51 protein-coding genes (1 of these 51 only partly in view) are annotated in these 56,379 nt (G+C 72.3%); 28 read left to right on the top strand and 23 right to left on the bottom strand.

Annotated elements, in window-relative coordinates:
* The 5 genes from ACQB60_RS18835 to ACQB60_RS18815 form a co-directional block, all read right to left on the bottom strand.
* On the bottom strand, positions 1-1,573 hold the 5' portion of the coding sequence (locus ACQB60_RS18835; RefSeq protein ID WP_496927163.1) for a dipeptide/oligopeptide/nickel ABC transporter permease/ATP-binding protein. It extends 242 nt beyond the left edge of the window; only the first 1,573 of its 1,815 coding nucleotides appear in the window; the start codon lies at positions 1,571-1,573; its stop codon lies off the left edge, out of view.
* On the bottom strand, positions 1,573-2,577 hold the full coding sequence (locus tag ACQB60_RS18830) for an ABC transporter permease (protein ID WP_496927162.1): 1,005 nt from the start codon (positions 2,575-2,577) through the stop codon (positions 1,573-1,575). Before ACQB60_RS18830 ends, ACQB60_RS18835 begins: the two co-directional genes overlap by 1 nt.
* Positions 2,574-4,148, bottom strand: a complete 1,575-nt coding sequence (locus ACQB60_RS18825) for an ABC transporter substrate-binding protein (RefSeq protein WP_496927161.1) — start codon at positions 4,146-4,148, stop codon at positions 2,574-2,576. The genes ACQB60_RS18830 and ACQB60_RS18825 overlap by 4 nt, the downstream gene beginning before the upstream one ends.
* A gap of 278 nt (positions 4,149-4,426) precedes the next feature.
* Complete coding sequence (locus ACQB60_RS18820) at positions 4,427-6,340, bottom strand: serine hydrolase (protein WP_496927160.1); 1,914 nt, start codon at positions 6,338-6,340, stop codon at positions 4,427-4,429.
* Between the two features lie 25 nt (positions 6,341-6,365).
* Positions 6,366-7,706, bottom strand: a complete 1,341-nt coding sequence (locus ACQB60_RS18815; protein ID WP_496927537.1) for a serine hydrolase domain-containing protein — start codon at positions 7,704-7,706, stop codon at positions 6,366-6,368.
* A gap of 314 nt (positions 7,707-8,020) precedes the next feature.
* Between ACQB60_RS18815 and ACQB60_RS18810 the strand changes: the two genes are divergently transcribed.
* Positions 8,021-8,608, top strand: coding sequence for an isochorismatase family protein (locus tag ACQB60_RS18810; protein WP_496927159.1), 588 nt, complete (start codon positions 8,021-8,023; stop codon positions 8,606-8,608).
* Positions 8,609-8,639: 31 nt separating this feature from the next.
* Here ACQB60_RS18810 and ACQB60_RS18805 read toward each other — a convergent pair whose 3' ends face one another.
* Positions 8,640-10,310 carry a PucR family transcriptional regulator gene (locus ACQB60_RS18805; RefSeq protein ID WP_496927158.1) on the bottom strand — a complete coding sequence of 557 codons (1,671 nt, stop codon included), beginning with the start codon at positions 10,308-10,310 and terminating at the stop codon, positions 8,640-8,642.
* 8 nt (positions 10,311-10,318) lie between these two features.
* Positions 10,319-11,176 (bottom strand): cysteate racemase, encoded by an 858-nt coding sequence (gene cuyB, locus ACQB60_RS18800; protein WP_496927157.1) that lies wholly within the window; start codon positions 11,174-11,176, stop codon positions 10,319-10,321.
* Positions 11,177-11,889: 713 nt separating this feature from the next.
* Between cuyB and uppS the strand changes: the two genes are divergently transcribed.
* The 4 genes from uppS (at position 11,890) to ACQB60_RS18780 (ending at position 15,619) form a co-directional block, all read left to right on the top strand.
* Positions 11,890-12,684: a polyprenyl diphosphate synthase gene (gene uppS, locus ACQB60_RS18795; RefSeq protein ID WP_496927156.1), complete on the top strand. Its 795-nt coding sequence runs from the start codon at positions 11,890-11,892 to the stop codon at positions 12,682-12,684.
* Between the two features lie 78 nt (positions 12,685-12,762).
* Positions 12,763-13,803 carry a terpene synthase family protein gene (locus tag ACQB60_RS18790; RefSeq protein WP_496927155.1) on the top strand — a complete coding sequence of 347 codons (1,041 nt, stop codon included), beginning with the start codon at positions 12,763-12,765 and terminating at the stop codon, positions 13,801-13,803.
* The gene (locus tag ACQB60_RS18785) at positions 13,800-15,185 is read left to right on the top strand and encodes a cytochrome P450 (protein ID WP_496927154.1); all 1,386 of its coding nucleotides are present in this window, start codon (positions 13,800-13,802) and stop codon (positions 15,183-15,185) included. Before ACQB60_RS18790 ends, ACQB60_RS18785 begins: the two co-directional genes overlap by 4 nt.
* A 29-nt stretch (positions 15,186-15,214) precedes the next feature.
* On the top strand, positions 15,215-15,619 hold the full coding sequence (locus ACQB60_RS18780; RefSeq protein ID WP_496927153.1) for a DUF488 domain-containing protein: 405 nt from the start codon (positions 15,215-15,217) through the stop codon (positions 15,617-15,619).
* Between the two features lie 56 nt (positions 15,620-15,675).
* Here ACQB60_RS18780 and paaI read toward each other — a convergent pair whose 3' ends face one another.
* Positions 15,676-16,107 carry a hydroxyphenylacetyl-CoA thioesterase PaaI gene (paaI, locus tag ACQB60_RS18775; protein ID WP_496927152.1) on the bottom strand — a complete coding sequence of 144 codons (432 nt, stop codon included), beginning with the start codon at positions 16,105-16,107 and terminating at the stop codon, positions 15,676-15,678.
* A gap of 245 nt (positions 16,108-16,352) precedes the next feature.
* Here paaI and ACQB60_RS18770 point away from each other — a divergent pair, with 245 nt between their 5' ends.
* Entirely contained in the window at positions 16,353-17,438 is a 1,086-nt protein-coding gene (locus ACQB60_RS18770) for a TolB family protein (protein ID WP_496927151.1), read from the top strand.
* Between the two features lie 90 nt (positions 17,439-17,528).
* Here ACQB60_RS18770 and dhaL read toward each other — a convergent pair whose 3' ends face one another.
* Complete coding sequence (gene dhaL / locus ACQB60_RS18765; RefSeq protein WP_496927150.1) at positions 17,529-18,779, bottom strand: dihydroxyacetone kinase subunit DhaL; 1,251 nt, start codon at positions 18,777-18,779, stop codon at positions 17,529-17,531.
* 66 nt (positions 18,780-18,845) lie between these two features.
* Positions 18,846-19,841 carry a dihydroxyacetone kinase subunit DhaK gene (dhaK, locus tag ACQB60_RS18760; protein WP_496927149.1) on the bottom strand — a complete coding sequence of 332 codons (996 nt, stop codon included), beginning with the start codon at positions 19,839-19,841 and terminating at the stop codon, positions 18,846-18,848.
* Positions 19,842-20,140: 299 nt separating this feature from the next.
* On the opposite strand from dhaK, the gene ACQB60_RS18755 reads away from it, so the two are divergent.
* Positions 20,141-21,247, top strand: a complete 1,107-nt coding sequence (locus ACQB60_RS18755; protein ID WP_496927148.1) for a glycerol dehydrogenase — start codon at positions 20,141-20,143, stop codon at positions 21,245-21,247.
* A gap of 232 nt (positions 21,248-21,479) precedes the next feature.
* On the opposite strand, the gene ACQB60_RS18750 is transcribed toward ACQB60_RS18755, so the two are convergent.
* Entirely contained in the window at positions 21,480-22,808 is a 1,329-nt protein-coding gene (locus tag ACQB60_RS18750; protein ID WP_496927536.1) for a collagen-like domain-containing protein, read from the bottom strand.
* Positions 22,809-23,418: 610 nt separating this feature from the next.
* Between ACQB60_RS18750 and ACQB60_RS18745 the strand changes: the two genes are divergently transcribed.
* Together ACQB60_RS18745 and ACQB60_RS18740 are read left to right on the top strand one after the other, a co-directional pair.
* Positions 23,419-24,540, top strand: coding sequence for a tetratricopeptide repeat-containing glycosyltransferase (locus ACQB60_RS18745; protein WP_496927147.1), 1,122 nt, complete (start codon positions 23,419-23,421; stop codon positions 24,538-24,540).
* A gap of 64 nt (positions 24,541-24,604) precedes the next feature.
* Positions 24,605-25,024, top strand: coding sequence for a hypothetical protein (locus ACQB60_RS18740; RefSeq protein WP_496927146.1), 420 nt, complete (start codon positions 24,605-24,607; stop codon positions 25,022-25,024).
* Between the two features lie 69 nt (positions 25,025-25,093).
* Here ACQB60_RS18740 and ACQB60_RS18735 read toward each other — a convergent pair whose 3' ends face one another.
* Together ACQB60_RS18735 and ACQB60_RS18730 are read right to left on the bottom strand one after the other, a co-directional pair.
* Positions 25,094-25,483, bottom strand: coding sequence for a VOC family protein (locus ACQB60_RS18735; protein WP_496927145.1), 390 nt, complete (start codon positions 25,481-25,483; stop codon positions 25,094-25,096).
* Positions 25,480-25,773, bottom strand: coding sequence for an ArsR/SmtB family transcription factor (locus tag ACQB60_RS18730; RefSeq protein WP_496927144.1), 294 nt, complete (start codon positions 25,771-25,773; stop codon positions 25,480-25,482). The genes ACQB60_RS18735 and ACQB60_RS18730 overlap by 4 nt, the downstream gene beginning before the upstream one ends.
* Before the next feature lie 187 nt (positions 25,774-25,960).
* On the opposite strand from ACQB60_RS18730, the gene ACQB60_RS18725 reads away from it, so the two are divergent.
* Positions 25,961-27,067 carry a winged helix DNA-binding domain-containing protein gene (locus ACQB60_RS18725; RefSeq protein ID WP_496927143.1) on the top strand — a complete coding sequence of 369 codons (1,107 nt, stop codon included), beginning with the start codon at positions 25,961-25,963 and terminating at the stop codon, positions 27,065-27,067.
* 7 nt (positions 27,068-27,074) lie between these two features.
* On the opposite strand, the gene ACQB60_RS18720 is transcribed toward ACQB60_RS18725, so the two are convergent.
* The 4 genes from ACQB60_RS18720 to ACQB60_RS18705 all read right to left on the bottom strand — a co-directional run bounded on the left by ACQB60_RS18720 (position 27,075) and on the right by ACQB60_RS18705 (position 30,395).
* A complete protein-coding gene (locus ACQB60_RS18720) occupies positions 27,075-27,416 on the bottom strand; it encodes an STAS domain-containing protein (protein ID WP_496927142.1) in 342 nt (113 codons plus the stop codon).
* 129 nt (positions 27,417-27,545) lie between these two features.
* Positions 27,546-28,595, bottom strand: coding sequence for a bile acid:sodium symporter family protein (locus tag ACQB60_RS18715; RefSeq protein ID WP_496927535.1), 1,050 nt, complete (start codon positions 28,593-28,595; stop codon positions 27,546-27,548).
* 75 nt (positions 28,596-28,670) lie between these two features.
* Entirely contained in the window at positions 28,671-29,558 is an 888-nt protein-coding gene (locus tag ACQB60_RS18710) for an alpha/beta fold hydrolase (RefSeq protein ID WP_496927141.1), read from the bottom strand.
* 237 nt (positions 29,559-29,795) lie between these two features.
* Positions 29,796-30,395 (bottom strand): TetR/AcrR family transcriptional regulator, encoded by a 600-nt coding sequence (locus ACQB60_RS18705; protein WP_496927140.1) that lies wholly within the window; start codon positions 30,393-30,395, stop codon positions 29,796-29,798.
* 246 nt (positions 30,396-30,641) lie between these two features.
* Here ACQB60_RS18705 and ACQB60_RS18700 point away from each other — a divergent pair, with 246 nt between their 5' ends.
* The 3 genes from ACQB60_RS18700 (at position 30,642) to ACQB60_RS18690 (ending at position 32,785) form a co-directional block, all read left to right on the top strand.
* A complete protein-coding gene (locus ACQB60_RS18700; RefSeq protein ID WP_496927139.1) occupies positions 30,642-31,619 on the top strand; it encodes an alpha/beta hydrolase family protein in 978 nt (325 codons plus the stop codon).
* A gap of 214 nt (positions 31,620-31,833) precedes the next feature.
* Positions 31,834-32,295: an SDR family NAD(P)-dependent oxidoreductase gene (locus tag ACQB60_RS18695; RefSeq protein WP_496927138.1), complete on the top strand. Its 462-nt coding sequence runs from the start codon at positions 31,834-31,836 to the stop codon at positions 32,293-32,295.
* Between the two features lie 100 nt (positions 32,296-32,395).
* On the top strand, positions 32,396-32,785 hold the full coding sequence (locus ACQB60_RS18690) for a PPOX class F420-dependent oxidoreductase (RefSeq protein ID WP_496927137.1): 390 nt from the start codon (positions 32,396-32,398) through the stop codon (positions 32,783-32,785).
* A gap of 15 nt (positions 32,786-32,800) precedes the next feature.
* Here the strand turns inward: ACQB60_RS18690 and ACQB60_RS18685 are convergent, their stop codons facing one another.
* Positions 32,801-34,330, bottom strand: a complete 1,530-nt coding sequence (locus ACQB60_RS18685) for a HEAT repeat domain-containing protein (RefSeq protein WP_496927136.1) — start codon at positions 34,328-34,330, stop codon at positions 32,801-32,803.
* Positions 34,331-34,452: 122 nt separating this feature from the next.
* On the opposite strand from ACQB60_RS18685, the gene ACQB60_RS18680 reads away from it, so the two are divergent.
* The 3 genes from ACQB60_RS18680 to ACQB60_RS18670 all read left to right on the top strand — a co-directional run bounded on the left by ACQB60_RS18680 (position 34,453) and on the right by ACQB60_RS18670 (position 35,778).
* Positions 34,453-34,893, top strand: coding sequence for a cupin domain-containing protein (locus ACQB60_RS18680; RefSeq protein ID WP_496927135.1), 441 nt, complete (start codon positions 34,453-34,455; stop codon positions 34,891-34,893).
* A gap of 98 nt (positions 34,894-34,991) precedes the next feature.
* The gene (locus tag ACQB60_RS18675) at positions 34,992-35,465 is read left to right on the top strand and encodes a carboxymuconolactone decarboxylase family protein (RefSeq protein WP_496927134.1); all 474 of its coding nucleotides are present in this window, start codon (positions 34,992-34,994) and stop codon (positions 35,463-35,465) included.
* A gap of 100 nt (positions 35,466-35,565) precedes the next feature.
* A complete protein-coding gene (locus ACQB60_RS18670) occupies positions 35,566-35,778 on the top strand; it encodes a hypothetical protein (protein ID WP_496927133.1) in 213 nt (70 codons plus the stop codon).
* A gap of 24 nt (positions 35,779-35,802) precedes the next feature.
* Here ACQB60_RS18670 and ACQB60_RS18665 read toward each other — a convergent pair whose 3' ends face one another.
* Together ACQB60_RS18665 and ACQB60_RS18660 are read right to left on the bottom strand one after the other, a co-directional pair.
* The gene (locus ACQB60_RS18665) at positions 35,803-38,874 is read right to left on the bottom strand and encodes a trypsin-like peptidase domain-containing protein (RefSeq protein WP_496927132.1); all 3,072 of its coding nucleotides are present in this window, start codon (positions 38,872-38,874) and stop codon (positions 35,803-35,805) included.
* 50 nt (positions 38,875-38,924) lie between these two features.
* On the bottom strand, positions 38,925-39,275 hold the full coding sequence (locus tag ACQB60_RS18660; protein WP_496927131.1) for a CU044_2847 family protein: 351 nt from the start codon (positions 39,273-39,275) through the stop codon (positions 38,925-38,927).
* A 204-nt stretch (positions 39,276-39,479) separates the two neighbouring features.
* Here ACQB60_RS18660 and ACQB60_RS18655 point away from each other — a divergent pair, with 204 nt between their 5' ends.
* On the top strand, positions 39,480-41,105 hold the full coding sequence (locus ACQB60_RS18655; protein ID WP_496927130.1) for a GMC family oxidoreductase N-terminal domain-containing protein: 1,626 nt from the start codon (positions 39,480-39,482) through the stop codon (positions 41,103-41,105).
* A gap of 191 nt (positions 41,106-41,296) precedes the next feature.
* Here the strand turns inward: ACQB60_RS18655 and ACQB60_RS18650 are convergent, their stop codons facing one another.
* Positions 41,297-42,055 carry a GntR family transcriptional regulator gene (locus tag ACQB60_RS18650; protein ID WP_496927129.1) on the bottom strand — a complete coding sequence of 253 codons (759 nt, stop codon included), beginning with the start codon at positions 42,053-42,055 and terminating at the stop codon, positions 41,297-41,299.
* A 279-nt stretch (positions 42,056-42,334) separates the two neighbouring features.
* On the opposite strand from ACQB60_RS18650, the gene ACQB60_RS18645 reads away from it, so the two are divergent.
* Both ACQB60_RS18645 and ACQB60_RS18640 read left to right on the top strand, forming a co-directional pair.
* The gene (locus ACQB60_RS18645; protein ID WP_496927128.1) at positions 42,335-43,759 is read left to right on the top strand and encodes a PTS transporter subunit EIIC; all 1,425 of its coding nucleotides are present in this window, start codon (positions 42,335-42,337) and stop codon (positions 43,757-43,759) included.
* 90 nt (positions 43,760-43,849) lie between these two features.
* Positions 43,850-44,905 (top strand): SIS domain-containing protein, encoded by a 1,056-nt coding sequence (locus ACQB60_RS18640; protein WP_496927127.1) that lies wholly within the window; start codon positions 43,850-43,852, stop codon positions 44,903-44,905.
* A 31-nt stretch (positions 44,906-44,936) separates the two neighbouring features.
* On the opposite strand, the gene ACQB60_RS18635 is transcribed toward ACQB60_RS18640, so the two are convergent.
* Positions 44,937-45,548 carry a class I SAM-dependent methyltransferase gene (locus ACQB60_RS18635; RefSeq protein WP_496927126.1) on the bottom strand — a complete coding sequence of 204 codons (612 nt, stop codon included), beginning with the start codon at positions 45,546-45,548 and terminating at the stop codon, positions 44,937-44,939.
* Positions 45,549-45,720: 172 nt separating this feature from the next.
* Here ACQB60_RS18635 and ACQB60_RS18630 point away from each other — a divergent pair, with 172 nt between their 5' ends.
* The 5 genes from ACQB60_RS18630 to ACQB60_RS18610 all read left to right on the top strand — a co-directional run bounded on the left by ACQB60_RS18630 (position 45,721) and on the right by ACQB60_RS18610 (position 50,837).
* Positions 45,721-46,590, top strand: coding sequence for an SGNH hydrolase domain-containing protein (locus ACQB60_RS18630; RefSeq protein WP_496927125.1), 870 nt, complete (start codon positions 45,721-45,723; stop codon positions 46,588-46,590).
* A gap of 17 nt (positions 46,591-46,607) precedes the next feature.
* The gene (locus tag ACQB60_RS18625; RefSeq protein WP_496927124.1) at positions 46,608-47,948 is read left to right on the top strand and encodes an acyltransferase family protein; all 1,341 of its coding nucleotides are present in this window, start codon (positions 46,608-46,610) and stop codon (positions 47,946-47,948) included.
* 119 nt (positions 47,949-48,067) lie between these two features.
* Positions 48,068-48,766, top strand: coding sequence for a response regulator (locus ACQB60_RS18620; protein ID WP_496927123.1), 699 nt, complete (start codon positions 48,068-48,070; stop codon positions 48,764-48,766).
* Positions 48,763-50,274: a sensor histidine kinase gene (locus tag ACQB60_RS18615; protein ID WP_496927122.1), complete on the top strand. Its 1,512-nt coding sequence runs from the start codon at positions 48,763-48,765 to the stop codon at positions 50,272-50,274. The genes ACQB60_RS18620 and ACQB60_RS18615 overlap by 4 nt, the downstream gene beginning before the upstream one ends.
* Positions 50,271-50,837, top strand: a complete 567-nt coding sequence (locus tag ACQB60_RS18610; protein ID WP_496927121.1) for a GerMN domain-containing protein — start codon at positions 50,271-50,273, stop codon at positions 50,835-50,837. The genes ACQB60_RS18615 and ACQB60_RS18610 overlap by 4 nt, the downstream gene beginning before the upstream one ends.
* Positions 50,838-50,861: 24 nt before the next feature.
* Here ACQB60_RS18610 and ACQB60_RS18605 read toward each other — a convergent pair whose 3' ends face one another.
* The gene (locus tag ACQB60_RS18605) at positions 50,862-50,969 is read right to left on the bottom strand and encodes a zinc-binding dehydrogenase (RefSeq protein ID WP_496927534.1); all 108 of its coding nucleotides are present in this window, start codon (positions 50,967-50,969) and stop codon (positions 50,862-50,864) included.
* A gap of 336 nt (positions 50,970-51,305) precedes the next feature.
* Here ACQB60_RS18605 and ACQB60_RS18600 point away from each other — a divergent pair, with 336 nt between their 5' ends.
* The 4 genes from ACQB60_RS18600 to ACQB60_RS18585 form a co-directional block, all read left to right on the top strand.
* Entirely contained in the window at positions 51,306-52,139 is an 834-nt protein-coding gene (locus ACQB60_RS18600; protein ID WP_496927120.1) for a metalloregulator ArsR/SmtB family transcription factor, read from the top strand.
* Positions 52,140-52,168: 29 nt separating this feature from the next.
* Positions 52,169-52,771, top strand: coding sequence for a dihydrofolate reductase family protein (locus tag ACQB60_RS18595; RefSeq protein WP_496927119.1), 603 nt, complete (start codon positions 52,169-52,171; stop codon positions 52,769-52,771).
* A 315-nt stretch (positions 52,772-53,086) separates the two neighbouring features.
* Positions 53,087-53,869 (top strand): MHYT domain-containing protein, encoded by a 783-nt coding sequence (locus ACQB60_RS18590; RefSeq protein ID WP_496927118.1) that lies wholly within the window; start codon positions 53,087-53,089, stop codon positions 53,867-53,869.
* A 151-nt stretch (positions 53,870-54,020) separates the two neighbouring features.
* Positions 54,021-56,379, top strand: a 2,359-nt coding sequence (locus tag ACQB60_RS18585) for a sensor histidine kinase (protein WP_496927117.1), incomplete at its 3' end; no start/stop codon positions are given.

Genomic DNA, 56,379 nt, shown 5'->3' with positions numbered 1-56,379 from the left:
CGGGCAGTTCCTCGACGACGCGGCCCGCGTACATGACGGCGACGCGGTCGCACAGTTCGCTGACGACGGCGATGTCGTGGGAGATGAACAGGGCGCCGGCGCGGGTGTCGTCGACGACGTCGCGCAGGACGCGCAGGACCTCGCGCTGGACGGTCACGTCGAGGGCGGTGGTGGGTTCGTCGGCGATGATGAGGCGCGGGTTTCCCATGAGTCCCATGGCGATGACGGCGCGCTGGCGCATGCCGCCGGAGAGTTCGTGCGGGTGCTGGCGCACCACGTGGGCGGGCTGCTTGATGCGGACGTCCGCCAGGCGTCGCAGGGCGCGGGCGCGGGCCTCGGCCGGGGTGGCGCCGTCGTGCAGGGTGGCGACCTCGGTGAGCTGGCCGCCGACGCGCAGGGCCGGGTTGAGGGAGGCCGTGGGGTCCTGGAAGACCATGGCGAGCGAGGTGCCGAGCAGGCGGCGGCGCTCGGCGGGGGCGAGGGAGTCCAGGTCGGTGCCGCACAGGGACAGGCGCGCCGCGGCGGCGAGCCCGGGGTGGGGCACGAGCTGGCCGATGGCGGCGGCGGTCATGCTCTTGCCGCTGCCCGACTCCCCCACCAGGCCGACGATGTCACCGGCGCGCACGGACAGGGACACCTCGCGTACGGGGGTGATCCCGCCCGGGAAGGCGACGGTGAGGTCGCGCACCTCGAGGACGGCCCGGGGGTCGGGGACGTCCTGGGCGGGCGGCACCGCCGGGGTCACGGGGGCGCCTGCCGGTGCGCGGGTGCCGACGGCGGCCTTGGCGAAGGTGTCGCCGAGCAGCATGAAGCCGAGCCCGGCCAGGGCCACGGCGAGCGCGGGGGCGACGACGACGGCCGGGGTGACGTAGACGTGCCCGAACGCCTCGTTCAGCAGCCGCCCCCAGTCGTACGAGGGTGCCTGGACGCCCATGCCGAGGAATGACATGGCGGACAGGCCGAGCAGTGAACTTCCCATGGCCTGGGCGGTGTTGAGGATGAGCGGCTCGGCGATGTTGGGCAGCACGTGCCGGGTCAGGACGCGGCGCCGCGCGACCCCCAGCATGCGGGCGGCGGCGATGTAGTCGGCTCCGGCCACGGTCGCGGTCAGGGTGTGGGTGAGGCGGGCGAACGCGGGGGCCAGGGCCACGCCGATGCCCAGCACGGCGCCCCGGGCGCCCAGGCCGGTGACGACGGCGGTGAACATGGCAAGGAGCAGCGCCGGGAAGGCGACGAGGAGGTCCACGGCGGCGGTGACCAGGCGCCCCGCCCACCGGGGCAGGAGCGCGGGCAGCGCACCGAGCAGGACCCCGCCGACGGTGCCGATCAGGGTGGCCAGGAGCGCCAGGCCCAGGGTGAGGCGGGTGGCGACGAGGGTGCGGGCCAGCAGGTCGCGGCCGAGGGCGTCGGTGCCCAACAGGTGGGCGGCGCCCGCTCCTTGGTTGATCCGGTCGGGATGGATGGCCGCGGCCCGGTCGCCGAACAGCGGCGGCCCGGCGACGGCGAGCACCACCAGGACGGCGACGAGTACGGCGGCCAGCAGGCTGACGGGGTCTTTGACGAGGCGGCGCATCAGCCCTCCCGGTGGGCGGCGGCGGACGAGGAGGACAGCGCGGACCTGGGGTCGAGGGCGCCCAGGGCGAGGTCGACGAGGAAGTTCACGACGAGGACCAGCGCCCCGTACACGAGGATCATGGCCTGGGCCACGGGATAGTCCTTCTGCGTGATCGCCTCGACGGTGCGCTGGCCGAGCCCCGGCCAGGCGAAGACGTTCTCGACCAGGACGCTGCCGGTGATCAGCCCGCCGAGGAGCAGGCCGCCCATGGTCAGGGTGGCGGTGAGGGTGTTGGGCAGCAGGTGCCGCGCGTACAGGCGCAGCGGCGGGAGCCGTTTGGCGTGGGCCAGGCGCATGTAGTCGGCGTCGAGTTCGCGCAGGGTCTCCACCCGGGCGAGGCGGGCGATCATCGCGGCGGGGGCGATGGCCAGGGCGGTGACGGGCAGTACGTAGGAGGCGGGGCCGGTCAGCCCGGCGGGTGGCAGCAGTCCCAGGCCGAGGGCGAAGGCGAGCAACAGGCCGAGTCCGTAGAGGTATTCGGGGACGGCGACGGCCATGCCGGTGAGGGCGGTGAACGCGGTCTCGGTGGCGGGCCGCCGCCCGCGGTGGGTGCGTACGGCGCCCCACATGCCCAGGGGGACCGCCACGAGCAGGGCGGCGAGGGTGGCGAGCACCGCGAGGGAGAGGGTGTGCGGCAGGCCCTGGGCGATGATGTCGCCGACCGGCTGGGACGAGAAGAACGAGGTGCCCAGGTCGCCGTGGACCAACTGGCTCACGTAGTGGCCGAATTGGGCGGGCAGCGGGTCGTCGAGCCCGAGCGCGGCGCGCCGCTGGTCGACGAGTTCCTTGGGCGCGGTGGGGCCGAGCATCTGCCGCAGCGGGTCGCCCGGGATCAGATGGATCATCGCGAAGGAGGCGACGACGAGGACGGCCAGGGAGACGGCCAGGCGCAGGAGGTGCCGGACCACGAGGAGCAGGGGCACTCGGCGGGCGGGGGCCAGGGCGCGGGTGCGGGTGGTCACGTGGCGTCTCCCGTCATGCGGATCGACGTCGCGTCGAAGAGTCCGGCGGTGATGCGGAAGGTGGCGTCGTGGGAGGCGGTGGCCAGCGTCTTGTCGACCACGGGGACGAGGTCGCCGCTGTCGATCAGGGCGCTCTCGGCGCGGGCCCAGCCGGTGCAGCCGCCGGCGCCGGGCCGCTTGCTCGCGGCGGCGGTCGCGTCCTCGTACGTCTTGTTGGTCAGGTGCGCGAAGTTGCCGCCGTCGGGGGTGAAGGGCCCGGACAGCATGCCGGTGAGCTGGGTGGGGAGCGTGACGCCGAGCGGAGCCCAGTCCACGTCCCAGTCCTGCGTGGTGGTCTCGACCTCGCTGTAGGCGGCGTCGGAGAGGGCGCGCAGCCGCACCTCGGCGCCCACGTCCTGCCACGCCTGGGCCAGGTATTCGGCGGCGGCCGCCATGGTCTCGCCGCCGGACGTCGGGTAAATCATGCGCAGGACCAGCCGCGTGCCGTCCTTGCGGCGGACCCCGTCACCGCCACGCCGCCAACCGGCCCTGTCCAGCGCCTTGTTGGCGGCCTCCGGGTCGAAGGCGGGCGTGTGGCCGGTGACCGTGTCCTGCGGGCAGGGCCGGGGCCGCATCACCAGGCCGACGGGGCGGCGCCCGGTGCCGCCGGTGGCGACGGCCCCGAGATCGGTGAGGTTCACGGCCCGCAGCAGCGCCGCGCGGACGGCCGGGTCGTGGCCGGGGTGACCGGCGCCCTGGTGGAAGAAGAACTCGTGGGTGCCGTTCGCGGCGACGGTGGTGGTGAGGCCGGGGACGCTGGTCACGCGGGCGCGGTCCGGTCCGGCGAACTGGGCGCCGTTGAGCTGATGGGACAGCAGCAGATTGGCGGCCGTCGCCTCGCTGCCCACGACCTTGAGGACGACCGCACCGGGCGCGTCCGGGCCCGTCCCTGCCCCGGCGGGCCCCCAGGTGTAGCCCTTGCGGCGGGCGAAGGTGTAACTCTGCCCCGGCCGCGCGGAGGTGAGCCGGTAGGGGCCGGACCCGGAGGTGGCGTGCCGCAGCCACGAGCGGTCCTTGAGCCCGGACCCGCAGACGATGAACAGATAGCGGGTGCTCTGCAGGATGAACGCGAACGGCCTGGGCGTGGACAGGGTCACGGTGCCCGCCGCGTCGTCGGCCTTGGCGCTCAGCCCCTGCGGCACGAGGACGCCGAGCGCGGGTGACTTGGTGGCCGGAGCGGTGAGGTGGGCGACGTTGGCGGCGACGGTGCGCGCCGTGACCGGACTGCCGTCGGCACAGGTGGCGTCGCGCCGCAGGGTGAAGGTGACCGACGAGGGGGCGACCTTCCACCGGGTGGCGAGCCCGGAGACCACGCGGCCGTCGGCGTCGATGTTCACCAGGCTGTCGTAGGCCAGCGAAAGGGCCGTGTAGGTGGTGGTGTTCTGCACCTGGGCGGGATCCAGCAGGCCGGGGTCGCTCTTGATGGCGTAGCTGAACGTGTCGCCGCCGCGCGCTCCGGCGTGGCCGGTGGCGCAGCCGGCCGCCAGCAGCGACACCGCGAGACAGGCGGCCATCGCTTTCGCTTTCTTCATGCGGGCTCCATGAGAGAGGGTCCTAAGGGGCTTTGGGGGTCCGGGGGGGGCATTGGGGGCCGTGAGGCGGGGGCCTCGGGAGGGTGGCCTCACCCTGGCGAGTCCTGGCCGGAATTGATTCAGCCGGGGACACGAAGTGCGGGGGCGGAATTCGGACCGCCGTCCGATTCACGCAGGCCGACGTGCGGTCCGCGCGCACGGCAGGCCGGACGTGTACGCCCCCGGTCCGCTGCGGCGGCGAACCGGGGGCGTGGGAGCAGCAGTTGGAGCGGACCAGATCAGGTGCGGGCACGGCTCCGGGCACGCAGACGGTCGACGGCGGCCCTGGCCGCCTGCCCGATCACCCGGTCGGCGAGCGGCTGCCGGGTCGCCGGTGAGCCGGTGCGCAGAAAGACGCCGACGGCGTACCGCGCCCCATCGGCGTACTCGACCACCCCGCATTCGTTGCGGACGGCGAAGTCCGTGCCGGTCTTGCCCGCGATGCGCACGCCGTCGGGGAACCCGGACGACAGCCGGTGCTGCCACACCTGTCGGCGCATGAGGGCGCGGACCTCGGCACAGGCCGAAGCGGGCCCGGCTTCGTCGCGCCAGATGGCCGCGAGCAGGGCGGTGACCGCGCGCGGGGTGGCGGCGGGGCCGCGCTCGGGGTCGTTCACGCCGAGCGCGAGCAGCCGGCGGGCGGGGATGCCGTCGAGCTGGTCGTCGATCGGGCGGGCCGGGTCGAGGGCGAGCTCGCGGCGGATGCCGTCGTCGAGCGCCGCGCAGGACGACACTCCGAAGTCCTTGTGCCCCAGCTCGTCGAGCAGGGCGCGGACCCGGTCGAGGCCGACGACGTCGAGGAGGAGGTCGGTGGCCGCGTTGTCACTGATGGTCATCATCAGGAAGGCGAGGTCGCGGGCGCTCATCTCGACGTCGTGACGGCAGCCGTCGGATGCACTGCCGCCGGAGCGGTAGGCGGCCGTCACCGTGTGCCGGGCTGCGGGGTCGAGGTGTCCGGCGGCCGCCTGGCGGGCGTACTCCAGGGCGATGGGGACCTTGAACACGGAGGCGAGAACGACGCGTTCGTCGGCGCCGTACCCGAACTCGGCGCCGCCGTCGAGCTCGCGGACATGGACGGAGCCCTCGACCCCGGCCCTTTCGAAGAGGGCGTCGAGCGTGGTGTGGAGGTCGGCGCCGGGCGCCTCGCGCGCCATGTCGGGGGCTGTTCCGCCCGGTTGGGGCCTCTTCAGCTCGTACGGGAGGCCGGGCCTCGTCTCGTACGGGGGCGTGGGCCGGGCCTGGTGGCGCAGGTGGTCCACGGCGGTGCGGGCGGCGCGGGCGAGGGCGTCGTCGGCGGCCGGGTCGCGGCCGCCGAGGGCGGGGGTGCGCAGGAACACGGCGACCGCGTAGCGGCCCCGGTCGGGGTATTCGATGACGGCGGCCTCGTTGAGGATTCCCCACAGGGAGCCGTTCTTGGCGGCGATGCGCACGTCGGCGCCGAAGCCCGCGACGAGGCGGTGCTGGGACAGCTGCTGCCCCAGCAACTCCCGTACTTCCGCGCATGCTTCGGCGGGTCCGGCGCGGTCCTGCCAGAGGGCGGCGAGGAGGGAGGTGATCTCGCGCGGCGTGCTGGAGCCGGACCGTGCGGGGTCGAGCAGGGCCAGGCTCCGTATGCGGTCGTCGCCGATCGCGCCGAGCCGGGCCTCGAAGTCGGCGGCGGCCGGGTCGAGGCCGAGTTCCGCCCAGACCGGATCCCACAGCTCGCGGTAGCGGCCCACGGGGATGCGGGGGCAGCCCAACTCGCTTGCCACGGACCGCACATGATCGGTGCCCAGGATCTCCATGAGCTTGTCGGTGGCGGCGTTGTCGCTCATCGACAGCATGAAGAACGCCAGGTCGCGGGTGCTCATCGTGACGTCGTGGAGGCAGCTGTCGGTGCCGATGCCGCCCCCTTCGCGGTTCTCGGCGGTGAGGGTGTGGCGGGCCGCGCGGTCCAGCAGTCCGGCCGCCGCCCGGCGGGCGTAGGCCACGGCGACGGGGATCTTGCGGATCGAGGCGACGATCACCGGGTCGTCGGCGCGGAAGGCGACTTCGGCACCGGTGTCGAGATCACGGGCGTGCAGGAAACCGTGCACGCCCGCGTCCTCGAAGATCGTCTGAAGAGCGGCATGCGCGTCGGATGCGGCTTCGTCGGATGCGGATGCGGATTCCATCGGGACAACTCCGTTCTTGCGCTGCTCAGTTGGCCTTGGGGGTGGCACGGCCGCTGTAGTGCAGATAGGCGGCGCCGCCCTGCGCCCGGCGCTCGAACACCACGGCGTTCCAGAGCGATTCGCCCTCGTCGCGGCCGACGAAGGTCGTCGCGTCGACGGGGGTGAGGTCCAGGGTGCGGGCGCGGGCCAGGCCGGCGAGGATGCCGGTGGGTTCGGTGCGCATGCGCAGCCGCCCGTCGTGGGCGGTGACGTGGATGCGGCTGCCCGCGCGTTCGTAGACGCCGGTGAAGGGGGCGACCTCCACGGCGACCGGCCGCTGCGGCGGGGCGATCGGCGCGGGAACCACCACCTGGTGCAGTTCCGCGAGGAGTTCGCCGACCAGCCGGTGCTGGAACTCGGCGCTGCGCCCGCCGTTGGTGAGGACGGCGATGACGGTGCCTGCGCCGGAGGCGGCACCCGTGTCGGAGCCGGTACCCGTGCCGGAGCCGGCACCCGTGTCGGGCAGCACCCACAGCGCGGCGTGCTGGCCGATGGTGTCGCCGGTGTGTGAGAGCACCTGCTGCCCGTCCCACTCGTCCAGGCACCAGCCGATCCCCCACTGGCGGCCGCCGTCATGGGGGTTGGGCAGGTCCACCTGCGGCCGCCACATCACGGCCGGGTCGGCCAGCAGTGCGCCGGGGGTGAGGTGGGCGCGGCCGAAGGCCACCACGTCGGCGGCGCTCGCGCAGATGAGCCCGGCCGGGCCGACGGAGCGCGGCAGCCCCCAGGCCGGAGCCACCTCACCGCTGTCGGTGTGCCCCATGGCGGCACCGAACCGCAGCACGTCCTCCGGCAGCGTCCAGGTGTGGGCCAGGCCGAGCGGCTCGCAGATCTGCTCCCGCAGCGCCCGGTCCCACACCTGCCCCGTCACGTGCTCGACGAGGCGCCCGGCGACGACGAAGCCGGAGTTGCAGTACGAGTGGGAGTCCCCGACGGGGAACGTCTGCTCCAGGTCCGCGCACGCCGCGACATAGCGCTCCAGGCAGTCGTCGCCGCGTCCGGTGTCCAGGAACAGGTCCCCGTCGACGCCGGAGGTGTGTGTCAGCAGGTGGCGCACCGTGATGCGCGCGCCCGCATCGGGGTCGCGGACCGTGAAGCCGGGCAGGACGTCGACGACTCGGGCATCCAGGGCGAGACGTCCCTGCTCGACCAGGAGCATCAGCTGGGTGGCCGTCCAGACCTTGGTGACCGAGCCGATCTGGAACAGCGAGTCGGTGTGCACGGCGGCGCCGGTCGCGGTGTTCAGGACGCCCGTGGCGAAGCGGTGGACCCGCCCGTCGTGGCAGAAGGCGAGGCTCGCGCCGGGCACGTCGGACTCGGCGGCCAGGGCGGCAAGGCGCGTGCTCCAGTGGTCGGGGTGGGGGGGCGGGTTCGGCCGTCACGGGTGTCCTTTCGCGGGGGTCTCCACCGGGGCCTCCGCAGAAGGCTCACCGGAGCCCTCCGCAGGTGGGGGCGACAGCCTGGCACGGGAACGATCGCGCCACTTGGTCCGCGCGTACGAAGAAGCCGCGCACGCCTTGGATCCGGAGACGACTTCAGGGCCCTTCGCCGTTCCTAGGGTGGCCGCACCCCGACGACAGCCTCACCGCGCTCACCTCACCCCCCATCCCCTCACCCCGACTGCCTTGCGAGGACCCGAAGATGCCCCTGCTCGACCGCGACGACTGCACCCTCGTGATCATCGATGTGCAGGACGACTTCTACCCCCCGCGCCGCCTCGACGTGGACCGGCAGCGCTTCGACGACATGGTGCGGCGCATCGCCTGGGTCACGGCCGTGGCCGACCGTCTGGAGATCCCGGTGGTGGTGACGGAGGAGGACCCCGACGCCAGCGGTCACACCGTCCCCGGGATCCGCGGCGCGCTCCCCGCCAAGGCCACGACGCTGCCCAAGAACGCGTTCGCCGTGTGGGACAACCCCGACATCGCCGCGGCCATCGAGGCCACCGGCCGCTCCACCACGGTCCTGGTGGGCATCGAGACGGACATCTGCGTCGCCCACTCGGCGATCCAGCTGCACCACGCCGGCAAGCGGGTCGCCGTCGTCGACGACGCCACGTACTCGCCGGGCCCGGCACACGAGCGCGGCCTGCGCCGACTGGCCGCGCGCGGCATCGAGACCCTGTCGGCGAAGGAGCTGTTCTACGACTGGGTCCGCACCATCGAGCGGGCCGACGCCTTCCACGACAGCCATGGCGAGCTGGCGGTGCCGCCGGGCGTACGCCTGTGACCGGGGCCCGGCCCCCGATCCGTGGCGGCACTCAATCCCGCCGACCGCTCCCGTCGTACGCGCCCATCAGGCGCAGCTGCAGCATCGCGGCGAACCGTGTGGCCGGATCCCCCAGGTCGAGCCCGCCCACCTCGCTCACCCGGCGGATGCGGTAGCGGAAGGTGTTGGGGTGCACGAAGACGCTCGCGGAGGCGGCGATCACGTCGCCGAACGCGTCCAGCCAGGCCCGCAGCGTCTCGACGAGGCGGGCGCCGTGCCGGGCGTCGTACGCGGCCAACTTGGCGAGGGGGCCGGAGAGTTCGTCCCGGTTGGCGATGGCCAGGTCCCGCATTTCGAGGAGCAGGGCGTCGATGTGGACGTCGCCGATCGCGGCGACGCGCCGTGCGGCTCCTACCGGCACGTCACGGACGCCGTGCAGGCCGTGGAACAGGACGCGCAGCGCCCGGTCGGCGTTGGCCCGTGAGCGGCCGAGCGCGGCGGGTTCGGCGGCGACCGAGCCGATCCCGATGACCGCGCCGGTCCGCTCGCCCGTGCGCTCAAGGAAGTTGGCGGCGACCTGGACCGCCCGCTCCCGCGCGAGGGCCGAGTCCTCCGCCACCGGCACGAGGGCGTAGGCCACGTCGCCGAGCAGCGCCACCGCGGAGCGGGGCTGCACGGCCGTGAGGTGGACGGCCAGCGCGCTGGTCAGCCGCTGGCGCTCCGCGGCGACCTCCGCGTGGTCCACGGCCGCGCCCGCCTCCAGGCCGAGCGCCAGCACGAGCAGGGGTTCGTCGGCGAGCCCGAGTCGCCCCAGCGCCTCGACCGCGCCGGAACCTCCCTCCAGCGCGGTGGTCACCAGGTCGGCGCGCAGCCGGTTCTCCGCGTCGGCGCCCGCGCGATGGCGCAGCATGTGCAGGGCGACGAGCTTGGCCGCCTCCTGGAACGCCTCCTCGCGTTCCAGGGTGAGCGGCTGCCGTACGGTCGCCCACACCGAGCCGAGGATCTCGCCCCCGGCCCGTACCGCGATCGCCACCCGTGGCAGGGCGACCTCGTCCCCCAGGGTCGGCGGCGGTATGTGCACGGGCAGCTCGCTCCGGTACAGCTTCTCGAAGACGCCGTGTTCCTCGTGGATGCGCAGATAGCGCTCGGGCACGCGCCGGGCCAGGATGCTCGCCACCCGGGGCGGGTCGGCCTCGTCCTGGCGGCCGGAGAAGGCCAGGATGCGGGAGCGGCGGTCCTCGATGGTGATCGGTGCGTCCAGCAGCGTCGCGATGGCGTTGGCCAGGGCGAAGAGGTCCCCGGACGGCACCCCGCCGAGCGTCTGCTCGCCCGCCTCGCCCACGTCCCCCTCGGACAGCAGCGTCCGCAGCATCGCCGCGAGCTGGGCCCAGGAGGCGCCGCGTGTGAGGGCCAGCAGTGCGACACCGCTGTGCGCGGCCGCTTCCGCGAGGTCGGCGCGCCCCTCGACGGGTCCGCGGACCACGAGCGCCGCCGCACCCAACTCGCCGAGCTCGCCCAGGAGTGGGACGACCTCGTCCGTCCCGTGGACGCCGACCCCGAGGACGATGGCCCGCTCGGGGTAGTGCTGCTCGTCGTGCGGGTCATGGATCCCGACGCCGCCGAGCTCTCCCACCGCGCCCGGTTCCCCGTGGAGCAGGTCGAGCAGCGTGGGGCCCAGGTCTTCGAGCACCCGGCTCAGACTTCGGGCAGGATGCGTCGACATGTGCCTGATCATCTCCGCAGGTTAGGGCGGGTGCGCCGCTGGGCGTTCGTACGTATGGACGACATTACGCACCCGCTCTCGTCCGCCGGAACGAATGATCTCTGTGAGGGGCGCCACAGCCGGTCGAGGGCCCGGTCCACGAGGGCCTCCGTGGAGTCGACCACCGGCAGCACGCGGGCGGCTTCCCCGGCGACCAGCGGGATCTCGGTGCAGGCGGCGATGACGACCTCGGCCCCCTGCTCCTCGAGCGCCTCGGCGGCCGAGGTGATCCACCGCGCGGGCGCCGCCGCGCCGGGTCCCGCCTCGACCGCGTGCAAGCCCGCCTTGACCGCACGGATCGCCGGATCCACGTATGCCTCCTGGACATCGGCGGGCGGCTGGACGACATCGAGCCCGAGCCGCTCACCCGCCCGCTCGTAGAGCCGTGCCGCCCGTGTGCCCCGGGTCGCGAGCACCCCCACGCGCGTGACGGGCCCGCCCCCGCCGGGTCGCCTGTTCTCGCTCTCGCTCGCGGTCCGAGCGGCCCGGCGCAGTGCGGCATCGATCATGTCCAGGACCTCGGCCCCCGACGCCCTCGCGACCTGCTCCAGGTACGCGTGTGCCGTATTGCAGGGAACGGCGATGCAGGTGGCGCCCGCACGTCGCAGCCACCGGGCGCCCTCGACCAGCTCCGGCACCGGTGAAGGCCCCTCGCCGAGCAGCGCGGCGGTCCGGTCGGGAACGGCGGAATCGGCCCACATGAGGACCGGCAGATGCGCTTGGTCGGCGTCGGCGGGGGTGCGCTCGACGAGCCTGCGGTAGAAGGCGGCCGTGGCCAACGGCCCCATCCCGCCAAGTATGCCCAGTGCCGGACGCGCGCGTCGCACTTCCACAGAATTCGGCCTTTCCGCATCGGTGACGGTCCACGCTGATCCTGCAGCGCCATCAGGACCGCGGGTTCGTCGCCAACTCCAAAAGCGGGGGCGGCCATTGGGACGGCTTCCCCGGCCGGGCGGCAGGCAACGGCGAGAGCCGTGCGGGGCGAACGCTGCGCTGCGAGGCGGGTCTTGAGCGCCCTCGGCAGGAGCCGTGGGGGGCCTCCGATTGACGTGTGCGCACGTCAAGCGCCGCTGGATGCGCCTTTGCAAACCCGGCGAAGCGGAGAAGGATTTTGAGAGCAAGCCGCCGCTGGCAGCCGCCTCGTGGACGCAGGGAGACTGGGCCGGACTCCTGATCGTGTCTACGGGAAGGTGTGGACCAGGGCGCAGGCACCCCGCCCCATGAGGCACCGCGCCCACCTCAGGGGCGGCCTCTGCTGGAGTCCGTTCCCACCTCCGAGGATCCGCGCGGCCTCCGGCACCTCCCGCACCCGGCAGGGCGGGTTCGACCCACCCCCCTGCCTGCTGCTGCTCTCTTGCCGCGCACTCACCGGCCCCGCCCGCTCCTTGCCTTGCCCGGCCTCTCCTTGCTCGTAGGGCCTGCTCGTGAAGCCCGCTCGTAGACCGCGCTCGTACGTCCCCCTCATACCCCCCCCTCGCACAGCCCGCTGGATTCGTATCGGCCAGGCGTGCCCTGGCCCCCGGCGATAAGGAAGTGCCCGATGAGTACTCCTCCGCGCGCCCCCTCCCCCACCACAGGTCTGGCCGATCTCTCCGGTCCGGCCGCGACACCGGAGAGACTCCCCCGCTCCGCGGAGACCAGGGAGATCAGGGAGACCAGGAGTCCGCGTCACGTCGCCTTCATAGTGGACGGCAACCGTCGCTGGGCACGCGCCCATGGCTGCCCCGTCGAGCAGGGGCACCGGGAGGGTGCGGACAACATCTGCCGGGCCGTGCGCTGGTGCGAGGCCGTGGGCATCGAGACCACCACGTGGTGGCTGCTCTCGACGGACAACCTCAACCGCGCCGCGCCCGAGCTCCACACGCTGCTGGACGTCATCCGCGAACTGACGCACCAGCTGGCGGCGGCCGGGTACTGGAGGATGCGTCACCTCGGGGATCCCCGGCTGCTCCCCGACTCGCTGGCCACGGCGCTGAGCGACGCGCAGACCAGCACCTGTCACAACCCGGGCCCTCAGATCAACTTCGCGGTGGGCTACAGCGGCAGGCAGGACATCCTCGCCGCGGCGCGCCTGATCGCCGACCAGGCGGTCACGTCCGCCGGCTTCTCCGTGTCCGAGTGGTCGTTCGCCCAGGCCCTGTCCACCGTCGGGCTGCCCGATCCGGACCTGGTGATCCGCACCTCCGGCGAACAGCGCCTGTCCGGGTTCATGCTCTGGCAGGCAGCGCTCTCGGAGCTGTATTTCTGCCCGACCCTGTGGCCCGACTTCACCCAGTCCGACCTCCACCGCGCCCTGGCCTTCTACGCCAACCGTCAGCGTCGTTTCGGAAAGTAGCCGGGAAAGCGACTCGGAAGGCGACTCAGAAAGCGACTCGGAAAACCACTCGGAAAGCAACCAGGAAGGAACTGCACCATGCCTGAAGGTCCTCTCCTGCTCCCGTTCCCCGACCTCGAGGTGGCGAAGGACATCTCCGGTTCCTTTCGGCCCCTCAAACCCTGGCTGCTCTCCCATCTGGGAAAGGGGCGTGCGACCTATCCGGCTCACCCGCAGACCGCCCGCCTGGAATCCGCGATTCTCGCCTGGGCAGCGGACCTCGAAATGAGCGAGGAACACCTCCAGGTGACCATCGAGGCGACGCCCGGCCACCTGGTGGGGCTCTTCGCCCCGCAAGCCCCCTGGAACGTGCTGCTGCCGCTGACCAAGCTGCAGATGATCCTGTTCTGGCTGAACACCGTGGACCTCGGCAGTGATCGGCCGGTCGGCCATCTCATCGAGCCCGCGAGAGCGACCCTGGAGAGCAGGACCGCGCCGTCCGGCGGGCCGGACATCCTCAGGCCGCTGGCGAGTCTCCGCGACGACATCATCGCGGCGGGCGGAGCGGGACTGCTCCCCGGCTTCACGGATCTGATGCTGGGATTCCTGCACGAATACACGCATCGGCAGGCGTGGGAGAACGGAGCCCCACTGCCCAGCCTCGACCGGTACCTCAAACACCGCACCCGCACGGCGGGGATCGTTCTCGGCATGTGGGTCCAGCGACTCCAGCCGGGCCTCATAGGTCCGGACGAGGAGCTTCCAGAACCACTGCTTCAACTCATGAAGCAGGGAAGCCTCCTCGTGGGTCTCGACAATGACCTGCACAGCTGCCACCTGGCCGCCGATTCGGGAGAGAGGCTCAGCCTCATCGGCGTCATCTGCCAGGAATACGGGATCCCCGTGGACATGGCCTTCTCCTGTGCGCTCACCCTGAATGCGGTCATGCGCTACGAGAACGCCAACACCGCTGCCGCGATCTGCGCGGACACTTCCCTGCCCGACGCGGTGAAGAGGCACGCCCAGGCGATCTTCTACTGGGTCGACTCCGTCTACACATGGTCGTTGGAGACGCCCCGCTACGGGCGGCTGCAGAGCATCGACGGCGCGACCGGCCACCAGACGGCGGGGCTGACATGAAGAGCCTGCGTTCGGTACCCAGGGCGCCCGGGTCACTGCCCCTCGTCGGCCATCTGATGCCGCTGATGCGCGACCCGCTGGAGTTCCTCAACTCCCTTCCCCCACACGGGAATCTCGTCCGCGTCCGGCTCGGCCCGTTCACCATGGTGGTGATCTGCGATCCCGAACTGACCCGGCAGGCACTGGTCGAGGACCGCGTCTTCGACAAGGGCGGCCCCATCTTCGACCGGGTGCGGGAGGTCGTGGGCGACGACGGACTGGCCAGCTGCCCCTACAGCACGCACCGGCGGCTGCGCCGGCTGACCCAGCCCGCCTTCCACCCGGCCCGGCTCCCCGACTACGCGAAGGCCATGAGCACGTGCATCGAGGAGGTGGCCGGCTCCTGGCACGCCGGGCAGACCCTGGACGTGTGCACGGAGATGATGACCATCACGTCCAAGGTCACGGCCGCCACCCTCTTCTCCGGCGCACTGCCGCCCGGCGAACTCGGCCCGGTCCTGGACGACGTGAAGACCTTCTTCGACGGCTTCTACCAGCGCATGTTCATGGTCCCTCCGCTGGACCGGCTCCCCACCTCCGGCAACCGCTCCCACCTGCGCGCACGCGCCCGCCTGCGCACCGCCTTCGACCAGATCATCGCGCAGCGCCGCGCCGAGGGCACCGACCGCGACGACCTCCTCTCGGCCCTTCTCGCCGCCCACGACCCCGAGGACGACAGCCGCGGTCTGACGGACGCGGAGGTCAGCGACACGATCGTCACCTTCTTCCTCGCCGGTACGGAGACCACCGCCGCCCTCCTGGCCTGGGCGCTCGACCTGCTGGCCCGCCACCCCGAGATCGAGCGGCGGCTGCACGCCGAGGTCGATTCCGTCCTGACCGGCGGCACGGCCACCCACGCCGACCTGCCCCGTCTCGAACTGACGGAGCGCATCATCACCGAGACCCTCCGGCTGCGCCCACCGGGCTGGATCTTCACGCGCACCGTCACCGCCGACACCCGCCTGGGCGGCCACCTGCTCCCCGCCGGCAGCAGCGTCATCTACAGCCCCTACCTCATCCACCACCGCCCCGACCTCTACGACCACCCCGAGACCTTCGACCCCGACCGCTGGGACCCGGATCGCCCGCAGCCGCCCCGCCACTCGCTCCTCCCCTTCGCCACCGGCGCCCGCAAGTGCATCGGCGACACCTTCGGCATGACCGAGGCCGTCCTCGCCCTCGCGACCATCACCGCCCGCTGGCGCCTGCACCAATTGCCCGGCCAACAGGTCCGTCCCGCCCTGGGGTTGGCCCTGCGGCCGCGCCGGCTCCACATGCGGGCCACGCCCCGCATCAGCACCCCGTCCCAGAAATGCGCTCCCGCCCCCGCCGACCTAGCCTGACGAAGGGACCGCCCTACCAAGGAGCCCGCATGCCCACGTCCGCGTCCGCCGCCTCCCACGTCCGAGTGCGCCGCATCTACGACCCGCCCGAGCCCGACGACGGATACCGCGTCCTCGTGGACCGCCTGTGGCCGCGCGGCGAGTCGAAGGAGAAGGCCCGCCTGGACGAGTGGCTCAAGGACGTGACGCCCTCCAACGAACTGCGCAAGTGGTTCCACGGCGGCGAGGGGACGTTCGAGCAGTTCCGCCACCGCTACGAGACGGAGCTGAAGCAGCCGGAGGCCGCCCGGGCCCTGGCCCACTTGACCGACCTCTCCCGCCGCGGCCCCCTCACCCTCCTGACCGCCGCCAAGGACCCCGAACACTCCCATGCGGCGGTGCTCCTGGCCGCCGTACGGGAGGCACCGGCACAACGACCCCACAAGAAGAGCTGACCGGTACCGGAAGGAGCGCTGACCGGCGGCCCCCACGGCGCGCCGAGGCCGTCGGGTCAGCCCTGCATGCCCCCGCCGCCCACACTGCGGCTGCGGCCCCGGAATTCGGCGACCACGTCCTGTCCCCTGGTCACCGTCACGTCATAGATCCCGCTGCGTCCGTAGCGGGTGCGCTCCTCGGCCGTCGCCACCAGCACGTCGCCCTCCCGCACCGGCGCCACGAAGACGATGTCCGCCGCCGCGGCGACCGTCATCGGCCCCTGGGTGTTGCAGGCACAGGCGAAGGCCGAGTCGGCGAGGAGGAAGACGTAGCCGCCGTGGCCGCTGCCGTAGCCGTTGAGCATCCCGGCGCTGACCGTCATCTGCAGTACGGCCCGGTTCTCGGCGAGTTCCAGCAGTTCGATGCCGAGCTCGCCGGACGCCTTGTCGGCGGTGAACATGGCCCGGGCGGCCTCCACTCCGGCAGCCGGACCCTCGTATGCGGACATGAACCGCCTCTCCCTGGGGATGCGCCGCTCGCTCGCGGGGCTCGTCGTCAACGATGACACATGACCGAAACTGCACCTCTCGATACGTCATGTGACGCATTGACCCCACAGCGCGGTCACGGTTGCATGCATGTGGTCATCCGGTGGGGAGCCGGAGAAGACCGGGGATGAGACGTGTCTCAACTGGGGGGAAAATGAGGGGAATCACGAATCGGAGCGCCACCAGACGTGTGCGGACCGCCGCCTTGAGCTCGGCGGTCGCGGTGGCCGCTGTCTGCACGGTCACGGCGGCGCCGCCCGGAGCCGCCGCGCCCCGGCCCTCGGCTGTCGCGGACGTCGCGGCCGACAGCGGAGCCGGTGTCGAGAGGATCAGTGTCGCGGACGACGGCACGCAGGCCGACGCCGACTCCGCCGGCGCCTCGATCACGCCCGACGGCCGCCGCATCGTCCTGTCGTCCTCGGCCACGAACCTCACACCCGACAACCCCGCGGGAAACAACAGGGTGTTCGTCCGCGACCAGCGGACAAGGCAGATCAAGCAGATGAGGAGCAACTACTCCCCGATCCAGCCCCCGGCGATCAGCGGTGACGGGCAATACGCCTCCCATTGGGGGCAGTTGTTCCGAGACACGAAGGTCTTCCTGGCACAGGTGAGCTCGGGAAGTGTGATCGGCATCAACTGTTCGGGCCTCAGCTGCAGCCAGCCGTCGCTCAGCGCGGACGGCCGCTACATCGCCCAGGTCGCCACCTTCAACCGGCCGCCGTCCCGGCAGCGCATCGACGTGCTGGACTGGCACGCCGACACCAAGGTGACCGTCGCCGAGTTCGACCACACCGCCGCGTCCCGGCCGTCCATGAGCGGCGACGGCCGCCGTGTCGCCTACCAGGACGGCAAGACGCGGGACGTCTTCGTGTGGGACCGCACCACCGGCACCAGCTCCGGCCCGATCGAGGGCGCCGCCAAGGAGGCGACACTCGTCCAACTCAGCAAGGACGGCAGCAAGGCCGTCTACCTCTCGGGCACCGACACCTACGTATACGACGTAGGCGCGGGCACCGCCCAACTGGTGGCGAACGTACGGGGAGTCGCCATCGACCCCACCGGCCGCTACCTGCTCCACGCCCCGGCCGGCACGAGCGGACCATCGCCCCTCACACTCCGCGACCTGCAAGCGGGCACCGACGAGACCGTCTCCAGCCAGCCCGCATCGGCCGGGACCGACGCCGTCAGCACCGGAGGACGCGACGTCGTCTTCCAGTCCACGGCCGACGACATCGTGCCCGGCGACACCAACGGCAAGTCGGACGTCTTCATCCGCCGCTTCTACTGACCGCTCCGGACGTCCCGAGGCGCTCCGGAGCATCCCGGAGCGCCCCGGAGCGCCCCGGCTGCCGCCCTCACCAGCCGTGGTCCAACGCACTTACCTCTTGCGGTAGTTGCGGGCGTCCTCTCCCGCCGCCACCACCATGTCGAGGTCCGCTCCGACCGACGCCGTGACGACGACGCCGACCGCGCCCTCCACGAAGGGGGCGTCCACGATCCGCGTGTCGGCGGGCATCACCCGGTCGTCGGAGCCGGAGAGCAGGGCCTGCACCGTCAGGACGGCGCTGCCCATGTCGCACAGGACCGCGACGCCCTTGCCCTCGTCGGCCTTGAGGGCGGCCGCGTGGATGCGCTCGGCGCTCGTACCGATGCGGCCGTCGTCGGTGCCTCCGGCCGCGAGGACGGGGGCGACGTCACCGGAGCCGACCATCGCCTTCGCCAACTCGGCGGTGGACGCGGCCACTTCACGGCTGTGCGACACCAGGACCACGCCGACCCGGCCGCCACCCTTGGGGGTGGTAGACCCTTCCGTGGCCGGCTCCTCCATGGCCGGCTCCTCCATGGCCGGCTCCTCAGCGTCGTCCTCGGAGGAGTCGACGGTGGGCTGCTGTGCTTCCGTCGCCATCGGCTCCGGCGCCCACGCCGGGTCGGCGGCCAGGAGCAGCGCGTCGAAGAGCACCACCACGGAGTTCGCCCCCGCGTCCTGGTGGCCGACGCTGCGCTCGCCCAGGTAGCTGGCGCGGCCCTTGCGCGCCTGCAGGGCCTCGGTCGCGTCGGCGCCCGTCCGGGCCGCGGCCCGCGCCGCCGTGAAGGCTTCGGTGACCGACGTGGACGCCCGCGTCTCCAGCGCGTCGAGCGCCGGCACGAGCGCGTCCAGGAGCGTCGCGTCGCCCGGAACGGCGCCGCCCAGCTTGCCGACGCTCAGCGCACCGGCCCGCAGCGCGGCGCCCAACTCGGCGACCGTGACCGTCTCTTGGGCGCCCAGGCGCTTGCCGGTGCGGCGCAGCGCCGTACCGAAGAGGGGGCCGGAGGCGCCGCCGACGGAGTTGGTGAGTGTGGTGCCCGCGAGGCCGAAGACGTCGCCGGGGGCGGCGGGCGGGTTCTGCTCGGCCGCCTCGCACACGGCGGCGAAGCCGCGCACCATGTTCGCTCCGTGGTCGCCGTCGCCGATCGCGGCGTCGAGGGCGGTGAGCCGGGCGCCCTCGCGCCGGAACAGCTCCGCGGCGGCCGTCAGCCAGCGTCGGAAGTAGGCGGCGTCGAGGACGACAGCAGAGGCAGCGTCGAGGACGGCATCGGAGGCGACGCCGGGGGTGGCCTCGCGGGCGTCAGGGGTGGGGTACTCGGTCAAGGCTGTTCTTCCTGTTCTGCTCTTCCCGGCGAGGGTTCGCGGCGCCGGTCGGGTGACTCCAGTGCCTCAGGCGCCCCAGCGCAGCGACGGGGTGCGTACGGGGGCGTCCCACAGCTGCAGCATCCGCTCGTCGGCGCGGCACAGGGTGAGGGTGCAGCCCGCCATGTCGAGGCTGGTGACGTAGTTGCCGACGAGGGAGCGGGCGACCTGGATCCCGCGGGCCGCCAGGAGGCGCTCGGCCTCGGCGCGGACCACGTACAGCTCGATGGGCGGGGTCGCCCCGAGCCCGTTGACGAGGAGGATGACGGGCGCGCCGCCCTCCTCGGGAAGGTCTTCGAGGATGGCGTCGAGCATGCTCTCGGTGACCTCGGCGGCGGAGCCGAGCCGGGCCCGGCGACGGCCCGGCTCGCCGTGGATGCCGACGCCCAACTCGATCTCGTCGGGGCCGAGTTCGAAGTTGGGGGTGCCGTTGGCGGGCGTCGTGCAGGAGCTGAGGGCCACGCCGAAACTGCGGCTGAGCTCATTGGTCCTGCGAGCCGTCGCGGCGACCTCGGCGAGCGGTGCGCCTTCCTCGGCGAGCGCACCGGCGAGCTTCTCCACGAAGAGGGTGGCGCCGGTGCCGCGGCGCCCGGCCCCTTCGCCGCGGGCCACGGCCACGTCGTCGTCGACGACCACCGTCTCGACCTTGATCCCGTCGTCGTCGGCGTCCTCGGCGGCCATGCCGAAGTTGAGGATGTCGCCCGTGTAGTTCTTGACGATGTGCAGCACCCCGGCGCCGGAGTCGATCGCGGCGGTCGCCGCGCCGATGCGGTCGGGAACCGGCGAGGTGAAGACGGGGCCGGCCACGGCAGCGTCCAGCATGCCGGTGCCCACGAACCCGGCGTGCAGGGGCTCGTGGCCGCTGCCGCCCCCGGACAGGACGCCCACCTTGCCGGGAACCGTGCCGCCCGCCCGGGTCACGATGCCCGCCACCGGGTCCACGGAGAGCTCCGGGTAGCTGGCGGCCATCCCCCGCAGCGCATCCGCGACGACGGTCTCCGGAGCATTGATGAGCTTCTTCACGACGGTTCTCTCCCTTGAATACCGAAGAAATCAGAGCGCCAGAAATAAGAACGCCACGGAAACGCCTAAAGTGCAGTCGGAAATTTCGGTGCGCCCGCCCTGCTTCCGTCAGACATTACCCGCGCCCTGAACACGCGGAACCCCTGCCATTGGTCCCGGCGGCAACAGCACAAAGCCCCCTGCGAAGCGACAACTCCCCCGTGCAATGCTCTGGTTCACCAGCCGCCGGAGGAATTGTCCGAGCAGCTCTTGATTTACCGACTGGAGAACGAGGCACCGTGAACAACGTCGTTACGCGCATGCTCATCAGTCCCCCGAAGTACGTCCAGGGCGCGGGCGCCATGCACCAGCTGGGCGAGCACGTCTCCGCGCTGGGCGACCACGCCCTCGTCATCGCGGACGACGGTGTGTGGGGATTCGCCGGCGAGACGGTGGAGAAGTCCCTCGCCGGCGCGGGCATCACGCTGACCCGCGAGACCTTCGGCGGCCTCTGCACGCAGAAGGAGATCGACCGGATCGCGGCCCGGGTGCGCGAGACGGGCGCGAACGTCGTGGTGGGCATCGGCGGCGGCATGACCGTGGACACCGCGAAGTCGGTGAGCTTCACCTGCGACGGCATCCCGTCGGTGAGCGCCCCCACAGTGGCGTCCACGGACGCCCCGACCAGCGCGCACGCGGTCATCTACACCGAGAGCGGCGCGTTCGAGCGCTACTTCTTCGGCCTGCACCGCAACCCCAACCTCGTCCTGGTCGACACCGCCTACGTCGCAGGCGCCCCCAGCCGCTTCATCGTCTCCGGCATGGGCGACGCGCTGGCCACCTGGTACGAGGCCCGCACCTGCGTCCAGGCACGCAGCACCGCCATGGCCGGCGGCCTGGCCACCGAGGCGGCCCTCGCGCTGGCCCGGCTCTGCTGGGAGACGCTCATGGAGTACGGGGTCCAAGCCAAGCTCGCCGCCGAACAGCACGTCGCGACGCCCGCCCTGGAGAAGATCACCGAAGCCAACACGCTTCTGTCCGGCCTCGGTTTCGAGAGCTGCGGCCTGGCCGCCGCCCACGGCATCCACAACGGCTTCACCTCCTCGCCCAGGACCAGGACGTTCATGCACGGCGAGAAGGTCAACCTCGGCACGCTCGCCCAACTGGTCATGGAGGGGGCACCGACAGAGGAGCTCGACACGTTCCTCCGCTTCAGCCGCTCAGTCGGCCTCCCGACGACGCTGGCCGACATCGGCCTGGCCGACCCCGACCGCGAGGAACTCCTCGCGATCGGCCGCGCGGCCACCGCCGCGGGCGAGACCACGCACAACATGCCGTTCACGGTGACGGCGGAGATGGTGGCGGACGCGCTGCTGGCGGGCGACGCGTATGCGCGCGCGACGGCGGCCAAGCGCACTGCCGCCTGACGTCGTTCCCCCGCGCGCCCACGGGCAGCGGATCCGGGCCAAGTGGCCTGGACCCGCCGCCCGTTGAGTCGACCAGCGAGGCCAGCGTGGCCCTTCATGGGTGCAGCGATCACCACCATCCTCCTCGCGTTCGGTCGGCTACCTCGTCACCTACCTCTTTCTGCACCCTGAGACAGACAGCACATCCGCGGACAGGACCACCGGGCGCCCGCCCGCCTACGGGTCACGCGACTCACGAGCCGTAGGACAGACACTGCGCGTACGCGGTGATCGGGAAGGTGGCTCCGGCGTTGTTGTCGTCCTGCTGGTAGGAGACCCGCCACGAGTTCGTGGCCGTATCCGACCTGCTCTCCCAGAACCAGGCTTTGATGTCAGCTGACGGGCGATCGATACGCGCGCCGTGCTCGAACCCTCCGCCGACCACGACGGTCCCGCTCGGACACGTGGCCGTGACTGTGACCTGGCCCTTGCTGGAGTTGGGCAGGTTCTTCGTCTCTCCCTTCACCTGCTGAACCGACAGGTTCTTGGTCGGACCTGCGGGTCCGGTGGCGCCTGTTGCGCCTGTGGCTCCGGTCGGGCCGGTGGCGCCTGTTGCGCCGGTCGCCCCAGTGGCACCTGTGGGACCAGTGGCGCCTGCGGTTCCCGGCGCCCCGTCGGCCCCCGTGGCCCCGTCCTCGCCCTTCGGCCCGGTCGGCCCGGTCTCCCCCGTGGCACCAGTCGCGCCGGTCGCCCCAGTTGGCCCCATCGACCCGGTGGACCCGGTGGGTCCGGTGGGTCCGGTGGGTCCGGTGGGTCCGGTGGGTCCGGTAGGGCCTGCGACTCCTGCCGCGCCGTCACTGCCCTTGGCCCCGTCCGCGCCCTGGGCCCCGGTCGGGCCCGTGGCCCCAGTAGCTCCGGTAGCTCCGGTCGGACCTGTGGGCCCAGTCGCTCCGACTGTCCCATCGACGCCAGCAGCACCCTGCGCGCCGGTAGCACCGGTCGCCCCCGTCGGACCGGTCGGCCCAGTGGCACCCGTGGCACCTACCGCACCATCAACTCCCTTGGCGCCAGCCGTACCGGTAGGCCCCGTCGGTCCGGTGGCTCCGGTCGCGCCGCTAGGCCCAGTCGGCCCCGTAGCACCAGTCGCGCCCACAGCCCCGTCTACACCAGCCGCACCTTTCGCCCCGGTCGCGCCCGTCGCACCCGTCGGCCCAGCTGGGCCGGTCGCACCCGTCGGCCCGGCCACACCATCAGTGCCCTTGGCTCCAGTGGCTCCAGTGGCTCCAGTCGGACCTGTAGCACCGGTCGCACCAGTAGCCCCATTAACACCAGTCGGCCCAGTCGGACCCGCCGGCCCCGCGGCCCCAGTAGGCCCGGTGTCCCCCTTCGGCCCGCGCCCACCCGCAGGCCCCCCAGGCCCAGTTGCCCCCTTCGGCCCGGCAGGTCCGGCAGGTCCGGCAGGTCCGGCAGGTCCGGCAGGCCCCGCCGGGCCGGTGGGACCGGTGGGGCCGACGGGCCCGACTGCCCCCGACGTACGGCACCACGGCACGGACGCGCTGTTCCGCACGTACCGCGCGCTCATCCACCCACTGCCATCCGCGAGCTTGTACCAGATCCCGTTGCCCTTGATCCGCTGCCCACGGGCCTTGCACTGGATCGACACCCGGGCCCCGGTCGCATAGATCCGCACGGACCGTGACGCCATCGTCGGCCGCGTCCGTACGTGCTGACCGATCCGGGAGATGATCCTGCCCCCGACCACCGCGCGCGCCGCGACCTCCGTGACAGCACGGTCCGCCTCTGCCGAAGGCATGGCAGGCATGGCAGGCATGGACTGCCCCGGCGGAGCCGCCACCGCTGTCGTCGGGCACAGCGACAGCGTCATCCCCAACGAGAAGACGCTGAACGTCGAACGGAGCACCAGGTCCCTGTGGTTCGGACTGAGCATGATCGTGCGGGCCCCTCTCGGAGAGTCGGGCAGAAGGAAGGACAAGCCGCCAGCAGGATCGAATGGCGAACAGCTCGTCGGCCGAACCACGCGGTGGGGCAGGCCCACATGGCCGCACGGGATCACGAACAGGGGTGATCCACTGCCTCCCCCCACCCGGCGTCTCGTTCTGCTCAATGCACCCTCCGCCCCAGGCCAGTGGGGCGGAGCCCGCCCGCCGGATCGGCCCGAAGGCGAGAACCCCATGACCGACGACCCCCGCAAGCCCACCATCTGCCTCTGCATGATCGTGAAGGACGAGGCGCAGGTGATCGAACGCTGTCTCGCCTCGGTCCGCGAGCTGGATCTGATCGACACCTGGGTCATCTCCGACACCGGCTCCACCGACGGCACCCAGGACCTGATCCGCAAGGCCCTCGACGGCATCCCCGGCACCCTCCACGAGGAGCCCTGGCAGGACTTCGGCCACAACCGGAGCCGCAACATCGCCCACGCCCTCGGCAAGGCCGACTACTTGCTGCTCATCGACGCCGACATGGTCGTACGCCAGGACGGCCCCCTGCCGCCGCTCGGCGCCGACTCGTACATGATCAAGCACGCGGGAGACACCGAGTACCGCATCAAGCGCCTGGTGCGCGGGGACATCGCCTGGCACTACGAGGGCGCCACCCACGAGTACCTGACGAGCAATCAGGACCATGGCCAGGAAAACCTCGACGCCCTGGTCGTCGAGCACTTCGCGGACGGCGGATCGCGCGGCGACAAGTTCGAGCGCGACGCGCGGCTGCTGCGCCGGGAGCTGGAGCGCGACCCCGACAACAGCCGCGCCGTGTTCTATCTCGCCCAGACCTTGCGGGACTTGGGCGAGACGAGCGAGGCCGTCGACCTGTACGAGCGGCGGGCGCGCATGGGCGGCTGGGAGGAGGAGATCTACTACGCCTTGCTGCAGGCCGGTGTCCTGCGCGCCGACTCCGGGGACTGGCCCGGCGGCATGGACTGCCTGGTGCGGGCCTGGGAGTCACGGCCGCAGCGCCTGGAGGCCACGTACGAACTGGCCTCACGGCTGCGCGGGCGGAAGTGCCACCGGGCCGCCCACGCCTATGCGAGCGCGGGTCTGGACCGGCCGCGCCCGGCGGACGATCTGTTCGTGCAGCCCTGGGTCTACCGGTGGGGCCTGCTGTTCGAGTACTCCATCACCACGTACTGGACCGGCGACATCGCCGCGTCCGTCGCCGCCTGCGACCGGCTCCTCGCCATGCCCGACCTCCCGGACCCGTATCGCGAACAGACCCTCGCCAACCGGAAGTTCGGCATCAAGCTGGTGCCGCGGACGTACGAGATGCGGATGCCCGAGCCGGTCTGGTGAAGCCCGGATCCGCGGAGATGACGGCTCTTGACCTCAACCATGCTTGAGGAACCACGCTGGTCGCATGACGATCACAGACAGCGCAGCCACCGGCAGCCGGACCATCCTCTTCCGCAACACCATGCGCATCACCGACGGCCACCTCGACGACTTCCGGGACGCCATCGCGCAGGCGGTGGCGTTCGTCGAAGAGCACGGCCCGCAGCTCATGGTGGAGGTGTTCATCGACGAGGAGCGGATGCTGGCGCACAGCTTCCAGCTCTATGGCGACTCCGACGCCATCCGCACCCACTGGCGTCTCTCCGATCCGTACATACGGGAGGTCATGGAGCACTGCACCGTGCAGCACTTCGAGGTGTTCGGGGACCCGGACGACGACATCGTCGCGGCCCTCAGGACGCCCGACGGCGCGCCGTTCCCCTTCGGCCTCACGCCCCGCCTGACCGGTTTCACGCGTCTGCAGCACCCGCGCGCCGCCGCCTGACCGCCCCGCCCGGGGTCCTGCAAAGCCCGCCCGAAAGCCCGCCCGTGGAGCCCTCCCGTAAAGAGGGCATTACGGGAGGCGCACGATCTGGATCAGGTTGCCGCAGGTGTCGTCCAGGACCGCGGTCGTGACCCCGCCCATCTCCAGCGGCTCCTGGGTGAACTCCACGCCGAGCTCGCGCAGGCGCTTGAACTCCGCCTCGACGTCGTCCACGGCGAACGAGGTGGCCGGGATGCCGTCCTCGACCAGCGCCGTCTTGTACGGCTGCACCGCGGGGTGACCGGAGGGCTCCAGGAGCAGTTCGGTGCCCTCGGGGTTCTCCGGCGAGACGACGGTCAGCCAGCGGGCCGGGCCGCCGAGCGGGATGTCGGTCTTCTTCTCGAAGCCCAGCTTCTCGGTGTAGAAGCGCAGGGCCTTCTCCTGGTCGTCGACGAAGACGCTGGTGACGTAGATCTTCATGGGGCGCTCCCCGGTGGCTGGGGCTTGAGCCATCGGGTCACGATGCGCTCAAGGGGTCGGGTGTCGAGGTCGTGGAACTTGTAGCGGCCCTGACGCCGGGAGACGACCAGACCGGCGGTCTCGAGCACGGCCAGATGCTGGCTGATCGCCTGACGTGACAGGCCGAGGCCGTGCTTGGTCGTGAGCCGCGTGCATATCTCGAAGAGGGTCTGGCCGTCGCGCTCGGTCAGCTCGTCGAGGATGAGCCGACGGGTGGGGTCGGCCAGGGCCTTGAACACATCCTCTGCCATGACCTCCACGATAGGCAAGTCATGACTTGCCTATCAACTCGAGCCGGGCCGCAGTTCGCGAGCCGGGCCGCAGCACTCGATCCGGGGCCCAGTAGAGGACACCACCTGTCCGCTACCTCTGTGATCGTGGCAGCCGAGCCGTCCGGGGCCCCAGACCACGGCTGAGAAGCCGAGAAGTGAGACCGCCATGACCATCCTCGACGCCCGCGCCCTCAACCGCGCCACCCTCGCACGCCAGCACCTCCTCGCGCGCAGCGACACCTCCGTGCCCGCGATGGTCGCCCACCTGTGCGGACTCCAGGCGCAGGAGCCCCAGGAACCCTTCATCGGGCTGTACTCCCGCCTGGCCGGCTTCAAGGCCGCCGACCTGGACGACGCACTGACCGGCCGGACCGTGGTGCGCACGCACCTGATGCGCCGCACCGTCCACCTCGTCACCGCCGACGACGCGCTCGCCTGGCGCGCCCGTCACGACGCCATGCTGCGCCAGCGGGTGCTCGGCACCTACCGGCGCGAGCTCGCCGGCATCGACATGGACGAGGTCGCCGCCGCGGGCCGCGCCGTCCTGTCCGACCAGCAGCCGCGCACCATGAGCGAGCTCGTGCAAGCCCTCGAAGACCGCTGGCCAGGCCCGCCCCGCCGGGCTCTGGGTGAGCTGCTGGTGGCAGCCCTCATCCCCATGGCCCAGCTCCCGCCCCGCGGCCTGTGGCACCAGACCGCGGGCGTACGCAACCTGCCCTTGGCCGCCTGGCTGGGACGTGACATCGACCCCCTGCCCGACGACGAACACGACCCCGTCGGGCAGCAGTTGGTCCACCGCTACCTCGCCGCCTACGGCCCCGCCGCCGGCGCCGACCTGCGCGCCTGGTGCGGGCTCGCCGGTCTTCCCGCCGCCGTGAAGGCCGCCCGGGAAGGACTCGTCGCCTTCCGCGACGAACGCGGTCGCGAACTCCTCGATCTCCCCGACGCGCCCCGCCCGGACCCCGACACCCCGGCCCCCGTCCGGTTCCTGCCGGCCTTCGACAACGCCATCCTCGGTTTCCAGGACCGCGGCCGCATCATCGACGCCCCTCACCTCGGCCTCTCCGTCGCAGGTCACCGCGCCGTCCTGGTCGACGGGCGCGTCACCGCCACCTGGACGGCACGCCAGGGCCGACTCGGCATCAGCCCTCTCCGCCCCCTCACGGCACAGGAGCAGGAAGCCGTCCGCGCCGAAGCACAGGACCTGGCCACGTTCTTGGACGAGGGCATCGAGCACGTCCACCTCGACACCGGTACGCGCAGCGACAACTGACGTTGGATCACTTCTCCGGTGGGTCGCGGGGCTCGTCAGGACTGGCGAAGAAGAGCTTCGCGGTGCCGGTGATGTCGAGTACGCGCCGCACCGGCACGGAGGCGTCCACCAGTCGCAGGGTGCCGCCCCGTGCCGTCGTATGGCGCTGGTACTTGGTGAGCAGGTTCAGGGCGCTGGAGTCGGCGAACGTCACCTGCAGCAGGTCGAGTTCGCAGTACCGGCCCTCGCATTCGGTGAGGGCGCGGGCGAGTTCGGGGGCGGTGGCCACGTCGAGGTCGCCCGCGACCCGGACCAGGACCAGGTCCGGGAGTTCGACCACGTCAACGGCGAACGGCATCTCTCGCGGCACGCGGACTCCCCCCAGATTGAGTTGTAGCCGAAGACAAGCGCGGCCACGGACGGACAGGGCACCGGCCATAGCCTTCCGGGGGCGTATGCCCCGTGCAACTCCCGGCATGCTCGTTAACGCCCGGTAGCTTCAGGTGGTGACGCGCTGCCGCGCCGCCCGCGCGGGGCGGGGCGGTCGTGCCGCGCCTCCGGCCACGATCTTCTGGAGCAGGCTGTACGAGAGGATCGGCAGCAGCACTTCGGGGCGGTGGGAGAACCAGCCCGCGGCCAGGACGGCCGCCGCACTGCTGTTGTTCATGCCGGTGGCGAAGGTGAGGGAGATCCGCTCCGGCGCGGCGCACCGCGTCCAGACGGACAGCCGGCGGCCGCAGCAGAAGGTCAGACAGCACACCGCGCCCGATACGGCGAGGGCCAGCACCAGCAGGTCGGGGTCGGGGTGGGCGAGTGCTTGCCCCAGTGCGCCTGCGGCGTTGAGGTAGCAGAGGAGAAGGATGTTGGCCAGGTTGACGGCCTTGGCGGTGGGCAGGGCCCGCCGGGCGCGCTCCTCCCCGAGCACGGCGCGTACGACGATTCCGGCGAGGCACGGCAGCACCACCGCCACCAGCGCGAACATCCCGGCCCCTGTCCGGGCGATGAGGTCGACCTTGGCCGTGTCGTCCAGCGCTCCGGCACCGTCGGGGCCGACGAGTCGTCCGGCCAGATGGATGCCGAGCGGGACGGTGAACGGGCTGAGCAGGGTGGAGCCGAGCACCATCGCGACGACGAGCGGGACGTTGCCCCCGGCGTTCTGCCCCCAGGAGGCGGCGCCGCCCGCGATAGGCATGGCCAGGACCAGCATCAGCCCGACCACCAGCCCCTCCGCCTCCGCCGGATCGGGCCAGGCGCGCAGGGCGAGGGCGACGATCGGCAGGACGAGCAGGGGAAGCAGGGCGTTGGCGGCGACGCCGAGCACCAGCCGCACCGGCCGGGAGGCCACGCCGCGCAGATCGGCGACGCGGACCCCCAGACCGGCGTTGAACAGCATCACCGCCAGCAGCACCATCGGCAGCGTCAGCGCAGGCGTGCCCGCGCCGATCGACACCTTCAGCGCGCGCAGCGCCTCGCCGGGGGCGGGGCAGGCACCGGCCAGCGCATAGCAGGCCAGCATCAGCCCCAGCAGCCACCGCTGCACGAACGCCATCACGCAGCAGAGCCTAGCGGTCACCCTTCGCTACGTGCGAAGTGGTGTCGGCACGTGGCAACTCCCCGCGTTTGCTCAGGCGTTGGGGTCCCGAGTGCCGTCGGTGGTGGCGGGTGTGCGCTCCGCGAGGTCGGCGAGGACCCGGGCCGCCGGTGCGGCGTCGATGAGCCACTTCAGGTGGCTGCTCGCCAGGGTGCGGACGTCGTAGGGGTTGTCCGGCGTCAGCTCGTCGCCCTCGCGGATCAGGCGGTCCTGCAGGGCGAGCGGCATGCTGGCGTCGTCGGCCAGGCGGACGTAGGTCTTCGGGATGCGCCCCCACGTGGCCGCCTGCGCGCGGTCGACGGAGGTGCCGACGTCCAGGTTCTCGTCGGGCTGGAAGGTGTTGAGGAAGGTCAGGAACTCCTCGTCGGTGCCGTCGGCGAGGAAGGCCGCCTTGACGGCCGCGAGGACGTCCGGGCTCGCGGTGCGGAAGTTGACGCGCAGCAGGCCGAGTTCGGCCGGGTTCCCGGCCAGCGCCGGGCCGAAGGCGGCGGGGTCGACCGTGGCCATCTCCGGCTGGGCGTAGTAGTCGTTGACGTCGAGCTGGACCGGGCACCAGGACGAGACGTAGACGATGCGGTCGATCAGGTCGGGGCGGGCGTTGGCGGCGGCCGTGGCGGTGATGCCGCCGCGGCTGTGCGAGACGAGGATGACCGGGCCGTTCTCCTTGGCCCGCTCCAGGATCCCGATCAGGTGCGCGGCGTTGTCCGCGAGCGTCACGCCCTTGATCGCGCCGGGCGCGGATGCGAGGGCCTCGAGGTCCTGCGGGGCCTGATACGCCTTGACGTACGTCGCCTCGAACCCGTGCCCCGGCAGGTCGACGGCGACGGATCGGTGCCCCAGGAGGCCGAGTTCGGCCTGGAGCGGCGCGAAGGAGAAGGAGTTCGCGAAGGCTCCGTGAACGAGTACGTAGGTCGGCTGCATGTGATTCCCACTCACTTTCTTGTCCCCCCGAGGCGTCGGTACGGCGCGCGGAGCGCGAACGCCGACGTCACAAGCCACAGTGGCCGGTTTCCGTGGCTCACCCTAGTCACCAAAAGATCACCAGCACCAGGGACTTGAACGGCTGCGAGACTGGCGGAACGACCTTGCACCTGATCGCCGCCCTGGTGTACGTGCGCGACGGGTCGGCAGCGCGGGCGGTGCGACCAGACGGTCCGGTCAGACCGACTGGGGTACCTGCATCCCCCTCAGCATGAGCTCGATCAGGCGGCGGGGGTCGTAGCGGGGGTCGTCGTCACGGCCGATGCACAGGTTGCCGATGCCGCGCAGCAGCTCGTACGGCTGGATGCCGGGCCTGATGTCGCCCGCCTCGACGGCCGCGTCGAGCAACTGTGTGCAGACGGGCAGCAGTCGGTCGATGAAGTACGTGTGCAGGGCGGCGAAGCCGCTGCTGTCGGCCTGCATCGTGTTGGCGAGTCCGTGCTTGGTGACCAGGAAGTCGACGAAGAGGTCGATCCACTGGCGCAGCGCGGCGAACGGGGACTCCGCGTCGGCCAGCAGCCGCGGGCCGGCCTCGGCGCACTCCTCGACCTGGTGACGGAAGACGGCGACGACGAGGTCCGCCCGGGTCGGGAAGTGGCGGTAGATCGTTCCCATGCCCACGCCCGCCCGGGCCGCGATCTGACGGATCGGCGCGTCGACGCCCGACGTCACGAACACCTCGGCGGCCGCGGTCAGCAGCTTCTGCTGATTGCGCACCGCGTCGGCCCGCCTGCCGCGGGGCGCCGCCTCGTCGCCGGACCGGCCTCCAGTGGGCACCGCTTCTCTCCTTCTGCCGTCGCTCTTCGCCCTCTCGGGCACGCCTGTTCCGGGCTGCACCCGAACCGGAACCATACTCCGCTTGATAAGCGGAACAATGCTCCGTAAGCTAAACGGAGCAACGTTCCGATTGGTGGAGCGCCGCGGGATGTCGCGCGGCCGGGCCCCGTCGGACACTCCCGCCTGACCACCCCCCACCGCCCTCCACGCAGCGGCAGCAGGGGACATCGAAGGGAACGACGCACCATGACAGAAGCGAACGCCCTGAACCTGAACGCCACCGACGTCAGCAAGGCGACGCACCCGGTCCTGTCCTACAGCCCGGTGGTGCTGCCCGTCCCCGGGCGCCCCACCGACCTCCGGCTCCGCGTCACCGCACCCGCCACCGGAGGCGGCGACCTGCCGGTCATCCTTCTCTCGCACGGCCACGGCGGTGCCCTCAACCTCTCCTCCCTCAACGGCTACGCACCGCTCGCCCAGCCCTGGGCGGCGGCCGGGTTCGTCGTCATCCAGCCCACCCACCTCAGCTCCCGCACCCTGAGCCACCTGTGGGAGACCGACCCCGCGGCACCCTTCTTCTGGCGCTCCCGCGCCGAGGACATGTCCCGCATCCTCGACCGGCTCGACGAGATCGAGCGGGCCGTGCCACAGCTCGCCGGGCGCGTGGACCACGACAAGGTCGCCGTCGCGGGCCACTCGCTGGGCGGCTTCACCGCCGAGCTGCTGCTAGGCGCCCACGTCACCGACCCCGACACGGGAGACGAGGTGAGCCTCCTCGAACCCCGCATCAAGCAGGGGGTGTTGCTGGCCGCGCCCGGCCGCGGCGGGGACGCCCTCAACGGGTGGATGGCCGAGGAGGCGCCGATATTCCGCAGCATCGACCTGTCCACGATGAGCCGGCCCGCGCTCGTGGTCGCCGGCGACAAGGACGACTCCCCGCACTTCACGGACAGGGGACCGGCCTGGCACTACGACCCGTACCACCTCGCCCCCGGCCCCAAGACGCTGCTCACCGTCTTCGGCGGGGAGCACCTGCTGGGCGGGATCCAGGGGTACGACGCCGCCGAGACCACGGACGAGAACCCGGCGCGGGTCGCCGCGATCGCCGAGCTCAGTGCGGCGTATCTGCGCAGCCGGTTCCACCCCGGCGACCGCGCCTGGCAGGCCGCGCAGGACGCGCTGACGACCGGTCCGGGCGCGGTCGGGCGCGTCGAGTCCAAGTAGGCGGGCCCCAGTAGGCCGAGCCCAGGTAGAGGTTCTCGGCGGGAGGGATCTGACCGGCACGCACGTCAACATCACCGCTGGTCATGCCGGTATCGGCCGCGCGGCCACGCGGGCCCTGACCAAGGCGGGCGCATCCGTGACCGTGGGCGCGTGCCCCGGAACGCGCCCGGACGGCGCTCGCCGGGATCGAGAGCGGGATGTCCGCGGCTACGAAGTGCAGTTCGCGACCCATCACTTGGGCCACTTCCAGCTCACGCTCGGCCTGCTGCCCGCGCCGCGCGCCGCGCGTGGCGCCCGCGTGGTCAATGTGACCTCCGGTGCCCAGCGCCTCTCCGACATCCGCGGATACGCCGTGCACCCGGGCGCCGTCGTCGGCACGGCTCTGGACAGCGGCGTGGGTCAGGACGATCTGCGCGCCATGGGGCTGATCGACGCGGCCGGGCAGCCGGTCATCGATCCCGGGCGCGGCAAGAAGACACCGGAACAGGGGGCCGCCGCCCTCGTGTTCGCGGCCACCAGTCCCCTGCTGGACGGGATCGGCGGCGTCTACCTCAAGGACAGCGACATCGCCCCTCCCTCGACGACAAGCCCAGGCCCGTCACCGCGGACAGCATCGCGTCCGAGGCCACGTCGCACTCCATCGACCCCCACTCGGCGCGGCGACTGGGGGAGTTGAGCGAGCAGCTGCTCAAGGCCCCCGTGCGTTGGGCGTGTTGACCGCCGTGATGGCCTGGGCCGCGTTGACGGCGCCGGGTCCGACGCTGCAGGCTGCGCGCATGATCTTCACTCAGGCGGAACTCGACTACCTGGCCGGCCAGCACCTCGGCCGCCTGGCCACCGTTTCCCCGGCGGGCCAGGTGCAGAACAACCCCGTGAACTTCTTCGTGGACGCCGACGCGGGCACGATCACGATCGGCGGGGGTGCGCTGGGTGCGTCGAAGAAGTTCCGGAACGTCCGGGCGGGCAGCACCGTGTCGTTCGTCGTGGACGACCTGGCCTCGGTGGACCCGTGGACGCCGCGCGGCATCGAGATACGGGGTGCGGCGGTGGCCCTCACGGACCACGAACCGCCGAGGCCGGGCTTCTCCCGTGAGGTCATCATCGTCTCGCCCGGCCGGATCATCTCGTGGGGGCTGGACGGGCCACGGGCCAGCCGCGCGGTGTGAGAGCGGGGCTTCTGCTCACCCCTCCTGGATCAGGCGCAGCAGCTGTTCCATGACGGGGAGGGGCAGCGACGGGCGACGGGCCGCCTCCTGTGCGGTCTCGACGTCGCTCAGCAGCTTGACCACCACGGGGGTGGGCAGGTGGGGGTGCTGAGCGGCCGCCCGGCGCACCGCGTCCTTCGGGTCGTCGAGCAGCCGTACCGCTGACGTGAGCGTCAGGCGAGGGGCCTGGGCGGCTCGGTGCCGTACGTCCGCGTCGTCGTCCCGGCTCAAGCGCTCGACGAGTTCGGGCGTCGACTGCGGGTCGTCCAGGGCCAGTTGACGCATTCTCGGGTTCGGGTCGTCGGCGTAGCGCAGCAGGTCGTGGCGGGGGAAGCGGGGGTGGTCGCGGGGGCGGTCGGGATGGCTGAAGCTGCCGGTCCACCACTGCCACACCCGCAGCAGCATCTCGGCGGGCGCGTCGTCGCAGGACTCGGCGAGGAAGAGCTGGACGACGCGGTCCTCGTCGTCGGCCAGCCGGGTCACGACGTCGGGCGGGAGGTGCGTGGCGCGGGCCACGCTGCGGCGTACGAGGGGGTGGGAGGAGGCGGCGAGGCGGCGCATGGCGGCCGGGTCGTCGTGCAGCGCCACCACCCAGTCCAGCGCGTGATAGTGGCCTCCCGGGTCGAAGTCGATGTCGATGTCCGCCCGCCGGCCCTCGGTGAGATCGGCGCGCAGGGAGGTCGTGAAGCGGACGGATTCGTCCGGGTCCTGGGCGAGGAGGGCGACCAGGCCGGCGGGCAGGTGCGAGTTGCGCGCCAAGGACGAGCGCTGGGCGGAACTGCCGTGCCGGGCCACGTGCTCGGCGAGGTCCGGCGCCAGGCGACAGCGCTCCAGCGCACGGTCGTTGAGGTGCGCGGCCTCGAAGACGGACCGGGGCATGGGGTGCTCTTCGTGGTGCCGGAGCAGCGCCTCGACGCGGACCTCGCCGTCGGGGTCGTCGAGGAGGGCGGCGCGCTCAGAGGCCGAGAGGTGCGGCCACGCCCTGCGGCACGCAAAGGCCCGTACGGAGGGATCGGTGTCGGCCACCAAGGCGGTGATGTGGTGCACCGGGAGCCCGGTCAGGCGGGCGGCCTCCCCGCGGACGCGTGCGGAGGAGTCGGTGGCGAGCTCCTCGTAGGCGGCGCCGGTGAGTTCGGTGCGGCGGTCCACCGCCACCGACGTCAGGACCCAGCGGCGCCGCGGGTCCTGCTCGCCCAGGATCAGGCGGGCCCACTGCTCGGGCGAGATGTTCGGCTGCGCGTCGGCCAGCAGCTCCCGCACCTTCCACTCCGGGTGCGCCAGGGCCGCGTCCACCACCGCCGACGGCAGGGGGCTCCACATGACGTGGTGCGAACGGCCGATGAGGTGGGCGCGCAGGCCGGCCGGGGCGGCCGGGTTGCGGGCCAGCCCGTGCGCCCACATCTCACGCAGGCGCTCCGAGGGAGCCGGACCCTCGGTCAACACCGCCCACCCTGTCGCCTCTTCCTCTGCGGTCGCGGTCTGTGCCTCGCTCCGTCCGTCCGTCATGGGGCCCATCTTCCCCGACCCCTCGCCACGGATTGCAGTTTCAGCAACTTCAGTTGCCGTACCGGTCGCGCCAGTTGCAGTCTGATGTGACGCAACAGGGCTTCGGCACACAGGAGATGACCATGACCGTCCACGCGTACGACGACACCACCCCCGCACCCACCCCCACACCGCTCAACAACCGCGTCCACCACGTGCGCGCCGGGGAGCTGGACGGCTACGCCGCCATCAGCGGTGGCACCGTCGGCTCGAAGAGACTGTGGATGGGCATGGTGGAGAACGCTCCGCTGAGCTCGACCGACAACCACCACCACGGCGCGTCGGAGGCGGGCATCTTCGTGGTCAGCGGTCACCCCGTGTTCGTCTTCCACGACGGCACCCAGGAGGTACGGGTCACCGGAGGGCCCGGCGACTTCTTCCTGGTCCCGCCGTTCGTCCCGCACCGCGAGGAGAACCCCAGCCCGGACGAACCCGCGGTCGTCGTCATCGCCCGCACCACACAGGAGCCCATCAAGGTCTCCGTGCCCGAGCTCCACCAACTCACCGAGGCGGACGGGCGGTAGCTCCCAGCTCTCGGTCCTTGGTCCTCACATTCCGCGAGGCTGTCTCGTCGTATGGCTGGAGGCGAACACGCGCCCCCGGCAATACGAAGGAGCTCACCATGGACGCCCGTCTCAACTTCCACGCCAACCCGGTCGGAGCCGCGTTCCTCAAGCAGATCGTTCCGGCGGCGAGGCCGATCAAGGAGTCGGGGCTGCCTGCCCCGACGCTGGAGCTGGTGGCGCTCCGGGCCAGCCAGATCAACGGCTGCGGCTTCTGCATCGACATGCACACCAAGGACGCCACCGCGGCCGGGGAGAGCCCGGCCCGGCTCCACCTGGTCGCCGCCTGGCGCGAGGCCACCGCCTTCACCGACGCCGAGCGCGCCGCTCTGGAGCTGGCCGAGGAGGGCACCCGCGTCGCCGACGCGGCCGGAGGCGTCCCCGACGACGTCTGGGCCAACGCGGCCAAGCACTACGACGAGGACCAGCTCGCCGCGCTGGTGTCGGTCATCGCCCTCATCAACGCCCTCAACCGCCTGAACGTCATCACCCAGCAGCCCGCGGGCGACTACCAGCCCGGACAGTTCGGGTGACCGGCTGGCCGCCTGGCCGCTGAACCGCCGGGCCGTATCCAGGGAATCGCCTCCGGTTGTACAAAAGGACCGAGAGGCGCTCCCTGGAGAGGACGGCCCCATGGCAGCCCTGCCGGACGAAACCCCGGAACAGAGCAACCCCCCGGTGACCACAGCCATGGACGGCCGGGTACCGGAAGCCTTGTTGGGTCCCTTGGCGCAGGAATTCTCGTCCTACGACGCCGACGGCTCCGACAGCACCGAAGACGAGGAAGAGGACGAGGGAGGAGAAGCCGGCGCCCCGGGCGAGGAGGGGATCCCGGCAGGGAACTGAGTCGGCGTCCCGGGTGCCCTCCGGCTACTCCGACCCGTCCGAACCACCGGCGTCCACGATGCTTTCGAGCGCCCGCACCGCGTCTTCGCCCCGGCGGTAGCCGATCTCCTGGGCGATCTCGGAGGCCCGGCTGAGTTCCTCCCAGGCCGCCTGGTCGTCGCTCATGTCGTGGTACACGCGGACCAGTACGAGGCGCGCCTCGACCTCGGCGATGCGATAGCCCCCGCCGGCGGCGAGCGTCAGCGCCCGCGTCGCTTCCCCGCAGGCGAGGGCGGGCTGCCCGGTGACGACCGCGAGGCGGCAGCGTGCCAGGAGCGAGCGGATCAGGACGTCGCGACGGGTGATGCCGTGCGCGATGGCGTGTGCGGCCTCGAAGTGGGTGCGCGCCGCTGCCACGGCCGTGCCCCGCCGTGGTTCCCCGGATCTCTCGGCCCGGTCGAGGGCGAGATGGCCGAGGCCGATCAGGCAGGCGGCCTCGTCGGCGGTCCACCGGGCGCGGCGGCAGACGGAGAGGTTGGCCTCCAGGGCGAGGCGGGCGGCCCGGGGCCTGCCGGTGGTCCGCAGGTGTTCGGCGTAGTGGATGCCGCTCCAGCTGTAGAGGAGCGGGAGCGGCGTGCACGCGCGGGCGATGCGCAGCGCCGCCGCGAAGCAGCGCTCCGCGTCCTCGTCCTCGCCCCGGTACTGGCAGAGCGTGCCGCGAAGGGTCTCGGCGACCAGTTCGTCCTCGCGGTCACCGGCTCGCCGCGCGAGGTCGAACGCGCCCTCGATCGCCTCGTCTGCCGTCGTCAACTGACCGAGCGCCAGGTGGAGTTCGACACGGTTCTGGCAGCTGATGGCGGCCTGGTGGTAGCGGCCGAGGCCGCGGAATGCCGCTTCGGCACGGCGCAGCGCGGCCACCGCATCCCACAGCCGCCCCAGCATCTGGAAGCTCGTGGCGGCCTCGTGCAGCAGCCAGCCGGCGATGTGCGGGTCAGCGCCGTGGATGTAGGGCCGGCGGCGGACGTCGCCGCGCGGGAAGAAGTCGGCGAGACAGGCCAGGACCGTGTCGTAGGCGCTGAGTTCACGGGTGATCAGGCCGCGGTCCCCGGCGTAGAGACGATCGGTGACGAGGACGTACGCCTCGGCGTACGCACCGGTCCGGCAGGCGTGATGGACGGCTTCGATCACCGGGGCGAGTCCTTCGAGGGTGGCCGGCGGCTCGCCTCGGTCCTCGTCGAGGCGCAGGTAGTAGCGCTTGGCCCAGGCATGCAGGCGGAGGTGGTCCTCTCGGGGCACGGAGGAGGCGTAGTAGGCGCGGACCAGTGGATGCGTGCTCACTCTGTCGCGCTCGTCGCGCCGCACCACGCGGGCGTCGACCAGGTGGATGAGGGCGGCCGTGTAGGCGGGCGGTGGCGTCGCCCCTGCGGCAGCGGCGGCTTCTCCTCCGGAAGTCTCCCCTTCGCCCGGGGCGGCCGCCTCGCCCGGTCCCCGGTCCCCCGCTGTCGCTGTGCCCTGCGCCAGTACGACCTCCAGCGCCTCCTCCCCCACCGGCGTACGGAAGACGCTCAGTCCCCGGAGCAGCCAGCGCTCCGTCTCCGACAGGCACGCGTCGTACTGCCCGAGGACGCGCCGCACGAGTTCAGTGCGCGGCAGGTCGGGGTCGGGGGCGGGCAGGGTGGCCAGCTGGCGTACGTCACCGCCGTGCCGTTTGACCAGGTAGGCCGCGATGAGGCTGAGCGTGAGCGCGTGTCCGCCCCACTGCTGGCCCACCCGTTCGAGTGCGGCGTGGGAGCCGTGCACGCCCAGCATCACCAGGAGGTCCCGGCTCGCCGCGGCGGTCAGCGCCGGGACGTCGATCTGCCGGTACGTCACGAAGGCGATGAGGTCCACGAGGGGAGCGCGTGAGGTGATCAGGCACAGGGAGCGGTGGCCCGGCGTGGCGAAGAAGGTCAGGAAGTCCCGCAGGTCCGGGCTGAGAACGGAGCCGTAGTGGTCGCCGCGCTGTTCCTGGACGGTCTCGAGGCCGTCCAGGACGAAGACGTAGGGCTGGGAGCTCAGCAAGGAGGCGACGATCTCGGCGCGGGCTCGCCCGTCCTCGCAGTCCTCGGAGGTGATGCGGCCGCCGCTCACGTAGTCGAGCGCGGCCTCCAGGAAGTCGTCGGCGCCGGGGCGTTCGGTGAAGCTCCACCAGAAGTAGCGCGGCACGGCGGGCTCCTGGCCGCCGTGGCGCTCCCGGCGCCCTTCGGCCGTGCGGTGGTGCTCCACCCACTGCCGTACGAGGGTGGTCTTGCCCTCCCCGCCGAACCCGATCAGTCCGGCCACCAGGGTCTCGGGGTCCTCGGCGGCCCGGTCCGCCTGGGCGAGAAGCGCGTCGCGTGCCACCCACTCCGTCAGGGGCGTCGGGGCGCTCTCCAGACGGTCGAAGCGCGGTGGCTCGGCGCGGTGCAGCAAGTCCTCGGCCATCCGGGGCGGTTCGGCGTAGTCCATGGGCAGCGGGTCGGACCGTACGACGAGGGAGAACGGCGGGAAGGTGACGAGGCGGGCGTTGACGGCCCAGGCGGTGTCGCGGTCCTCGGGGACTCCGCCCGAGCCCCACTTCTCGGAGACCATGCCGACGACCAGGTTGCGCACACGGTCGAGTACGGGGGCGCCGCTCATCCCCTCGGCGATGTCGGAGGAGCGGAGCTGGACGGGCTCCTGCACCAGGAAGTGGCCCTCGGGCGCCTCGATCTCGCCCATGATCATGCCCTGCGCGAGGAGCCCCCGGTACTTGCCGAGCCTGCGGTACCCGTAGGCGATGAACTCGTGCCACTCCGAGGCGGCGGCATCGCCGAGGACGGCTGTCCGGCCCGCGGGGATGGGGGCCTGGGTCCGCAGACAGACCAGGTCGTCGTCGCTGTCGACGCAGTACGCGACCACGCTCGCCCGCAGCCGCAGCGCGTTCCAGTGGTCCACGGGCGGGAAGTGGATGTCGACCAGCGGCGCGGGCGGGCCGGACACATCGAGGCCGCCCGCCTCCAGCACGTGCCGGCAGGTGACGATCAGCCCCTGCCGTGAGATCGCGACCCCGGTGCCGAGTGTCTCACCGCCGTCCGGCAGGGCCACCCGTACGGTCATCAGCCGCACGTTCTGGAGCCTCACCTGGTACCTGCCGGGTGACTCGCCGGTCATGGCGGGTCCGACCTCCAGGTGAGCCGCACCGTGAGGGCCGCGGACGCGCCGACCTTGGCGATCATCGCGCCGGTCTCGGCGTCCAGCGTGATGCCGAACTCGACCTCGACCTCGGCGGGGCGGCGCGGCAGCTCGTCCACCGCCTGATCGACCCGACGGGCCATCGAACGGATCGTGGCCATAGCGGAGTTGACCGCCGCCTCCGAGCGGCGCAGCAGATCGGCAGGGCTTGTCGCGACCGGTCTGAGACCGCGCCCGGGCGAGAAGTCGACCAGCAGCACGCCGTCGTCCGGCAGGTGATCGATGCCCTGGGGTCCCGTGCGCGCATCCGCGCCATCCGCAGCCATGAAGCCTCCCCCGACCGCTCCCCGAGGCCGCCCTGCCGTCCCTCCAACGGGCTGGACCTGGCATCACCGCGGGGCGTTCTCAAGGGTAGAGGGAACGTGCTCCCGCGCACAGAAGGAACCCGATGCTGCGCCAAGTAGTGCTCCCCCAGGCTTCCTTGACGTTGAATCATGACGTCGGGACAGCACCAGTGGGACGGAGTCAGCATGGCGGTCGGCGCAGTCACGTCCAGTGTGGGGCGGCGCAGGTTCCTCGGCGGCGCGGGGGCCGCGGGCGCGGCGTTCGCCACGTCCGCCTTCACCGGCAGGCGGGCGGCGGGACGGGAGGAGACCCATGACGTCGTGATCGTCGGCTCGGGGGTCGGCGGGAGCATCGCCGCCTACCGGCTGGCGGCCGCGGGGGTGCGCAACGTCGTCCTGGAGCGGGGGCGGCGCTGGCCCATCACGCCCGCCGGTGACACCTTCCCGGACTTCTGGCGGCCCGACCGGCGCACCCTGTGGCTGGGCGGACGCCTCCACCTGCCGTGGGTGTCCGCCGTTCCGGCCCTCGACGCGCTCGTCCGGTCCGCCGAGTCCACCGTCCTGCCCTCGTACACCGGTCTCGCGGACATCGTTCTCGACGACCAGATGAGTGTGATCTGCGGTGCGGGGGTGGGCGGCGGCACGCTCATCTACGCGGGGATGCTGCCGCAGCCGAGCCCCGAGGTCTTCGCGCGCTGCTTCCCGTCCTGGCTGGACTACGGGGAGCTGGACGCGGAGTACTACCCGCGCGCCCGCCGCCGCATGGTCGCCTCGCCCATCCCGGACGACGTACTGGCGCATCCCCGCTACCGGCCCAGCCGCCAGTGGGAACAGGCCACCCGTACCGCGGAGTTGAGCTCGGAGCGGCTGCCGCTCAACTACGACTGGGACGTCATCCGCCGCGAGCTGTCCGGCGCCGTCGCCCCTGCCGCCACCGTCGGCCAGTACATGCTGACCGGCTGCAACAGCGGCGCGAAGATGAGCGTCGACCGCACCTACCTCGCCCGCGCCGAGGCCACCGGCCGCACCACGGTCCGCCCCCTGCATCAGGTGACCGATGTGACGCGGGAGGCCGATGGCGTGTACCGGGTCGTCGCCGACCGGCTGTCCGAGGACGGGGACGTGGTGGAGACGGTGTCGATGCGGGCCGCGAAGGTGATCTTCGCGGCGGGTGCCACGCACACGCCGCGTCTGCTCGTGCGGCTGCGGGACACCGGCTCGCTGCCCGCGCTTCCGCCGGACGTGGGCCGGGGCTGGGGCTCCAACGGGGACCGGCTCATCGCGGTCAAGAGCCTGACCGCGGACACCGGGGCGCCGCAGGCCGGGCCGCCGCCCTTCATCATCCGCGACGACGACAACCCTGCCGGACCCGCCTCGTTGGAGGTGGCGCCCCTGCCCATGCCCTTCAACACGGGCGCCTATTTCGTGCTGGGCATGGGGATGTCCCAGCGCCCCGCGTCGATCGTCTACGACGGGGCCACGGACCGTACGGAGCTGCGTTTCGCCCCCGGGACGGACCTGCCCGCCTCGCAGGGCACCGCGTCGCTCTCGCGCCGGGTCGCCCGCGCCATGGGCCCGGACACGGTGGTCGTCGACGCGGGCGTCGTCCACCAGGTGACGGTCCACCCGCTGGGCGGCGCCGTGCTCGGCAAGGCCACCGACCGGTACGGGCGGCTCGACGGGTATCGCGGCCTGTACTGCCTGGACGGGTCGCTGCTGCCGGGCACGGCGGGGGCGGTCAATCCCTCCCTCACCATCGCGGCCGTGGTCGAGCGGTGTCTGGACCGGCTGGTGGGCGAGGACTTCGCCTGAGGGCAGGCGACGGTCCTACTGAGGTCAGCCGAAGGTGCTGACCGATCGCTTGCCGGAGTGGCCCTTGAACTCGGGCAGGTCCGTCTGCGATACGGGTCCTTCGGCCCGTACCGCGGGGGCTTCTGCCGTCGCTGCCGCCGCTCCGGGCGGTGGAGCATGGCGGCATGGGCCGAAGTCTGCCGCCCTGCCCCTCAGCTCGGCTGGAACGTGGTGCGCAGGCGGTAGCGCTCGCCGCTGTACTCGACGGTCGAGAGCAGCACGGGCCGCTGCTCGCGCGTGTAGATGGTCTGGTCGAGGAGCAGGACGGGCGCGCCCTTCGGGAGGCGCAGGTGCTCGGCGAGTTCCGCCTCGGCGGTGCGGGCCTCGATGGTCGCCTCCGAGCGGTCCAACTCGACGCCGCGGGCGCGGAGTTCCTCGAAGAGGGAGGCGGACGCGTAGTCGGCCTCCTCGATGCCGGGGGCGAGCCGGGCGACGACGAGGGTGCGGTCGACGGCCACGCGTACGTCGTCGAGGAGCCGGACGCGGTCGAGGCGGAGCAGGGGCGTGCCGGCCGGTACGTCCAGGCGGTCGGCGTCGTCCAGGGAGGCGACGGCCGTCTCGTGGCGCAGCACGAGGGAGCTCGGCGTCATGTGCTTGCGGCGGGCCGTCGCGGTGAACGACTCCAGGTCGTTGGGCCACTCACGGGCGGGCGCGGGCGTGGCCACGAACCAGCCGCGGCCGTGCGAGGCGGTGAGCAGCCCCTGGTCGACCAGGTGCAGCAGAGCCTTGCGGAGGGTGACGCGGGAGATGTCGAGGTGGGTGCAGAGTTCGCGCTCGGCGGGCAGTCGGGCCCCGGCCGTGAGACCGCGCCGGGCGATGTCCTCGCGGATCAGGTCGGCCGCCTGCGACCACAGGGGCGCGGCGCCGCTGGCGCGCTGGGGCGCGCGGGCCGGGTGGACGTGGTCCGGCATGCGTGTACCTCCCGGGGAACGGCTGGCAACCATACCACTGCTTACCACTGGCCCGCCGACGGGTGTCCGGCGCGGCACCTGGTGGGCACTGCCAGGGACTTGGCCGGGGACTTACGGCCCGGGTGGCGGAGGGCCCTGGGGCCCGTGATGCCCGTACGAGGTCACGATCCGCACCACAAGTGAATACCACTATTGACCACTTGCAGACCACTGCTTACCTTGTGTGGGCAGCGGCCGGGACCTCTCCCCCGCTGACCTTTGCTCGTTGGAGGAAGACGGATGAGTACGGCCATCGCAAAGAAGCGTGGCGGAAAGCGTGGCGGCAGCGGCGTCATGGCGGTCATGCAGCGCATCGGCCGCAGCCTGATGCTGCCCGTGGCGGTGCTGCCCGCGGCGGCGATCCTGTTGCGGCTCGGCAAGGAAGACCTGCTGGGCCGGGAGGCGTTCCCCGAGGTTGTCCGGAAGTTCGGGATGATCCTGACCTCCGGCGGCCAGGCGGTCTTCGACAACCTGCCGCTGCTGTTCGCGATCGGCGTGGCCATCGGCTTCGCCAAGAAGGCAGACGGCTCGACCGCGCTCGCCGCCGCCGTCGGCTACCTGGTCTTCAAGAACGTCCTTGCCAGCCCCGCCTTCCCCAAGGGCGTCGACGGCGAGCCGCTGGACGCCAAGGTGCTCGGCGGCATCGTGATGGGCCTCGTCTGCGCCCTCCTCTACCAGCGCTTCAGCCGCACCAAGCTGCCCGACTGGCTCGGCTTCTTCGGCGGGCGGCGCCTGGTGCCGATCCTCAGCGCCGGTGCGGGCGTCGTCGTGGGCATCGTCTTCGGCGTGGTCTGGCCGACGATCGGGAGCTGGTTCTTCCACTTCGGCGAGTGGCTGGTGGGCACCGGAGCCTGGGGCGCGGGCCTGTTCGGTCTGGTCGTGCGGGCACTGATCCCGGTCGGGATGCACCACTTCTTCTCGTTCTTCCCGTGGTTCGAGGCCGGGAGTTACGTCAATCCGCAGACCGGCAGCGAGGTGCACGGCGACATCGCGCGGTTCCTCGCCGGGGACCCGAACGCCGGGCAGTTCATGACCGGCGGCTTCCCGATCTACATGTTCGCGCTGCCCGCGGCGGCCCTCGCCATCGCCCACACCGCACGCCCGGAGAACCGCAAGGTCGTCAAGGGCATGATGATCTCGGTGGCGCTGACCTCCTTCGTCACCGGCGTGACCGAGCCGATCGAGTTCAGCTTCATGTTCGTGGCGCCCGTCCTGTACGCGATCCACGCGGTGCTCTTCGGCGTCTCCATGGCCGTCTGCTACGCGCTCGGCATCCGCGACGGCTTCGGCTTCTCCTCCGGTGCGATCGACTACGTCGTCAACTTCGGGATCGCCACCAAGCCGTGGCTGCTCATCCCGATCGGCCTGGTCTTCGCAGCGCTCTACTACGCGATCTTCAGGTTCGCCATCGTCCGGTTCAACTTGCCCACGCCGGGACGGGAACCGGTCGAGGCCCGAGACGGAGACAGAGACGGGGACGGTGCCGGTGCCAGTGCCAGTGCCAGTGCCGGAGCCGGTGCCGGTGATGGCCGCGGTGGCGGCGACGGCACGGACGGTGCCACGGCTGTGCCCGCCGCGCGCGAGGCAGCCATGGACGAGACCGTCGCCCGCGCAGCCTCCGAACCATCGGGCGACGCCGACGCCCCCACGAACACGAAGCTCTGACCAGCCCCTTCTCCCGCCTTCTCGCCTCCCCTCCTCTCCCCTCCTCTCCCCTCCCTCCCCCGGGAGCCCCGAAAGGATTAGGAACCCCTCATGTCCGGATCCCGCATCACCTTCCACACCGGCCAGGACGTCCAGCCCGACGCGCTGGAACGCATCGCCGCCCACGTGCGCCCCCAGCTCACCGCCCCCTCCTTCCAGGAACTGCGCTCCGCCAAGCGGCCGTTGTTCGCGGGGATCGGCGCCTCCTTCGCCGCGCTCGCCGTGCCGGTGGAGGTGCTGCGCGCCCACGGGATCGCGGCCCAGCGGGTGCTGTCCAGCGAGGTCGAGGACGGGCTGACCGGCTTCGACACGGACGTCCTGTTCGGCATCTCGCAGGGCGGCCGCAGCTCCGAGACGCTCGCGGCGTTCAAGGCGGCCCGCGGCGCCCGTACCGTCGCCGTCCTGAACGTGACCCCGTCCCCGCTCGGTGATCTCGCCGAGCTCACCGTGGACATGGGCAACGAGCCCGACTCCTACGCCTCGACCGTCGGCTTCACGGGGACCATCGTCGCCCTCGACCTGATCGCGGGCGCCCTCGCGGGCCGCGCCGACGACCCCTGGGACGGCATCGGCGCCCACCTCAGGACGGTCCGCGAACGGGCCACGGCCACGATCGCCCCGCTCGCCGCCCGGGCCGCCGGCTGTGTCGCCGCCGACTGCGTCGCCTCCGGGGCCTCCCGGGCCGGCGCCGAGGAGGCCGCCCTGCTGCTGCGCGAGGTCCCGCGCATGCCCGCGGCGGCCTCGGCGACCCGCAACTACCTGCACGGCGAGATGGAGTCGGCGGGCAACACGCTGCACCTGGTGTTCGGCGACGGCCGCGAGATCGACCTGGCCCGCTCGCTGTCCGACGCCGGTCACCTCACACTCCTGGTCACCACGGAGGACGTCGCACCCGGCGACAGCCTGGGCGTGGTCCGCCTGCCCGGGACGGCTGCGGGCCCGCGCGTCGTCCTGGAGACCGCGGTCGTCCAGGAACTCGTCCAGGCATTGAGCGCCGAACGCGACGTGCCGATCGAGTCGTTCGTCTTCGCCAACGACGACACCAAGGAAGGCGGCGTCGACCCGGGCGACTTCGCGATCGGCTCGCCGGAGCTGGCACACGCCTGACGACGGGCCGGCCCGACCCCGGGCTCCCGGCTCAGCCCTCGCGCCGCCGAGCCCGCAGCACCGTGTCGTGCCGGTGGTGCGTGCCCGGGGGTGCGGGCGTGGTGCGGGGGCGGGTTTCGTTGATCTCGACGGTCCAGTCGTCGTCGAGGAGGCGGGCGATGTCGGCGGGCTGGTAGTAGGCGTCGGGGTCGAAGTCCCGCTCCGGGTCCGGGGGCAGGTCGGAGAGGTCGTGGCCGGCGAAGAGGAAGGTGCCGCTGGGGGCGACGGCCGCCAGCAGGCCGCGCAGCGCGGTGTGGTCCGGCTCGCGGGTGAGCGGGAAGTAGTGGGCCGTCACCAGGTCGAAGGCGCCTGGTGAGGGTGCGGTGGTGGTCAGGTCCGCACGTTCCCAGGTGACGCGGTCCGCCAGGTCCGTGTCCCGGAGCGCTGCGGCGCCGCGGTCCAGGGCCGTCTGCGCCACGTCGACGGCGGTGACCTGCCAGCCCTGGCGCGCCAGCCAGTGGGAGTCGCCGCCCTCGCCGCAGCCCACCTCCAGCGCGCGCCCCGGCGGCAGATCCGTCACCTCGGTGACGAGCACTCCGTTGGGTGCGCCGCTGAAGAGCTGGTCGGTGCCGCGATACCTGTCTTCCCACTGCTGTGTGTCCATGGGGGCAGCCTCCCTCCGACCCTGAACCGGCGGCAAAGTTCTTTGCTGGAAGCGCACATTGGCGGGGTGGCGTGCGAGGGACATACGGGTCCGTATGACCGCTCCTTTCTCGTTGTGTGAGCAAACGATGACAAGCGGCCCGACGGCCCGGAACCGCTGCTTCTCTGGGCTCATGAACAGCAACGATTCCGCCCGCACCGGGCGTCGCCCCGCCTTCCTGTCCCGTCGTCTCTCCCCGCTCGCCACCCGTTCCGTGGCCGCCGTCGCCGTGCTCGGCATCGCGCTCGTCGGGTGCGGGAACCAGGGCGAGGACTCCGGGAAGGACGGCTCGGGCTCGGGCAGCGGAGCGCAGGCCAAGGGCAGTGGTGAGAGCGCGAGCAACGGGACCAAGGTGTTGTGGGTGGGCGACTCCATCGCCGGTGCCGAGGCTCCCGCCCTCGGTGCGGCCATCGAGGCCAGTGGGGCGAAGTTCAAGGACGCCTCGTCCGACGGGGGCGGCACCGTCGTCGACGGCGGCGACCAGATCACGAAGAAGATCTCCGGCGACACCTGGAAGCAACTCCGCAAGGACATCACCGCGTTCCAGCCGACCGTGGTCGCCTACCAGGTCACCACCTACGACTGGGCCAGCCAGGACAAGCAGCGCGCCGCCTACGACAAGCTCGCCAAGGCCACGAAGGACGCCGGGGCCAAGCTGGTCCTCGTCGCCGCGCCGCCCTTCAAGATCGACGACTTCTACAAGGAGCACGAGTCCCAGATACGCTCCGCCCCCAAGGCCGCCGAGGCAGCCGCCGAGAACAGCGGCGGCGCCGCCGTGTTCTTCGACTCCAGCGAACTGTGGGGCACCGACTCCGGGGGCAAGAAGGCGCTGCGCTCCAAGGACGGCATCCACAACTGCCAGCAGGGCGCTGCCGCCTTCGCCAAGTGGTTCACCGAACGGCTCGGCAAGGAAGCCGGGTTCACGCCCGCGTCCGTGGACGCGTGGGCCAAGGGCTCGTGGACCGGCAGCGACCGCTACGGCAACCTCAAGTGCGGCAGCTGACGGGTCGGGGCTGACCCATGACTGGCTCTACCGTGGCCGGCTCGTCCGTAGACGGCTCGTCCAGCGCCGCCCCTGTGCCGGTGCCCGGCCGCGCGGTGCCCCCTCGGCACCGGGCGCCGCGCCCCGGTGACCGGGGGCGCCCGCACATCGCCGCCCTCGACGGACTGCGCGGCTTCGCGGTCGCGGCCGTGCTGTTGTTCCACGCCGGGAAGCTGCCGGGCGGCTTTCTCGGCGTCGACCTCTTCTTCGTGCTGTCCGGGTACCTGATCACGGGGCTGCTGCTCGGCGCAGCCCTCGGTGGCGGGAGCGGCCCCCGCCCCGGGAGCGGCCCCCGCCCCGGGGACGGGACCGGGTTCGGGCTCGGCTCGCTGGTCGAGTTCTGGGGGCGGCGGGCCCGCCGTCTCCTGCCCGCCCTCGTCTTCGTCGTCGTCGGCACCACCCTGCTGGCCTGGGCCTTCGGCGATGCCGCGCTGCTGCGGTTCGCACTGGACGACCTGCCGTGGGTCGGGGCCCAGGCCGTCAACTGGCACTACATCGCCGAGCAGATCGGCTACTGGAACGCCTCCGACACCCGCGTCTTCGCGCACCTGTGGAGCATCGCCGTCGAGTGGCAGTTCTACGTGGTGTGGCCGCTCGTGGTGGCTGTCCTCGCGCGCGGGCGGCACGCCCAGCGCGTGGTCGCCGCCGTGGCCGGGGCGGGTGCGCTGGTCTCGCTCGCCCTGATGGTCTCGCTCGGTGCCGCGGTGGACACCACCCGGGCGTACGAGGGCACGGACACCCGGGCCGTCGCCCTGCTGCTCGGCGCCCTCGCCGCCACCGCTCCCGTGCGCACCCTCGCCGCCAAGGCGCCCCGGCGTGCGGCCGACGCGCTCTGTCTCGTCCTGGCGGCCGGGCTCGCGGTGGCCTGGACGGTGACCGAGGGCGAGAAGGCGCCGCTGCTCTTCAAGGGCGGGCTCTTCCTGCATGCGCTGGGCGCCGCCGTGCTGATCGTGCTGCTGGCGCAGGTGCCGGGGACGCGGGCGGCCCGGATCGCGGGCAGCCGTGTGCCCCGCCGCCTGGGCGAGCTCTCGTACAGCCTCTATCTGTGGCACTGGCCCGTCTATCTGCTGCTGTTGCCGCGCCTGGCCGGGCTCGGGGACTGGGGCGGTACGGCCGTCGCGATCGCGGTGTCGCTCGCCGCGGCGGCGGTCACGAAGTGGCTGGTCGAGGATCCGGTGCGGTTCAGGTCGGGCTGGGCGCGCGGGCGGCGCGGGCTGATCGCCGTGGTGGGCCTTGCGCTGGCCGGAGTCGCGCTGTGGGGGCTCGTGCCGGTGCCGGTGCCGGGCGCGGGGACCGTCGACCTCGATCAGCTGAGGTGAGGGCCGGTGGCCCGAGCGCGCGCCCGGCCCGGGAGCCGGCCCGACCTCCCTACCGTGCGGCGACACTTATACCGTTATTGCATGGATTGCGAACCGTCTCTCCGGAAGGGAGCTCGTACATGACGCGGGTCCTGCTGATCGAGGACGATCCGGCCGTACGCCGTGGAGTCGTCCTGGGACTGCGCCGCTACGGGCACGAGACCGAGGCGGTCGGCACCGGTGAGGACGGTCTGGAGGCGCTGGCCGCCTTCGCACCGGACCTCGTCCTGCTCGACCTCATGCTGCCGGGCATGAGCGGCCTTGAGGTGTGCCGCCGCATCCGGGAGACCAGTCAGATCCCCCTCGTCATCCTGTCCGCGCGCGGCGACGACATGGATGTCGTGATCGGCCTGGAGGCGGGCGCCGACGACTATGTCGTCAAGCCCGCCAGCGGCGCCCTCATCGAGGCCCGCATGCGCGCGGTGCTGCGCCGCGTGGCGCCCGCCCAGGCCGCCGCCGACGCGCCCACCGGCATCACCTCCGTGGGCGATCTGGAGATCGACCGCGGTGCGCTGCGCGTCCGCAAGCACGGAGCGGACGTGCCACTCGCTCCCTCCGAGATGAAGCTGCTGCTCTTCCTGAGCGCCGCCCCGGAGCAGACCTTCAGCCGGCAGCAACTCCTCGAGGACGTCTGGGAGCACAGCTATTACGGGGACGCCCGCCTGGTCGACGCGTGCGTGATGCGGCTGCGCGCCAAGATCGAGGACGACGCGCGCCACCCGGTGTACGTCCAGACCGTACGGGGCTTCGGCTACCGCTTCGGCCCGGTGTCCGCGTGAAGGTCGCCGTGCCCCGGGGGCTGCGCACCCGACTGGTCGTCGCGTTCCTGCTCGTCGCCGCGCTCAGCGCGCTCATCACCGCCGCGCTCACCTTCCGCCAGGCCCGCGAGTCGATCCTCAAGCGCACCCAGGACGCGGCCGTGCACGACCTGCGTCTCCAAGTGAACTCCCTGGCCCCCAACTTGCCGGCCAAGCCGGACAGCTCGGATCTGCGCAGCTTCGTGCAGCAGTTGGACCGCGCCGGGGGTTCGCGGGGGTGGAGCACCGCGGTCGCCCGCGGCGACGGGCCGGTCATCGGCAGCACGGCAGCCGTCAACGCGTCCCTGCGCGACGCCGTCCGCGGGGGCGACGCCACCGTGTACGAGCGCGTCGACCGCTCCGGCGCTCCCCGGCTGCTCATCGGCATGCCCATCTCGTACGCGGACGACGGCCGCAAAAGCGGTGCGCCGTCGGGTCCGTCGGGCATCGCCGTCTACGCCGACCTCTCCCTGCGCACCGAGCGCGCCGACATCTCCGCGCTGGTCACCGCGGCCTGGGCGGGCGCGATCCCGGCGCTCGCCTTCGCCGCGGTCCCCGCCCTGATCGCGGCCCGCCGCGTGCTGCGCCCGGTGCGGCAGCTGCGTACCGCCGCCGAGCAGATCACCACCGGCGCCCTCGACACCCGTCTCGACGTCCGGGGAAAGGACGAACTCGCCGAGCTGACCGGCACCTTCAACAGCATGGCCGCGGCCCTGCAGCGCGACGACGCGGAGCTGCGCCGCATGGAGTCCAACGCCCGCCGGTTCGCCGCCGACGTCTCCCACGAGCTGCGCACCCCGCTCGCCGCGATGTCCGCCGTCACCGACGCCCTCGACGAGGACGCCCGCTCCGGCCGGCTGCCCCCGGACACCGCCGACGCGGTCCAGCTCATCAGCGACGAGACCCGCAAACTCGCCCGCATGGTCGAGGACTTGATGGAGATCTCCCGCTTCGACGCGGGCGCGGCCGCCCTCCACCTGGACGACGTCGGCCTGCGCACCCTCGTCCTCAAGACGCTGCAGCAGCGGGCCTGGCGGGAGCCGGAGCACGTGGTCACCGACCTCCCCCGGGAGGGCGTGCGCGTACGGGTGGACGCGCGCCGCATCGACGTCGTCCTCGCCAACCTCATCGGCAACGCGCTGCGCCACGGCACGGCGCCGGTGACCGTGCGGGCGCGCCTCACGGGGGCACGTGCCGTCATCGAGGTCGCCGACCGCGGCCCCGGCATCCCGGACGACGTGCTGCCCCACGTCTTCGACCGCTTCTACAAGGCGGACGCCGCCCGCACCCGCTCCGAGGGCAGCGGTCTCGGCCTCGCCATCGCCCGGGAGAACGTACGCCTGCACCACGGCACGCTCACCGCGGCCAACTCCCCTGGTGCGGGGGCGGTGTTCACGGTCTCCCTGCCGATCGACCCCGAGTGGCCCGCGCAGTCCGAGGACACCGACGAGGCCGGGCCGCGAGACGACAGCAAGGGGGAAGCACAGTGAACCGCCGACTCCGACTCGCCGCCCTCACCGCCGCGTCGGCCGCCGTCCTCGCGGGCTGCGGCGTCGGCGCCACCGGCCCGGTCGAGGCCGGGGCCCCCGCGTCGGGGCTGCGCCGGCCGGGCAGCACCACCTACCACGCCCAGCTGTACTTCGTCAGCCCGTACGGCATCCAGGCCGTCTCCCGTCCGGTCGACTCCCCCGCCACCCCGCAGCAGGCCCTCGACCTGCTCCTCAAGGGCCCGGACGACGCGGAGCGGGCCCGCGGCCTGATCACCGAAATCCCGCCGCTGCCGGGCCCGTTGAGGGCGACGGCCACCACCGGAGCCGTGGACGTCTACCTTCCGCAGCAGATCGCGAAGATGAACGGCGGCAACCTGGGCATGTCCCAGATCGTCTGCACCGTCGCCAACGCGCACGTCCCCGGCGACCGGCAGCCCCCCGCCGTGGACGTACGGGTCCATGAGCCGGACACCCCGGAGGGCCCCTCGCCCTGGACCCTCCGCTGCAACGCGGCGGGCAACGTCGTCCCCGTACCGAACTCCGCCTCGGGCACGGACCGGTGACACCGGGCGCAGCGCAAGATCGGCTCAGGCTCCGACGGCTCCCGTGGTGAGCACGATCTTCCCCTGGATGCGGCCCCGTTCGACACGTTGATGGGCCTGCGCCGCGTCCGCGAGCGGATAGACGCTGTCGATCTCCGCCCGGAGGCGACGGCGATGACATGGGCGCTACGCGTCTTGGCGAGCTGCACGGCGAAGTGCCCGGCGGCGCCCGACGCCCCACAGATCAGCACCCGCCGCTGCGGCTCCAGGCCGATGCGGTCGAAGAGGAACTGGTAGGCGGTCAGGGCCGGCTCGGGGCGCGGCACTTCCTCAAGGGCCTGACGCCCGGGGAGGTACTCCCTATGCCGTGCGCGTCCATGAGTTCGGCGGACCCGACCGGCTCGTGTACGAGCCCAAGAACCCTTGAATTCTTGAGGAGTCGCACGTATTCCTTGACGCGAATATTCCTGACAGGGAATACTTGCATCCATGGACGCACTCCTCTCCGCCCTGGCCGACTCGGTCCGCTGGCGCCTCGTGAGCCTGCTCGCCGAGCGGCCCCGGCCGGTCGGCGTCCTCGCCCGGCTCGCCGAGGCCCGCCAGCCGCAGACGAGCAAGCATCTGCAGACCCTCGAGCGCGCCGGCCTCGTCACCGCCGAGCGCACCGGGCAGCGCCGCATCTACACGCTCCGCCCCGGACCGCTGCGCGAGCTCGCGGCCGCGCTGACCCGGCTCGCCGACACCGCCGAGGACGGCGAGGGGCCGGGCTCGACCCACGAGCGATACGGGCGCAGCGTGCGCGCGGAGCGGCTCGCGGCGGACGAGCCGGGGTGGGCCGACGGGCGCGCGTTCACCTTCCGGCGGCCCCTGGCCGGGCCGCCCGAGGCGGTCTGGCGCCATCTCACCGAGAGCCCGCTCCTCGCCCGCTGGTGGGCGCCGGACGACCTGCGCGTCTCCGCGCTCGTCTTCGAGGCGCGGGCGGGCGGGCGGATCGCGCTGGAGTACCGGGACGTCGAGGACACCGACGGGTCCGATGCGGTCGTCGGGCGGGCGGAGGGGGTCGTCGAGGCCGTACGGCCCGGGGAGCGGCTCTCGTACCGGCTCTCGCCCCTGCTGCCCGACGGGGGCCGCGCCTTCACCTCCCACGTCGACCTCAGCCTGCACCGCCTCGAAACCGGGACGAACTTGGACGTTCACTACCGGATCACCGACAGCACCACCGACGCCGCGGACTTCATCGCGGGCGTCGAGATCGGCTTCGGCCAGAGCCTCGACCGGCTCGTGCAGGCCCTCACCGACGACAGCACAGACCAACCGGCATGAACAGACCTACCGGCACAAGGAGTCACGCCATGACCGAGCAGAGCGGCGGCCGCCGGGTCGTCACCAACATGAACCTCTCCCTCGACGGGCGCTACGCGAAGCCCGACAACCCCCTCGACATGAGCTGGGTGATGCCGTACGCCCTCACCGACGTCCTGCGCGACCACCTGACCGGGCTCTGCGCGACCGCGACCACCGCCCTGCTCGGCCGGGTCAACGCCGAGGGTTTCATGGGGTATTGGCCGGGCGTGATCGGCATGGAGGGTGCCGACCCGCGCGACGAGGCGTTCGCGCAGTGGCTCGTCGACAGCGACAAGGTGGTGCTCTCCTCCACGCTCGACAAGGCGCCGTGGGAGCGGACCACGCTCGTCGACGCGCCGACCGCCGAGGTCGTCGCGGACCTCAAGGCCACCGAGGGCGGCGACATCCTCGTGCTCTCCAGCGCCAGCGTCATCAAGGCGCTGCTCGCGGCCGACCAGGTCGACCGGCTCGCCTTCTCGGTCTTTCCCGTCTTCCTCGGCGGCGGGCCGCGCCTGTTCGATGACGGGCTGCCGGAGGGAAAGTGGTCGCTCGTCAGCCAGTCCGCGGGCGAGCACGGCACCTCGGCCTTCGTCTACGACCGGGTGCGCTGAGCCGCCGCCCGGCCCCGTTCCCACACAGGCGGGCCCGTTCCCACACGAGTCGGACGCAGGCAGGGCTTTGCGTTCGCACCGCCCACCCGTCCGGGATGTCCAAAGCGCCCCGTGACGCGGCGTGACAAGAGTCGCACCGCGTCACGGGGCGTTTGCCGTCCTTGATCGCCGAGTCGCCCGTGAACTGGGGGTTTACTCGTTGGTAGCCCTTGTCGTGCGGGCGATTTGCGGTCCGCGACGGCTCAACTCCCGCGTGTTAGCGTCCCGGTCGACCGGGGGGAGAACCGAACGCTGCGAACATGCGAGAGGAAATCCGTGGGTCATATGCACCACATGTCAGGGGGCTGGATCACGCCCGTGCTGTCGTACGCGATGGCCGTGGTCGGCGCCGCGCTGGGATTGCGCTGCACCGTGCGGGCGCTGGGCGCCGAGGGCAGATCGAAGCGGAACTGGCTCATCACCGCGTCGGTCGCGATCGGCGCGGGCATCTGGACGATGCACTTCATCGCCATGCTCGGCTACACCGTCGACGGCACCGCCATCCGCTACGACATCCCGCTCACCCTGCTGAGCCTGCTCGTCGCCGTCACCGTGGTGGGCGCGGGCGTCTTCCTCGCCGGGTACGGGAGTTCGCGCGTGCGCGCCGTCCTGCTCGGCGGGCTCGGCACCGGGCTCGGGGTCGCCGCCATGCACTACATCGGCATGGCCGCCGTCCGCCTCAACGGCTCCATTTCCTACGATCCCGTGGTCGTCGCCGTGTCCGTGCTGATCGCCGTGGGTGCCGCGACCGCCGCTCTGTGGGCGGCACTTGCCGTCAGCGGGCCCGTCGTCGCCGCCGGTGCGGCGCTCGTGATGGGCCTCGCCGTCAGCAGCATGCACTACACCGGCATGGCCGCCGTCAGCGTGACGGTGCGCCAGGGCACCGAGGCCCTCAGCGGCGCCAGCGCCACGGCGTTCATCCTGCCGCTGACCGTCGTGCTCGGCTCGTTCCTCTTCCTCACCTGCGCATTCGTCGCGCTCTCCCCGACCGCGCGGGAACGCGCCGAGGACCGGGCGGCCGCCGCGCCGCTGCACGAGGTGGACCTCCCCGCCTCCTGAGCCCGCGCCCGCGCGCGCCGTCACTCGTCGACTCGTCGACTCGTCGTCTCCCCCAACTCCCCGCGTCCCCACGCTCGTTCACCGGGCGCGCCGCCCGCCACTCCCGGGCCGCGCCCCTCCCCATGCTGCCCCGCCGAGGAGGCAACCTGTCATGCCCAGAGGCTTCCCACCCCGCTGGAGGCTGCGGCCCCGCTCGATCCGCGCCAAGGTCGTCACGCTGCTGACCGTGCCGGTCGTCTCGCTCATGGCGCTGTGGGGCCACGCGGCGGTGACCACCGCCTCCCAGGTCTCCGACGCCCAGCAGCTCCAGGACGTCAACTCCCGGCTGCTGCGGCCCATCTCGGACTTCACGACGGCCGTGCAGGACGAGCGGCGGGCCGCCCTCACCTATCTGGCCGCGCCCGGCGGCGACCACCCGAAGGCCCTCGACGCCGCGAAGTCCCGTACGGACAAGGCCGTGGTGGCGCTGCGCCGCGGCGTGCACGCCAACAGCACCGACACGGCCGCCCTCGACTCCGCACTGCCCGGGCGGCTCACGCGGCTGCTCGACAGCGCCGACTCGCTCGCGGCGCTGCGCACGCACCCCGGCGGTCTGGATGCCGCGCTCGACGCATACTCCACTCCGGTGCGGCGCGCCTTCGCGGTACGGGCTTCGCTGGCCGGAGCGGACCGGGCGGGAGCCGGGTCCGACGCCCGTGCCGTGCTCGAACTCGCCCGCTCCCGTGAGGCGTTGAGCCGACAGGTCGCCCTCTTCGGTGCGGCGCAGGCCACGGACGGCGGCATGACGGCCGGTCAGTACCGCGGGTTCATCGGTGACGTGGCGCTGCAGCGCGGCCTCGCGGACGGGGCCGTCGACGATCTGCGCCCCGCCGACGCCTCCGCCTACCGCAAGGTCCTCGGCTCACCGGGCGCCACCGACCTCAAGGACGCCCAGGACGCGGTGCAGAAGGCGGGCGCCGCACACGCGGTGGCCGCCGTGAGCGCGGAGCGCTGGCGCTCGGACACCTCGGCGACCCTCGCGGGGCTGGCCCGCGCGGAGGCGGGCGCGCGCACGGCGGGCACGGGAGCGCAGCCGTACTCCCTTGAGACGCTGGGCAGTTCGGGCCTCGCCGTCGTCCTCGGTCTGCTCGGTGTGCTGCTCTCGCTCTTCCTTTCCGTGCGCATCGGCCGCGGCCTGGTCGCCGACCTCACCGGCCTGCGCAACTCCGCGCTCCAGATGGCCTCCACGCGCCTGCCCGCCGCGATGCGCCGCATCCACAACGGCGAGGACGTCGACCTGGACCGCGAGGCACCGCTGCCGCGCACCGCCGAGCGCGACGAGGTCGGGCAGGTGGGCGCCGCGCTCACCACGGTCCAGCGGGCCGCGCTGCGCGCCGTCGCGGGCCGGGCCGCCGTCCTCACCGGTGTCTCCGGCGTGTATGTGAGCCTGGCCCGGCGCAGCCAGGTGCTGCTGCACCGCCAGCTGGAGCTCCTCGACACGATGGAGCGGCGCACCCAGGATCCCGTGGACCTCGAAGACCTGTTCCGCCTGGACCACTTGACCACGCGGATGCGGCGCCACGCCGAGTCGCTGCTCATCCTGTCCGGCTCCGCGCCCGGCCGCGCCTGGCGCAGCCCCGTGCCGCTGCTGGACGCCGTGCGGGCGGGTATCGCCGAGACCGCCGACATCGAGCGGGTCCAGCTCGGCGAGATCCCCGACCTGCGCCTGGCCGGTGCCGCCGTCGCCGACCTCGTCCACCTGGTGGCCGAACTCGCCGAGAACGCCGCCCAGTTCTCGCCGCCGCACACCCCGGTGGTGGTGCGCGGCGAGGAGGTCGGCGCGGGCGCCATCCTGGAGATCGAGGACCGCGGCCTCGGCATGGGCGAGGAGGCCCTCGCGGCGGCCAACGGAAAGATCCGGGCCACCGACATCGACCTCCTCGACTCCCGCCAGCTCGGCCTGTTCGTCGTCAACCGCCTCGCCCAGCGCCAGCACGTCGACGTGTCGCTGCGGCGGTCGGTGTACGGCGGTGTGCTGGCGGTGGTGTTCCTGCCGAAGGAGCTGCTGGAGGCCCCGCATCCGGGCCTGCGGCCGCACGCCCCGGGCGCGGGCGAGTCCACGCACCTCCCTCACGAGGGAGACGCATCCCCCCGTCTCCCTCAGGCGGGTGAGGAGCAGGACGTGGCGCCCGAGCTGCCGCGGCGTACGGCGATCCACGCCACCGCCACCGCCACCGCCACCGCCACCGACACCGACAGCCACATCGGCAGCGACAGCGACAGCGGCAGCGACCTGCCGACTCGTACGGCTGCGCGTAACGCGCCCGCCGACGGCCTGCCCACCCGCACACCCGCGGGCAACGCCTCCGACGACGACGGCCTCCCCCGGCGCCGGGGCACCAGCAACACCCCCGGCGCCGCCACCGCTCCCGACGCCCCCCTGCCCCGGCGCCCCAAGCCCGCCAACACCGACGCCGACACCAACGCCGACGCCGACGCCGACGCCGACGCCGCGAGGGCCTCCTCGCCCA

Origin of the sequence: Streptomyces odontotermitis, from assembly GCF_050510915.1 — a bacterium.
Taxonomy (GTDB): domain Bacteria; phylum Actinomycetota; class Actinomycetes; order Streptomycetales; family Streptomycetaceae; genus Streptomyces.
This window is presented reverse-complemented; position numbering and strand designations above follow the sequence as displayed.

Coding starts and splice junctions, on each gene's coding strand:
- ACQB60_RS18825 (WP_496927161.1), bottom strand. CDS start 4,148: ATGAAGAAAGCGAAAGCGATGGCCGCCTGTCTCGCGGTGTCGCTGCTG.
- ACQB60_RS18820 (WP_496927160.1), bottom strand. CDS start 6,340: ATGGAATCCGCATCCGCATCCGACGAAGCCGCATCCGACGCGCATGCC.
- ACQB60_RS18810 (WP_496927159.1), top strand. CDS start 8,021: ATGCCCCTGCTCGACCGCGACGACTGCACCCTCGTGATCATCGATGTG.
- ACQB60_RS18805 (WP_496927158.1), bottom strand. CDS start 10,310: ATGTCGACGCATCCTGCCCGAAGTCTGAGCCGGGTGCTCGAAGACCTG.
- uppS (WP_496927156.1), top strand. CDS start 11,890: ATGAGTACTCCTCCGCGCGCCCCCTCCCCCACCACAGGTCTGGCCGAT.
- ACQB60_RS18790 (WP_496927155.1), top strand. CDS start 12,763: ATGCCTGAAGGTCCTCTCCTGCTCCCGTTCCCCGACCTCGAGGTGGCG.
- ACQB60_RS18785 (WP_496927154.1), top strand. CDS start 13,800: ATGAAGAGCCTGCGTTCGGTACCCAGGGCGCCCGGGTCACTGCCCCTC.
- ACQB60_RS18780 (WP_496927153.1), top strand. CDS start 15,215: ATGCCCACGTCCGCGTCCGCCGCCTCCCACGTCCGAGTGCGCCGCATC.
- paaI (WP_496927152.1), bottom strand. CDS start 16,107: ATGTCCGCATACGAGGGTCCGGCTGCCGGAGTGGAGGCCGCCCGGGCC.
- ACQB60_RS18755 (WP_496927148.1), top strand. CDS start 20,141: ATGCTCATCAGTCCCCCGAAGTACGTCCAGGGCGCGGGCGCCATGCAC.
- ACQB60_RS18750 (WP_496927536.1), bottom strand. CDS start 22,808: ATGAGCGCGCGGTACGTGCGGAACAGCGCGTCCGTGCCGTGGTGCCGT.
- ACQB60_RS18745 (WP_496927147.1), top strand. CDS start 23,419: ATGACCGACGACCCCCGCAAGCCCACCATCTGCCTCTGCATGATCGTG.
- ACQB60_RS18740 (WP_496927146.1), top strand. CDS start 24,605: ATGACGATCACAGACAGCGCAGCCACCGGCAGCCGGACCATCCTCTTC.
- ACQB60_RS18735 (WP_496927145.1), bottom strand. CDS start 25,483: ATGAAGATCTACGTCACCAGCGTCTTCGTCGACGACCAGGAGAAGGCC.
- ACQB60_RS18730 (WP_496927144.1), bottom strand. CDS start 25,773: ATGGCAGAGGATGTGTTCAAGGCCCTGGCCGACCCCACCCGTCGGCTC.
- ACQB60_RS18725 (WP_496927143.1), top strand. CDS start 25,961: ATGACCATCCTCGACGCCCGCGCCCTCAACCGCGCCACCCTCGCACGC.
- ACQB60_RS18715 (WP_496927535.1), bottom strand. CDS start 28,595: ATGGCGTTCGTGCAGCGGTGGCTGCTGGGGCTGATGCTGGCCTGCTAT.
- ACQB60_RS18710 (WP_496927141.1), bottom strand. CDS start 29,558: ATGCAGCCGACCTACGTACTCGTTCACGGAGCCTTCGCGAACTCCTTC.
- ACQB60_RS18700 (WP_496927139.1), top strand. CDS start 30,642: ATGACAGAAGCGAACGCCCTGAACCTGAACGCCACCGACGTCAGCAAG.
- ACQB60_RS18690 (WP_496927137.1), top strand. CDS start 32,396: ATGATCTTCACTCAGGCGGAACTCGACTACCTGGCCGGCCAGCACCTC.
- ACQB60_RS18685 (WP_496927136.1), bottom strand. CDS start 34,330: ATGACGGACGGACGGAGCGAGGCACAGACCGCGACCGCAGAGGAAGAG.
- ACQB60_RS18680 (WP_496927135.1), top strand. CDS start 34,453: ATGACCGTCCACGCGTACGACGACACCACCCCCGCACCCACCCCCACA.
- ACQB60_RS18675 (WP_496927134.1), top strand. CDS start 34,992: ATGGACGCCCGTCTCAACTTCCACGCCAACCCGGTCGGAGCCGCGTTC.
- ACQB60_RS18670 (WP_496927133.1), top strand. CDS start 35,566: ATGGCAGCCCTGCCGGACGAAACCCCGGAACAGAGCAACCCCCCGGTG.
- ACQB60_RS18665 (WP_496927132.1), bottom strand. CDS start 38,874: ATGACCGTACGGGTGGCCCTGCCGGACGGCGGTGAGACACTCGGCACC.
- ACQB60_RS18660 (WP_496927131.1), bottom strand. CDS start 39,275: ATGGCTGCGGATGGCGCGGATGCGCGCACGGGACCCCAGGGCATCGAT.
- ACQB60_RS18655 (WP_496927130.1), top strand. CDS start 39,480: ATGGCGGTCGGCGCAGTCACGTCCAGTGTGGGGCGGCGCAGGTTCCTC.
- ACQB60_RS18650 (WP_496927129.1), bottom strand. CDS start 42,055: ATGCCGGACCACGTCCACCCGGCCCGCGCGCCCCAGCGCGCCAGCGGC.
- ACQB60_RS18645 (WP_496927128.1), top strand. CDS start 42,335: ATGAGTACGGCCATCGCAAAGAAGCGTGGCGGAAAGCGTGGCGGCAGC.
- ACQB60_RS18640 (WP_496927127.1), top strand. CDS start 43,850: ATGTCCGGATCCCGCATCACCTTCCACACCGGCCAGGACGTCCAGCCC.
- ACQB60_RS18635 (WP_496927126.1), bottom strand. CDS start 45,548: ATGGACACACAGCAGTGGGAAGACAGGTATCGCGGCACCGACCAGCTC.
- ACQB60_RS18630 (WP_496927125.1), top strand. CDS start 45,721: ATGAACAGCAACGATTCCGCCCGCACCGGGCGTCGCCCCGCCTTCCTG.
- ACQB60_RS18625 (WP_496927124.1), top strand. CDS start 46,608: ATGACTGGCTCTACCGTGGCCGGCTCGTCCGTAGACGGCTCGTCCAGC.
- ACQB60_RS18620 (WP_496927123.1), top strand. CDS start 48,068: ATGACGCGGGTCCTGCTGATCGAGGACGATCCGGCCGTACGCCGTGGA.
- ACQB60_RS18600 (WP_496927120.1), top strand. CDS start 51,306: ATGGACGCACTCCTCTCCGCCCTGGCCGACTCGGTCCGCTGGCGCCTC.
- ACQB60_RS18595 (WP_496927119.1), top strand. CDS start 52,169: ATGACCGAGCAGAGCGGCGGCCGCCGGGTCGTCACCAACATGAACCTC.